The following is a 57671-nucleotide window of genomic DNA, read 5'->3' on the forward strand; positions in this document are numbered from 1 at the left end:
AGTAAAATTACTGTAATTGAAGGTAATTTTGCGTTTTACCTAATGGAATGGTTCAACAGTGTGAGACGAAATGATGCTTAAACCTAGCGATACATGGAGTTGGTATTACGATGAGCAGCAATGTTCATTAATGCTAAACCTCGGAGAGGATATGATTTTCAAAACGAATCTGGTCCGCAATAAGCTGGTGGACTGCGCGTTTCGAGATAATGAATTCACCGTTGATGACGCATCTTCATACCAAACCTTCAAAGAACAAATTTCTGGCTTAGAACTGTCTGAGCCTCGTCAAGCTGAATTAGCACTCTATTGTGTGGCAGCAAAGCGTTTCCATAAGCCTGTACAGCCTAAGAGTTGGTTCTTCGACTCACAAGGTACTGGCCATGAATATCCTCAAGAAGGGGATATTGTACAAATGAATAACGAGCATAGCTTAGGGTATTTCATTGTATTAGAAGTGGGAGAGTGTGCGAGCCTATGTGCATTTGTTGACCTAGAAGAGTTCCTGTTAACGCCTTCAAAAGGACTGCGATTTGGAGACTCAATCAAGGTGATGCACGATAGAATGGTAGACGCGAACGCTATCCTTCATCAGACACACATAGCGATGGTAGGTTAACCTCTAATCTAGCACATCATTTCAACCACGCATCGCAGCACACAAACGTATAAACCTTCCTCAGAATCGGCTCATTAGCCGATTTTTTTGTGCCTAAAAAACCTCATCCTGATAAATACATCACGGCTTAACCATTTAAATAGTGAACTTACGACTATTTTTTCACCTTAATTTCTGCCCGTTTTCATCGCCAGAAGAGTAAATCTACCGTCTTTATTCCCTGTTTTTGGTCTTTTGTAGCTAAATTTCATCCATAAATCTCCTTTGGTATATACCAGTTTTGAGGTGAATATAAATTCACATTGCTACTTTGGTTAATAAGTGGTCAGAAATGAAGTTGGTTTGATAGGTCTTATGTTCTAAGGGGATGTGGGTAAGCGATTGCTTCAAGACTGTGCATTTGCTAGCCAGTTAGTCGAAAGATTCAATGAAAAGACGTGTTTAGTGTGATGCTCTAGTTACAAATTCAGGTATAATCGAGCTCATTTTTATCAATAAAAGAACACTATGAATCAATATCTAGCGGTTACCTCAAACGGCCTTGAGAATTTATTAGTTGAAGAACTAACCCAACTAGGGATTACAAACGCAAAACCTGTTCAAGCAGGTGTTAAATTCAAAGCGACCAATGAGCAAATTTATCGTTGTTGTTTGTGGAGCCGTTTGGCTTCTCGATTTGTACGTGTCCTTTCTGAATTCACTTGTATGGACGACATGGATTTGTACCTATCAACCACTGCGGTTAACTGGGTAAATCAATTCCATAGCTCTAAGCGTTTTGTTGTTGACTTCAATGGTACGAACAACGAAATCCGTAATAGCCAATACGGTGCGATGAAAGTAAAAGATGCCGTTGTTGATTGCTTTGAGAAGAAGTCTTTACCTCGTCCTTCTATTAGCAAAGAGAACCCAGACATTCGTATCCACGTTCGTTTACACCGTGATAAAGCGATTCTTGGTGTTGATATGGTAGGTAGCGGTCTTCACCAACGTGGTTACCGTCCTGAATCAGGTCGAGCACCACTACGTGAAACTCTTGCTGCCGCGATTCTTCTTCGTAGTGGTTGGGACGCAACTAAGCCTTTCCTAGATCCAATGTGTGGTTCAGGTACGTTAGTGATTGAAGCGGCGATGATGGCTGCAAACATGGCTCCAGGTGTTAAACGTCAGAAGTGGTGTTTTGAATCACTAGAAGATTTCGAACCAGAGCTATGGGCTGAAGTGAAAGCTGAAGCGAACGTTCAAGGTCGTCGTGGTGTTAAGAAAGTGGAATGTAAGTTCTATGGCTACGACAATGATGAACGTATGATCAAAACTGCGCGTGACAATGCTCGTCGTGCCGGTGTTGAAGAGTTGATTGAATTCGAAGTAGGCGATGCTGCAAAGCTTAAGCGTCCTACAGAGTTTACTGATGGTGTGATTGTTTCTAACCCGCCTTACGGTGAACGTCTTGGTACCGAGCCGGGTCTTATTGCACTTTACACAGCATTCGGTGCACAGCTTAAAGCTGAATTTGGTGGCTGTAACGCATCTATCTTCTCTAGCTCAGACGAGCTACTAAGCTGCTTACGCATGCGTGCAGATAAACAGTTCAAGTTGAACAACGGTGCGTTACCGTGTCACCAAAAGAACTACTCAATTTCAGATCGTCCGATGTCAGAACGTCCAACGGGCGAGCAAGAACAGTTAATTGCTCCTGACTTCGCAAACCGTCTTAAAAAGAACATCGGTAAAATCGGTAAGTGGGCTAAGAAAGAGCAATTAGATTGTTACCGTATCTACGATGCTGACTTACCAGAATACAATGTAGCGATTGACGTATACCCAGGTCACCTTGTGATTCAAGAATACGCAGCGCCTAAAGATGTACCGGAAGAGAAGGCGAAACGTCGCTTAACTGATATTATCCGTGCTTCTATTCAAGTGACGGGCGTTGAAGCAAACAACGTGGTTCTTAAAGTTCGTCAGAAGCAGAAAGGTCGTTCTCAATACCAGAAGATGGCTCAAGATTCTTCTAACCTAGAAGTGAACGAATACGGTGTTAAGCTGATTGTTAATCTTCATGATTACCTAGATACCGGGTTGTTCCTAGATCATAAGATCACTCGTCGTCGTATCGGTGAGATGGCCGCAGGTAAGGATTTCCTAAACTTGTTTGCTTATACAGGAAGTGCATCTGTTCATGCTGCTGTGGGTGGTGCTCGTTCTACAACTACTGTTGATATGTCTAATACCTACCTAGAGTGGGCGAAAGAGAACATGGAGCTTAACGGTCGTGTTGGTCGTCAACATCAGTTTGTTCAAGCTGACTGTCTACAATGGCTAGCTAAAGAGCAGGGTTCTTATGATCTGATCTTTATCGATCCACCTACGTTCTCTAACTCAAAGCGTATGGATCAATCTTTCGATGTTCAACGTGATCACATTCAGCTGATGGAAAACCTTAAACGTCTTCTTCGTGAAGAAGGCACGATTGTGTTCTCTAACAACAAGCGTCACTTCAAAATGGACTTGGAAGCTCTAGATGAGTTAGGTCTTAAGGCTCAGAATATCTCAGCGAAGACACTTCCATTGGACTTCTCTCGCAATAAGCACATTCATAACTGCTGGTTGATTACACATAAGTAGTTAAGAGATCGTATAAGGATATATAGTGCTGACTCTCTACAGTACAGAAGGGTGCCATCTATGTGAGATGGCATTCCAACTCACGGAACAGTTAAACATTAGCCATCACGTCAACGTTGTTGACATTGCATTTGATGATGAGCTCTTTTCCCGTTACGGGGTCACTATTCCGGTGCTCAAATTTGAAAGCTCTGACCTTTCTCAAAGCTCAGAGCTTAACTGGCCATTTGGCTTGTTAGAACTTAATGATTGGTTAAAGAAGAATGGCATTACTTACAATTCATAATGGGCAATTAGCGTTTGGTGATCACCCATTATTAGATCGTGCGGACTTCGTGCTGCAAGAAAACGAACGTGTATGTTTAGTAGGGCGCAATGGCGCTGGTAAGTCGACATTGATGAAAATCCTATCTGGAAACATCATCATGGACGACGGTAAGATGCAAATCACGCAAGATGTGGTTGTGTCTCGTCTAGAACAAGATCCACCGCGTAATGAACAAGGTACAGTTTATGACTATGTTGCTGGTGGCCTTGCTGAAATCGGCGAACAGCTGAAGATCTATCATGATCTTCTGGATCTCATCGCGACAGACCCAAGTGAAAAGAATCTAAACCGCCTTACTCGCGTTCAAGAACAACTGGATCATGCTAATGCATGGCGTTTTGAAGATCGTGTAAGTAACGTATTGGCAGCACTTAAGCTGACTGCTGAAACCAAACTGACAGATTTGTCTGGTGGTTGGCAACGTAAAGCGGCACTTGCTCGTGCGCTTGTATGTGACCCTGACGTGCTTCTACTCGACGAACCGACTAACCACTTGGATGTTGCAACCATTGAATGGTTAGAGGGCTTCCTGAAAGACTTCCGCGGTTCAATCATCTTTATCTCGCATGACCGTGCGTTCATTAAATCGATGGCAACACGTATTGTCGATCTTGATCGCGGTAAATTGAGCTCTTTCCCGGGCGATTACGAAAATTACCTTGTTGAGAAAGAAGAGGCGCTTCGTGTTGAAGAAATGCAAAACGCTGAATTCGATAAGAAGCTTGCTCAAGAGGAAGTTTGGATTCGTCAGGGCATCAAAGCTCGTCGTACTCGTAACGAAGGCCGTGTTCGTGCGCTTAAGAAGCTACGTGAAGAACGTTTGAACCGTCGTGAAGTGCAGGGCAAAGCGATTATCCAAATCGACGATGGCCAGCGTTCAGGCAAGATTGTATTTGAAGCTGAGAATCTTAACTTTGGCTTTGAAGGCAAAGAAATTGTTAAGGACTTCAGCTTCAACATCATGCGTGGCGATCGTATCGCTCTGATTGGTCCTAACGGTTGTGGTAAGAGTACGGTACTTAAGCTGCTTCTTGACCAGCTTAAGCCTGATTCAGGTCGTTTGCATTGTGGTACTAAGCTTGAAGTCGCTTACTTTGACCAATACCGCGAAATTCTAGACCCTGAGAAGTCGGTTATCGATAACCTCGCGGATGGTAAGCAAGAAGTGACCGTAGGTGGCCGTGAGCGTCATGCTCTAAGCTACTTACAAGATTTCTTATTCTCTCCAAAACGTGCTCGCACTCCTGTTAAAGCACTATCTGGTGGTGAGAAAAACCGTCTGTTATTGGCGCGTATTTTCCTTAAGTCGAACAACTTGTTGATTCTCGATGAGCCAACCAACGATCTAGATATCGAAACTTTGGAACTTTTAGAAGATTTGCTTGCCAACTATCAGGGTACGCTTCTTTTAGTGAGCCACGATCGTCAGTTTGTTGATAACACAGTTATGACAAGTTGGATCTTCGAAGGTAACGGTGTGATTGAAGAATTTGTTGGCGGCTATCACGATGCTCAGCAGCAAAGAAAGCAAGCATTAGAGTACCGACAGGTTGAAAAGCCATCAAAGCCTGAGAAAGTAGTTGAGGAAACTCCCAAAACTGCGCCAGCTAAGGCTAAACCTAAGAAGTTATCGTATAAGCTACAACGAGAACTAGAAGCGCTACCAATGCGTTTGGAAGAATTGGAAACTCAAATTGAAACTCTTCAGGAAGAAGTCAACGATCCAAGCTTCTTTTCAAAATCTGTAGAGCAGACACAACCAGTTTTAGATAAGCTATCTGCAGCAGAGCAGGAGCTTGAAGTTGCTTTTGAGCGCTGGGAAGAGCTCGAGGCACTACAACAGGAAAGTTAAGAAGTAATAATGACTTGTACTAAATTCAAATTAACAACTGTTGCAGCCCTAGTTTTGGCTGCAACTAATGCCAACGCTGCGCTTTACAAGGTAGTTGAAGTAACGCCTTCAATTACCGGTGCATCTGAGATTTTTGGTGTAGCGATCCAGCCAGCGACGGTTTCTGGAACAGAGAGTTGTTTTACTACCGATACTGTCGGTGGGATTGCATGTGACGACTTTAAATTGGCTGGTGAAACTCGCAATACTGTTGAAGCTGTTAGCTATCGTGAAGAAGTACCATTCGCGATGGACGCTCCGTTTCAATATATTCAAGAGTTTGATGATTTTGAAAACTATTGTTATCGAGAGCTGAGATATTCTACATGTGAAAGTTGGGCTGAAAACCGTTGGAATGACACTTGGAGTAAGGAAAGAAATGACCTTACTCACGTAAATGCGAAAGCGTTTGTTGAAGGTGGGGATACTTTTGAAACTCGCAATACGGTAATCAATTCTTTAGATGACGATGCTAAACCTGTTGGCGTTAAATCTGAAGGTGGTATCCGTAATAATGCGTTGTTTACGACGACAGCTGCGCCTACTGGCACTTCAGAAACTCGAGCATGGAAAGCGCTAACTGCAAGCAACGGTACTGTTTATAATATAGGTAGCGTATCTGAGGAGTTTGAGCCGACAGATACTTCTAAACCAGATAAGGCGTTTGCTTCTAAAGCTGCCATTTGGGACGCCTCTTACACTAAGAAACTTGATTGGGGAAATAGTGTTTCTGCTAGAGAAGATCAGTATTTTTCACAGGGCAGCATGAGAGGGATAACAGAAGTAAACAATCATTTCTATGGCGTTGGTTATAATACAGTTAACGGAAATGGTGATTTGCGTGATATGAATGCGAACATTTTTGTTAGTAGCCAGATTGATTTTACGAACGATGTCGATTTATCGACAGTAACCTGGGATAACAAGTTTATCAGCGGTGCAGAGGTTAAGTCTGGTTCATCTAACGATGATGCGAGATACAGTAACTCCGTTGCTACTGACATCAACGATAACTTGTTTGCTGTGGGTTATTCTAAGCGTAATGGTTATGTACCAGAGAGCGGTAGTGCAGGTAACAAGATTTTCGTTGTTACGGATGCATCTGCAGTGACTCCGACGGCAACATACCTGTCTGGTGGTATCTTCTTTGGTGGCTCAAGTGGTGAAGCTAAAGCCGTTAACAACTTCAATGAGTTTGTCGGTCAAATAGATGCAGAAACCACTCGTGAGGTTGATGGCAGTGAGCGTAGACATAGAGGCTTTATCTACCCATACAATGTCGACTCCTCGAAAGATGAGCGTCGTGTAGACATCTTTAATGGCCAAGCTTGGTGGATAGATGATCTAACAAACGGTGCAAACGCAGATGGGCAAGATTACTCTGACGCTAATAACTATTTCCGTATCATTGATGCGACAGATATTAATGATGCCGGTGTGATTTCTGCGACAGCTATTAAATGCATGCTTGATACAGATGGAGATGGTAGAGGAGATAAGGAACAAGCCTACGATACAACGTCTCATAACTCATACTGTGCCGGTGCGTCATCTAATGCGGTAGAAGAGGTTGTTGCGGTTAAACTGGTTCCAATTTCAGGTGCGACTAAAGATGATATTCAAACTCGTAGTGCCGACTCAGAAAAAGTTGATCGTCAAGGTGGTAGTCTAGGTTGGTTAACTTTGACTGTTCTTGGTCTATTAGGGTTCCGTAGAAAATTTAAATAATTTTATCTCTTGAGCCCGAGTTCACATTTCTGAATTCGGGCTTTTTTTCGCCTTGAGAAAAGTAAAAAATTGTTCGATTCTTAAAGTTGGAGTCACAAAAACTCCGTAAAGTTGTAATCATTGTATGTTAGTAAATGTAACACCCGTATGAGGACTGCACTATGAAGAGACAAAAGCGTGATCGACTAGAACGAGCACAATCTCAAGGCTACAAGGCTGGTTTAAATGGACGGTCGCAAGAAGCTTGCCCATATAGCCAAATGGATTCTCGGTCTTATTGGTTAGGTGGATGGCGTGACGCCAAAGATGACAAGCAATCAGGTCTCTATAAGTAGATAGGGCGTAAAGAATTCAAGGTCAGGGCTCCATTGTCTGTTGATTACAACGGCTGGAGCCTTGTTAGTTTCAGAACAACACAAAGACTCCCAGAGCTATGTAGCATTCTAGTTTCGCTATCATAAGCGTATCGCTGGTGGATTTATCCTGTTTCAAGCTTAATACGGGATACTTTAATGCACTATAACTAAATTTATTGGAACGAAAATAAAGCAGCCATGGGCTGCTTTACTAAAAATCTAACTATTAGATTAGAATGCTGACGTATCTTGGAAAAGGCCAACTTTCAAATCTTTAGCAACGTAGATCTCTTTACCATCAACAAGTACGCGACCATCCGCAAGGCCCATAACTAGACGACGGTTAACAACACGCTTCATGTGGATCTCGTAAGTTACTTTTTTCGCTGTAGGCAGAATTTGACCAGTGAATTTCACTTCGCCAACCCCTAGAGCACGACCTTTACCTTCGCCGCCAACCCAACCAAGGTAGAAACCAACCAGCTGCCACATTGCGTCAAGGCCTAGACAACCAGGCATTACAGGGTCACCTGGGAAGTGACAATCGAAGAACCATAGGTCAGGAGTAATATCCAGCTCAGCAAGAACTAAACCTTTACCGTAATCACCTTCAGTTTCAGACATCTTAGTGATGCGATCCATCATTAGCATGTTCGGTGCTGGTAGTTGAGGGCCTTGTGGCCATAGTTCGCCTTGGCTTGATGCTAGAAGCTCTTCGCGAGTGTAAGAATCACGTTTGTTTTGCATTATCAATTACTCCGATTTTTGATAGGTGCATATTAGTGAACAGGTGTACGCTAAACAAGTCCGATCAGTACTAGACAAACCAGTTTTTAATGCGTCCAACGATTCCAATAGGGTGCTCATGTCTTTCAAAGTTTTCAATACGTTCCGCGATTTTACTCAGAACGCTTTCTTGTTCATCGTCTCTAAATGGTTTGTTCATAATGAGAGGAATTGCTTCGTCTACATTAGACACAGACCAAATATGGAATTCTTCATTCTTAATGCTTTCAATAAGGTCAGGCTTTAGTGCAAGATGCCTTAAGTTCGATCTTGGAAGGATCACACCTTGTTCGCCTGTTAAGCCGTTGTGCTTACACACATGGTAGAAGCCTTCGATTTTCTCGTTTAGCCCGCCAACAGCTTGCACACGTCCAAATTGGTCAACTGCACCTGTAACCGCAATTTGTTGATTGATAGGGTATTCAGACAAAGCACTCACCAGAGAACAAAGCTCAGCAAGAGAAGCACTATCGCCGTCTACTTCGCAATACGATTGCTCAAACACAACAGAAGCAGCGTATGGCAACGGATCTTCAAGGTTTAGTGCGCTGCTCACAAATGCTTGCATGATCATCATACCTTTAGCATGAAGATTACCACCCAACTCGGCTTTGCGCTCAACGTCGGCAATATCCCCATCACCAAAGTGAATAACGCAGGAAATTCGTGCAGGTTCACCATAAGAGATCGGGTGTCCTGGAACATCGATAACCGTCAGACCATTAACTTGACCAACTTGTTCGCCCTCGGTTTCGATAATGACTTGGCCATCTCGAATATCATCAAGGGCGCGTTCTGGTAGGTAAGATTCGCGGTTATATTTGTGCTGTTGAGCTTGTTGGATATGGTGAATATCAATCTCACCATTGTCGGCTTCAATCAGAGCTTCGTTCAATAATGCATTGTGCCAAATAGGGCATAATGGAATATAGCTTTGATCTTCCGTTTCTCTTGCTCCGGCAGTAAGAATGCCCGTCAACGCTTGTTGCGTGATGGTTGGCAATTCATAGCGTTGTTGAAGCCACTTAAGGTAACCAAGATATTGAGTCAAAGTCTCTTCAGAGAGCTTGATATCTTGTTCAATTTCGCTAAATAGGCAAAAACCGGTTTGAATATCGCTGTCCAGGTAATCAAGGTCACCTAGTTGAGCTCTGTCTCCAACAACAATCAACTTAATGTTGTAAGTCAAAGGCAAAGTCGGGGATTGGTTCAAGTGCTCTGGATTGCTGCTGATTGGTTCTACGGCTTCACCAAGCAGTGCTGATTTAAGTAGTAACCAGCTTCCAGGGTTTGCCAAGATCAAGTTTGCTGAAACGATCAGATAGCCGTTGTTTGCTCTAGCCAGTAGGCCGGGCTTTGTCGCTACAACCTTACCGTCTTTTGACTGAACTTGGTCAAACAGAGAGACAGCATTTAAAGACTCAGTTTTTATAACCGGTAGAGTGTGATCATCTAAAGCAGTGACTAGAGATTCAACAATCATTTGACGATAGATCGAATTGTCTGGAGCGTTTACAAGTAAAACACGCGAAAGGTTAGACAAACGGACAAAGCGGGTTAACGCATCTTTGAATCTATGTTGAATATCTGAAAACGGGAAAGGCGAGATGTCAGGGAATTGCTCTAATTGAGCGCTATATTCGTCGTACTGAGGCGTAACATGTCGCCAATCTACTTGAGTCATTTAAGTTTCTGATTATGATAATGAGGTAGGGAGTATATAGAAAAACCGATCTCGCTTGTAGCTCTATGTTGTAGTTACTAATCACTAAGCTAATATAAGTATGATCTTGGTCTATTCTTTCAAGACAATAATTGTTAAATAGCCTATTTTGGGTTACGCTGTCACTAGGATTAACTTTCGAGATTAGACATGAAATATCAGCAACTTGAAAACTTGGAATGTGGTTGGAAATGGAACTATCTGGTCAAAAAATGGAAAGAAGGCGAGTCGATCACCTGCCACATAGATTCAAGTGAATCTGACGTTGCTGTTAAAGCCTTATTGAAGCTTGAACACCAACCTACAGGTGTCCTTGAGTGGATATCTAACAACATGTCTCCTGAGCTCGATAACAAGCTTAAACAAGCGATCAGAGCTAAGCGAAAACGCCACTTCAATGCTGAACAAGTTCATACAAAGAAGAAATCAATCGACCTTGATTACCGTGTATGGGAAAAGCTATCTCAACGTGCGAACGAGCTAGGTTGTACGCTCTCAGATGCCATCGAGTATTTGGTTAGCGAAGCGTCTCGTAGTGAGCAGGCCTGCAAGACGGTGACTAGCCTCAAAGAAGACTTAAGCAAGCTCCTTTCTGACGATAAATAACCATCAACAGTAGTGGTGACATTATGATGTACGTAATCTTAATCGGTGCGGTATTAGTTTTTTGGTTAGTAGCAGTCGACCGACCGGTATTGAAAATTAAATTTAGCGACGGGGCGATCGAACAAGTTAAAGGGCATCTTCCACCGAGCTTTAAGCACAACCTTCAAGAGATTGGTCATAACAATACCTTTAAAGGCGAGCTAAAAGTGTATGCAAAACGTTCTGGTTACAATCTCAAGTTCACTAAAGATGTTCCTAAAAACGTACAGCAACGTATTCGTAACGTGTTCCCGCATAATGGTTTTAAGTCTAAAGGCTCAAAGAAAGCGTAATCGTTGAGAGTTACGCGTTAGCTGGTCAATCCTCATACTAAGTTAATCCTTCATTTCTCTTAAATCTCCGCATACTGTTCTCACCCTCAACAAAGAGAGAGCAGTATGAGATATCTAGTATTACTATTATGTTTTTTATCCCCAGTCGCTTTTCCCGACGATGCATTGGTTAATCCTGTAGCTAAAAAGATAAAAGTCACCGTCATGAAAGGGCTCAACAAGAGTAATGTTGATTTCGAGGGTTATTGCGATCTGATGATTGAGATGAAGCACTCTAAAGGTTATGCAAGAATCAAAAAGGTGAGAACGTCTGGAGATAGTAAAGTTTGCAAGCAGGCGAAAAAACACCTACCGACGAAGAAAAGGTTCAAATACAGCTTTCCAGAAAAGTATATCCGGCTACATATCACACACTAGCCACTCTCAACGCACTATAACTAAATATCCTTAATTTTATTGAAACAATTTCGTGAACCAATCTCTAATTTCTATTAATATTAGTTTTGTTATAAAGGCAGGATATGCCGATACAAGAGCATTTACGGCAAAGGAAAGTCACGGTTGTTGTTAGCAAATAAAAGTTATACCCCTGAAGTAGTTGAGATCTCAAGGAAGGTCTCAATCAATGTTGAAGCTCGCTTTAATCGATGGTTAATCTCACCTGAATATAAGCTCGCACAATCTACAGTAGACACGTTACTAAGTTTGGAAAATAGGTATTGTGATAGTGTCATATTTGATGAATCTGACCGCATATCTCACAATCAACGTATTTTATTGCGCTGCGAGCAGGATAGAGTCAATGCTCATCGTGAAAAAGTCGACGCGAAGCAACAAACCTTACGATACGTTATCGATGATGTCAGCAATGCCGCTTCTGCGCTAATGCTTGAGAAGCTTCAAGGTACCTTAATAAGTTCGTTGTTTTCAGACTTACCCGATTACAATCAGTTCGCTAGTGTTGCGTATTCGCCATCTTTAAACTTTTCCAAACTCCATGAAATATCCGCGAAAAGTAGGCCATTGAGCTCAAGTTTAATCGAGTTTGTTTCCAATCAAGAGTTTGCAGATAAATATGGAAAGAAATCTAAGGTAATTCTCAATCCAAAAGTTGCAGCACGACAAATAGGAATAGAAAATTGTCGTTTATTGTTCCCATTGTTAATGAGTCAACAGCTGATTAAGTGGAATGATGGCAACATTAAACACATCACACCTAAGGTTTGGCAACACTTGGTCGTGACGTCAAATGCGACTCGAATTCGACTTCAAGAAACGTCGGTTAAAGATCCTAACGTAGGCATTTTACTTGGTGTGTTGAGAGTTCTGCCTTTGTTTTTAATTTGTAACCACTTTTCTTCAACGTTTGAAGACGCATTGGTAAAAACGATGCTTGGTTATCGTGAAGCAAGTGACAAGCATGACGAATATTATGCTTGTACTGAGGTGATGCCAAACACACAGTTTCTTGAATCAATGGTCGAGCAGCTAGAGCTTAAGCTACTAAAAAACCTCGTTGAATTTATAGATTGGAGCCCTGGAAATCAGTTCATCAAGAGGGCACTTCTAGAGGAAGTGAATGACATTCCAGTACTTGAGCGAACGGTTTATGGTGCAGCTTTGGCTCAAGGTAGAAAATATTCTGTTTTCGAGGCGTTAGATAATAGTGAACTATTTAACGTTAAGCACCGACCTTATTGGTTTTCAACTGTTCAAATGTCTATCGCGACGATTGAGCAGATGCAAGATAAAGGATTGGGAAAGCTTACGGTGAACATGTAATAAAAAGAGAGAGTCTCATTAATGTCGCTCTCTTTTTTGTTGCGCTGTAACTTTATGTGAATGTCTTGTTTTGGCGCTAAACAGTAGGATTACACTCTACTTAACTGACCACTTCGAAGGTAAACGACTCTTGCTTTGCTATTGCGTGTTTAACAGGGATACCAAGGCGCTGGCAAGTCATCAGAACTTTCAATTTCCTGTCGGCAGGAGCGTGCTCTGACAGAATCACCGAGCTTAGGCACTCTCTATTAAGGTAGAGTTTATTTCCGATCATCTCGTCATCAGGTAATACCCAGCGGTATTCCTTTTCGTAGCACCAATTAGAGTGCTTAACCTTGAACATTTCAGATCCCAATTCAGCTCCTTGCAATTCCCCCAACGATGCTGAGTGGAACATGCTTGGCTCATCTTCGTATTGGACTTCGAAACAGTTGAGGTTGGCCTCACCGTTATAGCAGTTGAGGTCATACTCGATGCACATACCTTTAAAGTTGTCGCCATACTGAGACCATAGTATAGGGTGGTCGCTGGATTGAGAAAAACACATAACCTTGAAATTGTTTTGAAGTTCATTCTTGAATATGTGGTTAGATTCAAAAGGGTTATTGAAAGTTTTAGCATAATCGAACCACAGCGAACACTCGGCAATCGACTGTATGTTTCTATCATGGAGGGATCTGAACTTATAAAGTTTAGGCAACATATCAAACACCTAGTTTACAAAATTGCCTGATGTTAACACTTTAATTCATAGCTGATACCTGAGTGCATAGCATTTGATTGCCTAATCACCAAATATATTCATATAACTGTTTGATAGATCAAAATTTAAACATGAAATAGTAGCCTGTTTAAGTGGTTTATCTGGCAGCTGAGCGACAGTAATCTAACATTCGCTTGTTGAAAATAAGATACAACGTAACTTTTATGTTTGGCTTAACTGCTTGAGTTTCAGCATTTGAAAGTTGTGAGGTGAATGTTGTCCATTACGGAGTTATGAATAAGGTTTAAGTTGATTAGTTTTGTATAAAAAGGCGAAGCTCAGATCTTTCCTTGCCATTAGATAGCTATTAACAGAAACATCAATCCCTCAAATTCAACGAGTTATAAATCAACCACCACATGAACATCGAGCGTGTTTTTTTAAGAAGTTTAATGCCAAAGGGCTTGGCCGTCGAAGTATGAAGGATCACGAGGCAACTTACGCAAAGTGATTTCATCTCTTAAGTATAAATTGGCGAAGTTCTTTCGTTTTGTTCCTGATGCCGGCAGTTCTCCCAACACGTTGACAATCCTACTCACTTCTTGTGAATCAAAACTATAGCCTTGCTCAAGAAGCACCTCTAATACAGGGTATAGCTTTTTATATACTCGACTAGCATCCGCTTTTGAGTCTAAACGTGCTTTGATCTTTATTAGTATGGAATCTAATAGTGGTGCCTTTAAAAACTGGCCAAGTACTTTGATTTCATTAACTATCACGTTCGCTACATAGCTATTGACGACTAGCTTAATGGAAAAAATGACATAGTACTCTCTAGTAAGTGCATGGCTGCTGAATATTACCATAGGATAAACATTCTCTAAGATGGTTATGCAAACAAAACTTGCACCAATCAAGGTTCGATATTTGGAATTAATAACGTCTACGTTAGCGAACCTTAAGAACAGAGAGACAATAACAATATAACTGATAAGCGACGAAATGAAGGCTATGAGCTGTTCACCTATGGTCGCGTTCATTCCGTAAGCGTTAACGAAAGCCGACCCAATTGTTAATAGTGCAAATAAGATCATCGCTTGTTTTTGATAATTGTTTGTTTGCAAAGTTAGGGCTCCGTTTAATAAAGGCGCGGAGTATAGATGAAACTTGCAAATAATTTTATATCATTGATTTAAATGGTTATTTTAACTATCCAATCAGTTATTTTGATTAGCTTGATGAGCAAAAAAGCCGTGTATTTGGTGTTTCTCAGTCAAGCTCTGTGCGACTTATGTCAATCGGCTTTTATAGTGTTCTGAAAATGTCTCTTTATGACCTAGGTTCTCTACACCAACCAACATTAGTTCTATCAGGAAGGCTTGAGCCAATTAGACGGCCACAAACGTCCAAGTCGCCATCAATCCGGGCATGCGATTGATTTCGTGGCTTACGATGAAAATAGCAAGGTGACATGGGACTTTAAGTATTATGAAGCCATCAGCAAAGCCTTTAAACAAGCGGCTAGGGAGCTTGATGTCTCTATCATTTGGGGCGGTGACTGGAAAAGCCTTAGAGATGGTCCACATGTTGAATTGAATCGTTTGGTGTACCCATGATTGGCGCATTATTGAATCTTGTGACCGGTGGCGTAGCGACGTATAAGCAGCTCAATCAAAACAAAGCTGAGGCGTTAAAGCGTAAAGATGAACTCGAAAATGAGAAGCATCAGGCGAGGGTACGTCGATTACAAAATGGCGAAGAGCAGGCCAGTAACCTTGATGACATCAGCATTCGAGATAGGGGATTTAAGGATGAATTTATCCTGTTAGTCGTCTTCGTGCCTCTCATCTTGTCTTTCATTCCTAATTACGCGCCATACGTCGAACAAGGCTTCAATGCACTGCAGAACATCCCTAACCCTTATTGGTTTGTAGTCGGTGCTGTTGTGGTTGATACGCTAGGCATGCGCGCCATGCTGCGATACCTACTTGAATACTACGCATCTCGATGGAAAACGAAGTGATGGAGTACCTCGATGCGTTAATCATCGCTTTGATCACAGGTGGAGTCTCAAGCTGTGCACATTTATGCTTTTGGTTCCGTGTGTCGGGGAGATATTGACTTAGGTTCTGATGTTGACATGTTAATGGTTGCAAAAGGTCAATTAGAACATGTTAACCCTTCGGACTATTCCATTTATTCATATGAACGAATCCAAGAACTGTGGGAGCAAGGGAACCCTTTTGCATGGCACTTACATTTGGAGTCGAAGTTAGTATTTTCGCAAGATGGCTCCAATTTTCTTCATGAGCTAGGTAAACCTAACCTATATGATAGTGGTAAGGCTGATTGTCTTAAGTTTTATGACATTTTTAACTCAGCTCGTGATTCAATATGTGAATCATCAATGTCCTTAGTCTTCGATCTTTCGACAATTTTTCTTTCAATTAGAAATTTTGCTACATGTTATTCCCTTGGATATTCAGATCAGCCAGATTTTTCGAGGCGCTCTAGCAGTAATCTAGGGGCGTCAAGTTTAGATATAGACAAAGAAGCTTTTAGTATATTGGAATCAGCTAGAATATTATGCACCAGAGGAGTAGGGGAAAACCTTACTCAATCTCAAATCGATATCGCAATTGAAGTCATCCCACAGATAGAAACATGGATGAAGTCCTTAATAAGTAGAATCAAGTGATCATGAGTGAATTTAAAAATAGAATTGAATCTCAGCGTGATGCTGTAAAAATCGTGAATAGTTTTAATTTATATAAAGAGCCTCTTTTTAGTCTTACCGAAAAGTCAATAATAAGATGGACCTCCGCTAATTTGATCGACCCTAAAGCTAAACATGTGGATTTGATTATGCAAGCATCTAAGAAATTGTTCTTTTTAGCTAACAAAAGTCAGGAACAAATCACTGAAGATTACAAAAAACTTTCGAAAGATGTTGAACTGATTTTTACAGAAATAAATAAAGAAATGAAGCGCTTAGCATAGGCTGGCAAGTCAACAACTTTACATTATGTCGAGAATTACTCCTTGGAGAGCGAGAAATTTATCACGTGTGGGTGTTGTTGTTATTTGAATTTGGTAGGCACCCAAGGCTTCGCTGGCATACGACGACCGCCACGAAATGGCAAAGGATGCTCTTTAGGTGGGTAAAACTTTGGGGAATCAATTCGGCCGTGGCGTTCAACGAGCTGACGATGTTCGTCGCGCCAATACGCAAAACTGAGCAATTCTTTCGGATTAAACTCGCGTCGTTCAGGCGTGATCAAGGTAGCACGGTCAAAGTGCACCTTAAATCCATTCCAACGATAGTCTAACGGCAAGTAACCGCGAGCGTGGATGTTCATCAATTTTTCGGCCATCGGGTTCACAGGGACTTCACCTGAGAGCCATCGTTGGACTGTGATTGGTTGAACGTGAAAAAAGGCCGCGGCGTCGTGGATATCACCAAAGTGATCGTGCACGAGATCCGCAAAGTGTGGCGTGAGCATGTGATCTCCTTCAAAAATTAAGACAAGCGCGCAAAGTTTTTTTTCTCCTTATAAAGTGTGTTTGTAGTAGAAAGTCTCTGGAAACGGCAACACGTGAGCGCAAAAATCAGAGACACGAAAACAAAGTATAGCCAACAATATTGAACTCAACGTGCATAAACGTGCAGATAAAATCCATAAAACCAACGACATTAAGGACTTAGTCCGGCGCCGTGTGCAAAATCTGCAAGGACTAAGGCATTGAAACCCCTCAGATTTTACATACAGTGACTGCGTATTATGTATATTATGTTAAATGGTGTTTGGTATTTATAAGGCCGGTATCTTTGTGCGATGCCCTGCCTCTTGTTTATCTACCAAATCGATGTTCTATTTAACAGTAAGGCTATTTACCATAAAATACCTAATAAACATATTTCCTAATCTTCGATTAAGAATACGTTTATTAGACTTCAAGCATTAATCGATCAATTGCTTCTGTGATCTCTTTAGTTCTTACTGGCTTGGTCACGAAATCATTCATGCCGACATCTAAGCACGAACATTTGTCTTCTACTGATGTGTGTGCTGTTAGCGCAACGATTGGTGTTTTGATGTTTGCGTCTCTCATGTATTTGGTTGTGGTTAATCCATCCATGACCGGCATCGACACATCCATTAAGATAATGTCTATTGATTCGTTGCCTCTTTCAATAAAGCCAATCGCTTCTTCACCATTACTTGCGATGAAAACCTCGTGGCCTTGTCTTGTAAGGATTAACTTTATCACCATTTGATTCGTTGGATTGTCTTCGACAACTAACACTGAATAACGGCTTCTTAACTCTCGTGAAGATTCGTCTTCTTTGTTAGCCAGATTATTCGTAACTCTAGTAAGCACTGGCAACTGTACTTCGAATTTGGAGCCTTTTCCAGGCTCACTCTTTACCGATATGCGCCCGCGCATCAGTTCAACCAGTCTTTTAGTGATGGCCAAGCCTAAACCTGTGCCACCAAATCTACGTGTGATTGTGCTATCAGCTTGCACAAATGGACTGAACAGCGACGAAAGTTGTTGCGAGCTAATGCCAATCCCTGTGTCTTCCACCGTTATATAGAAAGAGCTCTGCTGGTACTTTATAGAAACATGGACATGCCCACGCTCAGTGAACTTAATCGCGTTACCGATCAAATTAAATAGGATCTGTGCCAAGCGACTTGGGTCGATGTAATGAAGTTCACCTTCAGGGATATCGCTAGTTACTGTTAGCGGCAAACCTTTATCGTCTGCTGTCTTCTTTTGTTCAGATAATACAAAAGTTACAGTGTCTCTTACGTTGCTCCATTGAGGAGCCAACGAGAAACACCCAGATTCAATCTTAGAAAAATCCAATACGTCACTGATAATTGCCAGCAATAGCTCAGATGATGTGCTCATATTAAGCAGTATAGACTGTTGTTCTTCGTTCAATGATGTGGATTTTAGGGCGTCTATTAGGCCAATTATGGCATTTAGCGGTGTTCTTAATTCATGACTCATCATCGCGAGGAATTCAGACTTGGCCTTGTTGGCTCTTTCTGCGTCTTTTCTTGCTGTGACAAGCTCTGCGGTACGTTCTCGAACGGTTGCTTCAAGCTTTTCTTTGTTCTCAATATCGAAAACAGCACGCTCTATCAACGGTCGAAAACGGTTTAGTGTGGCCTTAGTTTCAATACTAAAGTGCTTGGTATTCGAGTGGATAAAAATGATGACGGATTGTGTTAGTCCGCTATCGATACCAGTAATTAGAACAGAGTTGATTTGATCGAGGATAATGGGATGTAAGGAATTGAATTCACCCAGAGACTTGGGTTCAAAAAGGATTGCGCATTCTCCATTGATCACTCGAGATAACTTGCCACAATCACTCCAATTCATCTGTTCGAAGACTTTGTTATTGCTTAGCAGGGTTTTGAAACTGCCTTCGTTCCCTACCCTTGATACCACGATAAAGTCATCAAACTTAATGTATTTTTTGAGCACGAACTCGAGACTGGAGAATATCTCAGATATGTTACTTGCCTTACTGATCGCAGAGATGGTTGATAAGATCACCCTGTTCTCTTCAGCCAGCTTTCGCTCACGGGCTTTTAGTTTTTGCAGTTCAATACGTGCTTCTTGCAGCGCTTCTTGACCTTCAGAACCCATTACTTTTTCAACCTATAAAACGTTGCAGACGATACCATTAAATTCCCGTGTGCATTCTCGCCACCGGAGAGCCTGCCTTGTTCACCAAACGTAAATGGACATATGTATGGGAGCCCATTAAGTGCTTGATTTATTTGGTCACAAACCTCATCCATATCTTGTTTAAGGTTCAACATTGGGCCTGCACAAAAGATATTGATCGCCCCTAGTTTCTCTTCAAGATCCATGTCGTTGTAGTATGAGGAGTGAATGATATTCGCGGCGCGGCTAATCAACTGCTGCTTAGACCCTTGCATCAGGTAGATGGTGTCGCCTTCACTGATGTCTGTGAACAGCTCAATCCCATTACACTCCGTCTCTCTGATCGAATGAGACAATTTGAAATATGGGTAATCGTAAGAAGAGCCGACTTTCCTGCCTAATGGGTAGACTGACGACTTTTCGAATATGTAGCCATCATCACTGCCATCTAAGTGGAAATTAGTCCATTCGTTGTAAACGGTGACTGCTGGCCTGTGGTCTATCTCCAACAAAATTCGGTTTCTTACTTTGGTCACGGTGCCTGAATACCGCGTAGGCGTATGACCCGCGCTGAAAGAGGAATAGATGGACTGAGACGCAAACACTACCGTTAAAGACACACCATTTATAGACAGCGACTCTTCGGTGAAGATACTCCAATTTCCGGAAACCTGGTTGTCTGCAGCACTGCCACCAATAATTGGCACTTCAGTACCAAATTTCTTATCGATAGCCGCCATCACCTTTTCTTCGTTACCCGGTGTGGAATGCAGCAAGATAAGATCAGGAATTTCACCTTCTCGGTTGGCGTTCTTGAGTGCTTTGTCTATCGCGCTGAAGGTACTGCGGTCTATGGAGTCGCTGAAATGTTCGATTCCCGTACCATAGGCGTTGATCCCCGAGTCATAAATAATGAGGACGCCAATGACTGGACCAGAATGAAAACCAGTTTCGGTCATAATGCCGTGACAAGTAGTACAGCCATGTATGGGAGTGTTCGGGAGAGCATCTACGAAATATCTCTGCACAGCGAGTGTCGAATACTCTTCTGTGCAGTAGCAAATAAGACAAGCAATATCGTCAGGGTTTTCCACCCCGCTGAGCAACTCATCTACTGCGATTTTATCGTCTAGGGAGTAAGAGACTTTTGATAGAAATTTCATAGATTCTGGGTAACTTTATTAATGCTCTCTTTATAACACTTTAATGCATTGTGTTTCACTGATTTGGTACATGTTTCTATCAAAAGAACCGAGGTGTGCCCCAGTTTCTCTCTGTTACTCCTTAGAAAGGTTTACAGAAAACGTGCTCACCTGTTGTGGAAATGTAACCGTTATTGAGGAGGTCTTATCACTAGTTTGTAACAGCCAATTTGATGGTCCTTTTTCTTCCAGAATTCCGCTTTCATTATAGCTAATGATAAATTTGCCAGTTTTAGATGTTTCGATCGAATACCCTAGATTATTGCTTGAAACTGAAACATTATGATTATCAATACCAAATTTACAAGGTTTTGAAACTATACAGTTTACTGTTTCGTTATTATCGTATGTTACTGTTCTCCAAGTAAATGCAGCTATTAAAATAACCAACATGACGATAATTTGAACAAGCCTGCCTTTTGTTAGCTTTTGTGCCGCCATTATAATCTTTACTCCTTGTTACAAAGTTCAAAGTTTTTAAATAAAAATCCAATTCCAGACCAAGCGTAAGGTTACTACTCTGTCATTGATTTGTTAATTCAAGTATAGTGTCGCGTTGAAAATGCCACTTTTTTTTAAAATCAGCAAGTGGAAATAAAGCCCTGAATAGGCTGAATTTCCTTTTCTAATTTGGGTGGCATTACGACGTGAGTCGTGTTGGAAGTAAAGTGTAGTAAATAAGAAATTGGAAGCATGCAAATGAGCCAAGAAAAGCAGCTTGAACAAAACTACAACTATACGGTCGTCCGTCAATTTACCCTAGTTACAATTTTGTGGGGTATTGTCGGTATGGGCGTTGGTGTTTTGATTGCCGCTCAATTAGTTTGGCCACAGCTAAACTTTGATACGCCGTGGTTGACGTACAGTCGTTTACGTCCCCTGCATACTAATGCGGTTATTTTTGCGTTCGGTACAAGTGCGCTGTTTGCAACATCATATTATGTTGTACAACGTACCTGTCAGACGCGTCTCTTTGGTGGCCCTCTCGTAGCCTTTACCTTTTGGGGTTGGCAAGCGATTATCCTGTCCGCTGCAATTACTTTACCGTTAGGTTTAACCTCTGGTAAAGAATACGCAGAACTTGAATGGCCAATCGATATTGCTATTACTCTTGTGTGGGTAGCTTATGCGGTCGTGTTCTTCGGAACCATGATTAAACGTAAGACATCGCACATTTACGTAGCAAACTGGTTCTTCGGAGCCTTCATTATCACGGTTGCCGTGTTGCACATCGTTAACAGCCTAGCTGTTCCTGTCTCTGCGTTTAAATCGTACTCGATTTATTCCGGAGCGATCGATGCAATGGTGCAATGGTGGTACGGACACAATGCGGTAGGCTTCCTATTGACAGCTGGTTTCCTAGGCATGATGTACTACTTCGTTCCTAAACAAGCTGGTCGCCCTGTTTACTCTTACCGTTTGTCGATTGTTCACTTCTGGGCTCTCGTGTCTCTGTATATCTGGGCTGGTCCTCACCACCTACACTACACTGCACTTCCTGACTGGACTCAATCTCTTGGTATGGTTATGTCTTTGGTTCTGTTTGCTCCATCTTGGGGTGGCATGATCAACGGTATTATGACTCTATCTGGTGCGTGGCATAAGCTTCGCTACGACCCAATCCTACGTTTCCTAATCGTTTCTCTATCATTCTACGGCATGTCGACTTTCGAAGGCCCAATGATGGCAATCAAAACGGTTAACGCACTATCTCACTACACGGACTGGACTATCGGTCACGTTCACTCTGGTGCGTTAGGTTGGGTTGCAATGGTTTCTATCGGTTCGGTTTACCACTTAGTTCCTAAACTATTTGGTCAAGAGCGTATGTACTCCGTATCCCTAATCAATGTTCACTTCTGGTTAGCAACGATTGGTACGGTTTTCTACATTGTAGCAATGTGGATCTCTGGCGTGATGCAAGGTCTGATGTGGCGTGCAGTTAACTCTGACGGTACATTAACTTACAGCTTCGTTGAATCTGTAGAAGCGTCTTACCCGTTCTACTTTGTACGTTTCTTAGGTGGTTTCATCTTCCTATCTGGTATGTTCTTAATGGCATACAACACGTACAAAACTGTTTCTGCACCTAAAGATAGCCTTAAAGCTATCCCTCAACCGGCTTAAGGAGATTTAGAATGAGCTCAAATTCAAATAATCGCCATGAGTTGGTAGAGAAGAATGTTGGCCTACTAGCGATTCTTATCGTTATTGCTATCAGTTTTGGTGCTTTAGTAGAAATTACCCCACTTATTTTCCAAAAGCAGACTACTGAACCTGTAGAAAATCTACGTGTTTACTCTGCTCTGGAAATGGAAGGTCGTGATATCTACATTCGCGAAGGTTGTAACGTATGTCACAGCCAAATGATTCGTCCTTTCCGCTCTGAAACTGAACGTTACGGTCACTACTCTGTAGCTGGCGAAAGCGTTTGGGAACACCCATTCCTATGGGGTTCTAAGCGTACTGGTCCTGATTTAGCGCGTGTTGGTGATCGTTACTCTGATGAGTGGCACCGCGTTCACCTTATCGACCCTCGCGAACTTGTTCCTGAATCAAACATGCCTGGTTTCCCATGGCTTGCTGAGAATGTACTTGATGGCAAATTGACTAAACAGAAGCTTGAAATCTTCCGTAATCAATTTGGTGTTCCTTACACAGACGAACAAATTGCTAACGCTAAACAAGATGTTGAAGGAAAAACAGAGATGGATGCAATCATCGCTTACCTTCAATCGCTTGGCCACGCAATGAAATAAGGAATAATTATGGACATTATTACATTTCAAAGTGTTTGGACTGTTACTGTTTTTGCTTGTTTCATCGGCATCGTTTGGTGGGCTTTCGGTAAAAATCGTAAGTCGCGCTTCGACGAAGATGCAAACCTAGTGTTCGCTGATGAAGCACCTGCGAAAGATAAAAATCAAGGAGTGACGAAGTAATGAGTACATTCTGGAGTATTTGGGTAACAGTAATCACAATCGGTACATTGATTGGCTGTGCAGCCTTACTTCGTTGGTGTTCCAACGATAAAACAGGTGTAGAAGAAGGTCAGGATATGGGCCATGAATACGATGGTATTCGTGAGCTTAATAACCCGCTACCTAAATGGTGGACATACCTTTTCGTTAGCACAATTGTGTTTGCAGCTGTTTATCTAGCTCTATACCCAGGCCTTGGCAACTTTAAAGGTCTACTAGGTTGGACGAGTTCAAACCAAACAGTTCGTAGCGTAGAAGAGTCTCGCTCTGCAATCGCTGCTGCGCAAGCAAACAAACAGTTAGACGCATACGCGAAAGAGCTTGATGATGCAGACACCTACTTTGGTGAAGCATTCAGAAAGCTAGCTCACGACGAAAATGGTCTACGTTCCGTCCCTGACATTGCATCAGATGCCGATGCAATCAAAGTGGGCCAACGTTTGTTCCTACAAAACTGTTCTCAGTGTCACGGCTCTGATGCACGTGGTCAGAAAGGTTTCCCGAACCTAACTGATGACGCATGGCTATATGGTGGTGAACCACAAGCTATCGTTACTACCATCATGCATGGTCGTGTCGGTCAAATGCCAGGTTGGAAAGACGCTCTTGGCGAAGAAGGCGTAAAAGAAGTAGTTAGCTACACGCTTAGCCTTTCTGGTCGTAGCGTAAACGCACGTGAAGCAGAGGCTGGTAAAGCGCGCTTTGTAGTGTGTGCAGCCTGTCACGGTACTGATGGTAAGGGTAACCCTGCTGTTGGCGCACCTGACTTGACTGACCGCGACTGGCTATTTGGCGATTCTCGCGCTGATGTGACGGAAACAGTCATGTACGGACGTTCTGGTGTAATGCCGGCTTGGAAGGACATCCTCGGTGAGGATAAGGTTCAGCTCGTCTCTGCCTACGTCTGGAGCCTCAGCAACTCAGATAAAGAGTAACATAATAATAACAGCCCCTTCTTAAGGGGCTGTCTTTCTTTTACAGTTATAACCTTAAGTGTTTGTAAAAATTAGTTTTATTTCATTGTATATATTGAGAATAATAATATGGAACAACCTTGGTATAAGCAGTTTTGGCCGTGGTTTTTGATCTTCCTAACCGTTGGCGTTTCTATGCTAACATTGGTTCGAGTCGCGATACTTACCAACCATTCAGTTAACGTTGTCACTGAAGATTACTATAAAAAAGGTAAAGGTATTAATGTCGACATTTCGAAAGTAAATGTTGCTAAAGAGCTTGGCTTATCAGCTTCAGTTAGCGAGAAAGGTAACTCAGTTATCATTACTCTCGACAAAGGCAAACTAGACCACTTCCCTGCTATTAGCGCAATGTTCGTGCACCGAACGCTGCCTGACCGTGATTTTACTCAGCTACTGACCGCTGATGCGAGAGGCAACTACACGTTGACTCTGGATCATGAAATGCAAGGTCCATGGTTTATCGAGCTTTCTCCGCATGATTCTGAATGGTTAGTGCAAGGTCGCATGAACTTCCCTATTGATACTCCTACTCAACTAACGAACTAAATCTTATGTGTGAATCCTGTTATCACTGCGGTGAAGATGTACCAGCGGAAACGGATTTTAAAGTAGAAATCTTAGGATCGGTGCGACCTATGTGTTGTCCGGGTTGCGAAACCGTAGCCCAGACAATCGTTGATAGCGGTCTGGTCTCTTACTACCAATATCGTACCGCTCCAGCTGAAAAAGCGGATCTCGTGCCAGAGCAACTTCTGGCACTCAGTCATTACGACAACAAAGATGTTCAATTGGAGTTCGTCCGTAACTCTGAAAACACCTCTGAAGTGACATTGTCACTAGAAGGTGTCTCTTGTGCTGCTTGTGCTTGGCTTATTGAAAAGCAAGTCTCTTCAAAGTTAGGGGTTGTTAGTATTCGTGTTAATACCACGACTAACCGCGCCCTGCTCAGTTGGGACAACACTCAGACGAAACTGAGCGAGCTGTTGTCTGCAATCCATACCTTAGGCTACAAAGCCGCACCTTTTGAGGCTGATCAACAAGAAGCCGCCTATCATCGATCGATGAAGAATTATCTCTATCGTCTTGGCATTGCTGGTTTAGCAACCATGCAGGTCATGATGCTGGCTGTTGCGCTTTATCTTGAAGTCTTTGGTAACCTTGAGCCCGAATTCAAAAGCTACTTCCGTTGGGTGAGCTTAATCTTTGCAACACCGGTTCTGCTCTACTCTGCATTGCCTTTCTATATCAACGCGTGGCGTAGCCTCAAAGGTCGAACATTGGGTATGGATGTACCTGTGTCGATCGCTCTTTTGTTTGCCTACGTTGCAAGTTTGGTCGCAACGGTGACAGAGAAAGGTGAAGTATTCTTCGAATCTATCTCGATGTTTACCTTCTTCCTACTGCTTGGTCGTTTCCTTGAAATGCGCGCTCGTCGTAAAGCCGCCGCTGCTAGTGGTAACCTGCTTAAGCTCGTTCCTGCTATGGCAACAACGTTAGATGGCGAACAAGTTCCAGTCAAAACCTTAAAAGTTGGCGACCAAATTCGCGTTCTACCGGGTGAGCACATTCCTGCCGATGGCAAAGTATTGTCTGGCAGAGTTCATATCGATGAATCGATGCTGACTGGCGAATCTATCCATGTAGTCAAAAACGAAGGCGATACCGTCTTTGCTGGTACATTGAATGGTGATGAATCATTTGAATTGGAAGTAATGACGTCAAAAGCGGATTCGGTGATTTCCAACATCGTTCGCCTGCAAGACGAAGCGCAATTGTCTAAACCTCGAATTGCAGAAATTGCTGATGTTGTGGCTCGATACTTTGTTGCGGTGATCTTAATCATTTCGTTCGGTACTTGGTTCTACTGGCACCAAACACGACCAGAAGACGCTTTCTGGATCATGCTTTCGGTATTGGTCGCAACGTGTCCTTGTGCTCTGTCACTTGCAACACCGACGGCGATTACTTGTTCAACGTCTCGCATGGGTAACTTCGGTATTTTGCTGCGCAAAGGCCACGTATTCGAAACCTTGTGCAAAGTGAATCACTTGATCATCGATAAAACAGGTACATTGACTGAGGGTGATATTCGTATCAGCCAAGTTGAAACCTTCGCTGAACTTGATAAAGACACTTGTCTCAAAGTAGCGGCGAGCCTGGAACAACACGCTAACCACCCTATCGCTAAAGCGTTCAAGACTCATCTTTCTGATGAGATCGAAGTAGAGTCAGTTAATAACGTGATTGGTTCAGGTATCACTGGTGAGTGGAATGGCCAAGAAGTTGCGATTGGTAGTAGTGAATTCATTCTAGGTGAAGCTCAACCATCGGAAAGCAACGGCATTTACTTGTCGATGGCGGGTCGTCATATCGCTACATTTACTTATGAAGATCCAATCCGTAAAGAAAGCATCGAGTTTATTAAGCAATTTAAAGAAGCGGGCATCAAAACAACTCTGCTTACTGGCGATTCTTTGATTAACGCGAAGCCTGTTGCTGAAGAGATTGGTATTACTGATATTGTTGCTAACGCGAAACCTGAAGATAAACTTGCTTACCTGAACTCTCGAGATGCAAGTGACATTACCATGATGGTTGGCGATGGCATTAACGATGCCCCTATTCTTGCAGGTGCCCACCTTTCTGTCGCTATGGGCGGCGGTACAGACGTGGCGAAAGCTTCTGCGGATATGGTGTTACTGGGTGATAAGCTCGATAGATTACTTAAGTCGCGTACTTTGGCGTTAAAAACACGTAAGATAATTCGTGAAAACCTAGCTTGGTCATTAGGATATAACTTACTTATCCTTCCATTGGCTGTCGCGGGTTTGGTTGCTCCATACATTGCCGTTGTGGGCATGTCTGCCAGCTCTATTATTGTTGTGTCTAACTCGTTAAGGCTTTTAAAAGAGCAAGGTAAATAATGGAAAGTTTATACATCCTGATCCCCATTGCGATTGTACTGGTGTGCATCGCTGTTGGTATTTTTCTATGGGCGGTGAAGAGCGAACAGTTTGAAGACCTAGAACGTCAAGGTCACAATATACTGTTTGATGAAGACGAAAAGGCTCACAACCATTCTGATAGTAAACCTGTCAAGAATGAGAAAGCTAACAGCGAAAGCCAAATTAACGTAGACAAAAAGAACGATGACGCCTGATTGGATCGGAGCCTTTGTTGTTGGATTGATCGGCGCAGGCCATTGCATGGGAATGTGTGGTGGTATTGCGTCGCTTCTTTCGATTGGCAACAGTAAACTTTCCCCTGTTATTCCCCTACTTTATAACCTAGGGCGCTTGCTAAGTTATGCCGTGATTGGTGGTGTGATTGGCGGTGCAATCTCTTCGATAGGTCAGCTAAGCGATTTTAACGCTCTGCTAGGTTGGCTGCGATTATTTGCAGCTGGCTTTATGATCGTCTTAGGTTTGTATATCGGTAAATGGTGGTTCGGCTTGTTGTTCTTTGAAAAAGTCGGGCAGAAACTATGGCGCTATATCTCTCCTTTAGGTAAATCATTTCTACCCTTGAAGCACCCTAGCCATGCTTTGCCGTTTGGCTTTATTTGGGGTTGGCTACCATGTGGCTTAGTTTACTCAATGCTTACGTGGGCGGCGGTATCAGGAAGTTGGTACAACGGTGCAGGTATCATGCTCGCTTTCGGTTTAGGTACACTTCCAGCAATGCTCACAGTAGGTATGGGCGCTAATTTCCTCAAAAAAATGCAACAAGCTGACTTATTTCGCCAATTAGGCGCAATTTTAATCCTCCTTTATGGTTTCTATACCGGATATATGGCATTGCAGCTCATTATTTATACCGTATAGGCAATCTTTAAATCCGGTTTTTTTACTACCCAACTGGATAAAGGAATGCTAAAATATTGACGTATATCAAATAGTGAAAGATTGTTATGATTTCTGAAAAGCCTGTGACGAAACGTGTTCAGTCTGGTGGCTGTGCGATCCATTGCCAGGATTGTAGTATTAGCCAGCTCTGTATTCCGTTTACTTTGAATGAATCTGAACTCGATCAACTTGATCAGATCATTGAGAGAAAAAAGCCTATTCAAAAAGGCCAAGAGTTATTTAAAGCCGGTGACGAGCTTAAATCTCTATATGCTATTCGCTCTGGAACGATCAAGAGCTACACGATTACCGAGCAAGGTGATGAGCAGATTACTGCATTCCACCTAGCGGGCGATCTTGTTGGCTTCGATGCGATTACTGGTGACCAACACCCTAGTTTTGCACAAGCGCTAGAAACTTCTATGGTATGTGAAATCCCATATGAGATTCTTGATGACCTATCAGGAAAAATGCCTAAATTGCGTCAGCAAATTATGCGCCTGATGAGTAACGAGATTAAAGGTGACCAAGAAATGATTCTGCTTCTTTCTAAGAAGAACGCGGAAGAGCGTCTTGCTGCATTCCTTTACAACCTTTCGACTCGCTTCTCTCAACGTGGCTTCAGCCCGCGTGAGTTCCGCCTAACGATGACTCGTGGCGATATTGGTAACTACCTTGGTTTGACTGTTGAAACAATCAGCCGTCTTCTAGGTCGCTTCCAAAAAGCAGACATCTTGAGCGTTAAAGGCAAATATATCACTATCGAAGATCACGATGCGTTGATGGAACTTGCTGGCGTTTCAAAAGAATAGTCTAGATATCAATGATGTAGTTCAATAATGAGCTACATCATGTTTCTCCCTTAAAACCTCTTATATTTCTCTTAATCTCTCCATAACTACGCTACATTATTTATATGTTCGGTCTGAAAAGTAGGCTTAGTTATGAGTATCTATAACAAAATTTTAGTTGTCGCAGACATTAATCACGATGAGCAACCTGCTCTAGTTCGTGCTATCCAACTTGCTAAGAAAAGCACCTCAACAAGCCACATCACTTTCTTTTTGTCGATATACGACTTCTCGTATGAAATGACATCTATGCTCTCTATCGATGAAAGAGACGCAATGCGCAAAGGCGTAATTCACCAACGCGAAATTTGGATGAATAAAGTCGCAGAACCTTACCTAGATGATTCTATTGAATTTAATGTACAAGTGGTTTGGCATAACCGCCCGTACGAAGCGATCATTGCTGAGGTTTACAGCGGCGAGCACGACATCTTAATCAAAGGTACGCGTAAACACGATACTTTGGAATCTGTCATCTTCACTCCAACCGATTGGCATCTGTTGAGAAAGTGCCCTAGCCCAGTGCTATTGGTTAAAAACGATTTCTGGCCAGATCACGCGAAGATTTTTGCTTCAGTTCATGTAGGTTCTGAAACAGAAGCTCATTTAGAGCTTAACGATACGATGGTCGACAGATTACTAGAGATCACCGGTCGTTTGGATGCGGAACCGTTCTTGGTGAATGCCTACCCTGTGACACCTGCGAATATTACCATTGAACTGCCAGAGTTTGATCCAACGTCTTATACCGATGCGGTTCGTGGCCATCACTTAACGGCAATGAAAGCATTGCGCCAGAAGCACGGTATGTGTGAAGAACAAACTGTGGTTGAACAAGGCTTGCCAGAAGATGTTATTCCTCGCGTCGCTTCTGAAAATAACGCTGCGATGGTGATTCTGGGTACAACGGGTCGTACTGGCTTGTCTGCCGTGTTTATTGGTAATACCGCGGAACATGTTATCGATAAGATTAACTGTGATGTGTTGGCTCTTAAACCGTCTGGTTACGTCAGCCCACTAGACCCTAACCTTTCGAAAGGTTAGGTCAGGGATAGTTTAACTTATAAAAAAACGCCTCAAGCATTGCTTGAGGCGTTTTTGTTTGTCTGTTGTAGGCGCATCTATTGCTCTACAACGATTATTCTTATTATACGTTCGTTACGTCGATGAACATTGACTCATCGATGTTAGAAGATGAAATTTCAGCTTCTTCGAATTCGTACGCTTTGCGGTCTTCACTACGGTCTAGTGGAAGGTTCACGAAGTCAAACAGCTCGCGGTCAGCCAGTTGGCTTGGACTTACGTTCTGGATTGACTTGAAGATCTTCTCAACACGACCTGGCGTTTTCTTATCCCAATCAATTAGCATCGCTTTAATGTTCTGACGCTGTAGATTCTCTTGAGAGCCACATAGGTTACAAGGAATGATTGGGAACTCTTTATGTTCTGCGTATTTGATTAGGTCCGTTTCACGACAGTAAGTCAGTGGACGAATAACAACGTTACGACCATCATCTGAACGAAGCTTTGGTGGCATAGCCTTTAAGCGCGCACCGTGGAACATGTTTAGGAACATGGTCTCAACGATGTCGTCTAGGTGGTGACCCAGAGCGATCTTAGTTGCACCAATCTTCTCTGCGAATGAGTACAAAGTACCACGACGAAGACGAGAACATAGGCCACACGTTGTTTTACCTTCTGGCACTTTCTCTTTAACCACTGAATACGTGTCTTTATCTACGATGTAGTAAGGAATGTTCAGCGTTTCAAAGTACTCAGGAAGAATGTGTTCAGGGAACCCAGGTTGTTTTTGATCTAGGTTTACTGCCACAACATCAAATTTGATCGGTGCTGCTTCACGTAAACGTAGCAAAATATCTAACATCGCAAATGAATCTTTACCGCCACTAATACATGCCATTACTACGTCATTCTCTTCGATCATGTTGTAGTCGATGATGGCATTTCCAACATTTCTTCTCAGACGTTTCTGAAGTTTGTTGAATTCAAGTGTTTCTTTTCTATTATCGTTTTGGTTCATTGCGACTCTCACACCGTCGTATTACCGACTGTAGATTGCTAGTGGGACTGTTTTAGGGCGTGGATTATACGGATTTTTATTTGATGTTGAAATAGTAACGGCCGGATAAACAAGCTGAGTAATAGAAAGATTCTGCTTTTATTGTTCGATAAGCGCCTAAACGGCAGAGAAACGCGGCTTCACAAGCTCTCGGTTGGTATCATAGATAAAGAAAAGCAGCCTGCTCTAATTCGATCAGGCTGCTTTAAGATATGTCATGAAAGTTTGGAGACTGATTCTGCTAACAATAATTCCTTTAAAAATTATTGCGCGGGAATGTACGGCAATACGCGAACTGTTGGTTCTGGTAACGTGATGCTGTCACTTCCATTCAGTTCTTCTAAGGTGAATTTCGCTCGCCCTTCTTTGATTGGTAGTTGCTTGCCGTTTGAAAGCTCTATGTTGCCTTCAAGCTTATTAGCGAATTCCAGCGTTAACCCTTGGATATCAGGCGTGAACCAACCAGAGAACATACCGCTGACATCTTCAAGCATCGCCTGCATCTGTGGTAATAGGTTTTCTAGTTGAGTTACTTCTACTGTGCCAGCTAAAGGCTCTTGCGTCATCACAACCAAAGAATACGCACACTCTTCTTCTTGAGTTTGTACAAAGATAAGAGGATTAGCTGAACGCAGGTTTTGATCTACAGGTAGAAGCAGTTCATTCGCAGGAGAGACTTTTAGCTCTTCGTAGTGCTCTTCTTTTTCCATCCAAGCTTTGCTGATGTGACAGGTTTGCTGAGCTTGTTGATCAACAAAGAAGACCGCAACTTTGACATCATCATGCCCTTCTTTGGTGTTGTTTTTCAGCTGAGTATAAAGCTTAGAATACGTGAACATGTACTCTTGCGCGGAAGCTGGAAGAGAAACCCCAAGGCTTAATGAGGCTAATAAAGCGAGTGCTGTCTTTTTCATTATTATAATCTTGTCGAAGTTGAGCGTTTATAAATAGAAAGAGCAGCGAATGAGCTGCTCTTTATGTGGTGTTATTTGTTCAAACTTATCGTATAAGCTCAACAAATGACTATCAAATCGAGTTACTTTTTCCAGTATACCTCGTTGTGACGGATCATAGCTTGTAAATCAGTCACATAGTCTGAACCTCGCTCAGAATATTTTAGCAAGCCGTTGGTGAGCTCTGTTGCGGTTTCGGTCGTTAACAGATCGTCGCCCTGTGCCGCTAGTTTTGCGCGAATTGCTCTTAGGTCTGCGTAAGCACGGTTTCGGTTTAGGTTCATGAAGTAACGGTGCACAGACTCTTGGCTTGAAGAGAATGTTGCGACTTCATGGGAGCTACCTTCGTTACGTTGTAGCGGAACAAGGCCACAACCTTTGGTGTAACACCAGTGTCCGAAATAGTTGTTCGCTTTGGTGGCGAAACGCGACGTTCCCCAAGCTGACTCATTCGCTGCTTGTGTCAGTACGAGCGCTTCTGGCAGTACATTGACGCGATTAAGCATCTCTGTCAGCCATGCCTGATCTAAACCTTCACTAGGCACAGGTAAGCTGTATAACTTCCCTAACCTTTTCGCATAAGATGCGTCTTCAGAATCAATTTTGTTTAAACCAGACTCAGAGAGCTTAGTTAAAAACGCGCGTTCTTTGGTGATACGTTTGTTTTCGATATTGATACTTGGACGTAGGAACGAAAAGAACGTGTCCTTTTTCTCATTCACATCTTCGATGGCCGCAAAGTTCGGTGTGCTCGAAGAAACCGTCAAGTCACCAAACTGGTCAGTTGAGTTGGAGCTCTGCTCTGTCGTTCGTCGACGTTCTTCTTCTTGGTAAATATAAGGACCAATCATTGAAATAGAGCCAACAAGAGCCAGTGCCGTCACTTTAAGCGCAAGTGATTTGCTTGTGCTTGCCTGTGTGTCTTTATGCATCGAACACCTGTGGGTTTTTGTTATTGTCGTCGTTATTGCTATCGTTGTTATCGTCATCGCTCTTTGGACGATCTGAAGCAATCAGTTTCAACTTGATGCCAAACATTTCACGGTAAAGAATCCCTTTCACGTGGAAGAAGAAAGGTAAAACGAAGATAAGGCCAATGCCGTACATCATTGCCGCCACGATGAACATCAGCATTACTAATAGGTAGATAGAAGCAACGGTGAAGATTTTTTTGTTGACAGCACGCAGAGAAAGCAGCAGCGATTGCATTGGCGGCACTTTCTTATCACAAATCAGCAGAATCGAATGGCTGAACGCCAGTGAGAAGTAGATAGACAAGAACGGCAGAATCATACCTGCGATGCCTTGAAGCATTAGGCTAAACAAAGTCACTAGAATAACCGGAACCGTAAACTGCAAACCTTTACCGATGTGGCGTACTTTGGTTTGTAGGCCAGCGGCGTGACTCATTGCCATTAAACAGATACCCGCATAGATAGGCGCACTGATCACTTCATAGCTAAAGTTCGCGATAAAAATCGATTCAACGATTTGTGGCGTAAACGACTCTGGGTCGATAACTGCATCTAAGATAACCGCGGGATCACCAAGCTGTAGTTTTAGTGCGATATAAAAGATAGCGAGCTGCACAAACATCAAAGCAATAATCGCTGGGGAAAACGAAAGAAAGTGACTTATCGTATGTTTCCAAGCTTCTTGGAATACAGCCGTTGCTTTGAGCTCATAATCGCCAGAAAGTGCACGGTTGATACTACCGCCCAAATTAAAATCTTTTTCGATGTCGTTGTTCATATTGATACCTAGGTGTGCCGATTAAGCGAAGCCACCTAACTTATTGATAAAAAATTACCTTCATTATACTCATATGTCGGATACAAACTAAAATATGAATCTGTAACAAGGCTTGCTTTTGCGTCTTGATGGTTAATAATTAGACACTTGTTAGGGTGTAAACCCAGTAAATAACAGTATGGTAAAGGATGTTTACTTTTACCTGCGAAATTTTTTATCTTCGAAAGGTAAAAAATGCTTTGAATTCACGTTTTTGGTGATTATGATGCGCGCCTTAAAGGTGTATAGCAACAGGTCTCAAATAGAACCAAGGTGGAGAAAAACAGACGTTGAACGCTAAAAAATCAGTAGGAAAGCCAGTAGTACAGCTAACTGGCATCAGTAAAAGTTTCGATGGTAAGGAAGTCATCGGCAATCTGGATTTAAACGTAAATCATGGTGAGTTTCTCACGATTTTAGGCCCATCAGGTTGTGGTAAAACAACCGTGCTAAGAATGATTGCGGGTTTTGAAACGGCAGATAGTGGTCAAATACTATTAGCTGAACAAAACGTAACCCAAGTTCCTGCTGAACAAAGGCATGTAAACACTGTATTCCAAAGCTATGCCCTATTCCCGCATATGACCGTTTTCGACAATGTGGCATTTGGCTTACGCATGCAGAAAGTTCCAAACAGCGAGATTGAACCTCGTGTAATGGATGCTTTGAAAATGGTGCGCCTAGAACAAATGGCACAACGAAAGCCACACCAGCTATCTGGTGGCCAACAGCAACGTATCGCAATCGCTCGTGCTGTCGTTAATAAGCCTAAAGTTCTTTTGTTGGATGAATCTCTATCTGCTCTGGATTACAAACTACGTAAACAGATGCAAATCGAGCTGAAACAATTACAACGCCAACTTGGTATCACGTTCATTTTTGTAACGCATGACCAAGAAGAGGCGCTGTCTATGTCTGACCGTATTATTGTTATGCGTGATGGCGTGATTGAACAAGACGGAACACCAAGAGAGATCTACGAAGAGCCTAAGAACCTATTTGTAGCGCGTTTCATTGGTGAAATTAACGTATTCGAAGCGACAGCGAAATCTCGTCAAGATGAAAAACGCATTGTTGCGACAATCGAAGGTGAAGAGTCCATTATCTATCACGATAAAGACGTAACACCGGGTCAAAAACTGCAAGTATTGCTTCGCCCTGAAGATCTTCGAATCGAAGAAATTAAAGAGTCAGAGCAACGCGGTATTGTTGGCCACATTGTCGAGCGAACCTATAAAGGCATGACATTAGATTCAGTCGTAGAACTTGAATCTGGTATGCGTGTCATGGTTAGCGAATTCTTCAACGAAGATGACCCTGATGTTGATCACTCACTGGGCCAAAAAGTTGCAGTAACTTGGGTTGAGAGCTGGGAAGTGGTATTAGAAGATGAGCAAGAAGTTTAATTTACAAAACGCAATTGTTGCTTTAATCACAGGTTGGTTAGTGTTGTTCGTGATGATTCCAAACATCATGATCATTGGTACTAGCTTCTTAACTCGTGATGAAGCGAACTTGATCGAGATGACCTTCACTCTCGATAACTACGTGCGTTTGGCTGACCCGCTGTATTTTAAAGTGTTGATGCACTCTTTCTATATGGCAATTGTCGCAACCCTACTTTGTTTGATTATTGGTTACCCATTCGCTTACATCGTGGCAAAAATGCCGGCGAAGTGGCGTCCAATCATGTTGTTCCTAGTGATAGTACCATTCTGGACGAACTCTTTGATTCGTACATACGGATTAAAAATTGTACTGGGTACGCAAGGTGTCTTGAACAAAAGCTTGTTAGCGTTAGATATCATTGATAAACCGCTACGTATCATGTACTCAGAAACCGCAGTAATGATCGGTTTAGTGTACATCCTACTTCCGTTTATGATTCTGCCGCTGTATTCAGCGATTGAAAAACTGGACGATACGTATTTAGAAGCGGCTAAAGATTTAGGTGCGAACAAACTGCAAACGCTATTGAAAGTGGTACTACCACTAACAATGCCGGGCATTATTGGCGGCTGTTTGTTAGTGCTACTGCCAGCGTTAGGTATGTTCTACATCTCTGACCTATTAGGCGGAGCTAAGAACCTATTGATTGGTAACGTGATTAAGAGCCAAGTGCTCAACGCTCGAGACTGGCCGTTTGGCGCAGCGACGAGTATCGCACTGACCATGGCAATGGCTGTGATGCTGTATGCCTACTACCGAGCAGGTAAGCTATTGAACAAGAAAGTGGAGCTAGACTAATGGGGCGCACAGTTAAGTTCAGCTTTATGGCGCTGGTATACGCCTTTCTATACCTACCTATTATCGTATTGATCGCTAACTCGTTTAATGCCAATAAGTTTGGTATGAAATGGGGTGGCTTCACCACTAAATGGTATGACGCGCTTATTAACAACGACAGCCTAATGCAGGCTGCGTGGCACTCGATCAACGTAGCGGTGTTCTCAGCAACAGCCGCAACGATTGTCGGGAGCCTTACAGCAGTAGCCCTATTCCGTTACCAATTTAAAGGTAAAGGCATCGTAAATGGCATGCTGTTCATCGTAATGATGTCTCCAGATATCGTAATGGCGATTTCGCTTCTTGCGCTATTCTTGGTAATGGGTGTTCAACTTGGGTTCTTTACCCTACTTGCTGCTCACATTACCTTCTGTCTACCGTTTGTTGTAGTAACGGTATACAGTCGCTTGAATGGCTTTGATGTGAAGATGCTAGAAGCAGCAAAAGACTTAGGTGCAAGTGAATGGACGATTCTAAAACAGATCATTCTGCCTCTTGCTAAGCCAGCGGTTGCTGCGGGTTGGTTATTGAGCTTCACTCTGTCTTTGGACGATGTAATCATTAGCTCTTTCGTAACCGGCCCAACGTATGAAATCTTACCACTGAAGATTTACTCAATGGTTAAAGTGGGTATCTCTCCTGAGGTAAACGCCCTAGCAACAGTGATGTTAGTGGTGTCGTTAATACTGGTGATCATTTCTCAGTCATTAGCGAGAGAAAAAATCAAGTAAGTCTCCTACTCTATATAGAGACTGGCTTGATTAAGAAGTTAAGAGACTTCAAGTTCAAAAAAAGTGTTAATCATAAACAGAATGGTAAATTGCCATTCTGTTTTTCTATCTACTGCCTTCGGGCAACGTTTAGTTTGGAGCTAACGTCAATGAAAAAATGGGCTACTCTATTAGCTGGTAGTGCATGTGCGCTTTCAATGTTATCTGCACCATCATTTGCAAAAGATAACAAAGAATTGGTATTCATGAATTGGGGACCTTACATCAACAGTGAGATTCTAGAACAGTTCACTGATGAAACTGGTATCAAGGTGATCTACTCGACTTACGAGTCGAACGAAACCCTGTACGCAAAGCTAAAAACACACAACAAAGGCTATGACCTAGTTGTGCCGTCGACTTACTTCGTATCTAAGATGCGTGACGAAGGTATGCTACAAAAGATCGACAAAACTAAGCTGAACAACTTCAAGAATCTAGATACTAACTATCTAGATAAGCCGTACGACCCAAGCAACGACTACTCTATTCCACACGTAGTTGCGATCACAGGTCTTGCTGTTAACACTGACATGTACGATCCAGAAGATTTCCAAAGCTGGGCTGATCTATGGAAGCCAGAGCTTGAAGGTCAACTGATGATGATGGACGACACTCGTGAAGTGTTCCACATCGCACTGCGTAAGTTAGGTTACTCTGGTAACACAACCAACGAAAAAGAGATCGACGAAGCGTACGCTGAGCTACAAAAGCTTATGCCAAACGTTCTAGTATTTAACTCAGACAACCCAGGCGCGCCTTACATGTCTGGTGAAGTGGGTCTTGGTATGCTGTGGAACGGTTCTGCTGCTGCAGCGCAAAACGAAGGTCTACCAATCAAACTGGTTTTCCCTAAAGAAGGCGGTATCGGTTGGGTTGATAACTTTGCGATTAGCTCTGGTGCGGTAAACGTAGAAGCAGCTCATAAGATGATTGATTTCCTACTTCGCCCTGAAATTGCTGAGCAAATTTCTCGTGACACAGGCTACCTAACGGCCGTTAAAGCGTCTAACGAGAAGTTCAAAGATAGCCCTGCGCTATTCCCATCGCAAGAAGACCTTGATCGTGTTGAATGGCAAGCTGCGGTTGGCGATAAGACAGTTAAGTACGAAGATTACTTCATGAAACTTAAAGCAGGTCAGTAATTTAGCTTATTATCTAACTGTGGCTAAGTAACCAGTTTACTTAACAGGTCAACGTAGATAATCAATAAGTTAAAAATAAGAATATCAATGAATAGGCAGCTTAGGCTGCCTATTTTATTATATCGCTGCTATAATATAGCGCGATTTTTCGAAATCCTTTACCTTGGGTTCACTACCCAGCTCCAAATCAAACAAATGAACGGAACAGTAATGAAAAAAACACTGTATACCGGCGCATTGTGTGCTGCTACTTTACTTTCTACACCCTCTTTCGCAGCTGACCAAGAACTGTATTTTTACAACTGGTCTGAATATATTCCAAATGAAGTACTAGAAGACTTCACAGAAGAGACGGGCATTAAAGTCTACTACTCAACTTATGAGTCTAACGAAAGCATGTACGCTAAGTTAAAAACTCAAGGTACGGGTTACGACTTAGTGGTTCCTTCTACTTACTTCGTTTCTAAGATGCGTAAAGAAGGCATGCTTCAAGAGCTTGATAAAACCAAGCTAAGCCACTTTGCAGATTTGGATCCAAATTACTTAGATAAGCCATTTGACCCAAATAACAACTACTCAATCCCATACATCTGGGGTGCGACGGGTATTGGTATCAACTCAGACATGCTAGACAAGTCTTCAGTTAAAAACTGGGGCGATCTGTGGGATACGCAGTGGGAAGGTCAACTGATGATGATGGATGACTCTCGTGAGGTTTTCCATATCGCTCTATCTAAACTGGGCTACTCTCCAAACACGACTAACCCTGAAGAAATCAAAGAAGCCTACGAAGAACTTCGTAAGCTAATGCCAAACGTATTGGTATTTAACTCAGATTTCCCAGCGAACCCTTACCTAGCAGGTGAAGTGTCTCTTGGTATGCTTTGGAATGGTTCTGCTTACATGGCACGCCAAGAAGGCGCAACGATTGACATTATCTGGCCAGAAAAAGGCGCTATCTTCTGGATGGACAGCCTAGCAATTCCAGCAGGCGCTAAGAACACTGAAGCGGCTCATAAGATGATCGACTTCCTTCTTCGCCCAGAGAACGCTGCGAAAATTGCTCTAGAGATCGGTTACCCGACACCAGTTAAAACCGCTTACCCTCTTCTTCCTAAAGAATTTGCTGAAGACAAGAACGTTTTCCCACCACAATCAGTGATGGATAACGGTGTGTGGCAAGATGAAGTTGGTGAAGCGAGCGTTATTTATGACGAGTACTTCCAAAAACTTAAAGTAAACAACTAAGTTATTGTTAGTTAAGAAGTTAAGTAAATAAAGCGGCGTAAGCCGCTTTATTTTTTCAGATTCAGAAACTGATGTGTGTTATTAAAGACAAGGCTTAGGCCGTTAAAGAACCTTTCTCTGTACATAATAACTCGCCAACCAGTTTAGGCACCTCGATACTCGCCTTGCCGTAGCGCTTCTCTTCAAATTCACTTTCAACCGCACTTGGTTCGAGGTTTATCTCGATAGTATGTGCACCATGCATTTTCGCATCGTGAACAAAGCCTGCCGCTGGATAAACAACACCTGAAGTTCCGATAGAGATAAACAGATCCGCTTCTTCCAGTGCGGAATAAATGTCGCCCATTCTTAGTGGCATTTCGCCAAACCAAACAATATGTGGACGCATTTGTGCAGGGATTTGGCAGCAATGACAAAGTTCACCCGTTTCAATATCGCCTTTGTGCTCTACAACTTGATTGGATTCACTGCAACGCGCTTTTAAAAGTTCACCATGCATGTGAATAATGTTGTTGCTACCGCCTCTCTCGTGCAAATTGTCGATGTTTTGAGTAATGATGGTAACTTTGCCATCAAGCTTGTCTTCGAGCTCTCCTAGCGCCTTGTGGGCTGAATTGGGCTGAATGCTCTCACTTTGCAGGCCGTGACGACGCTTGTTATAGAAGGCTTGTACCAAGTCAGGATCTTTTGCGAACCCTTCAGGCGTCGCTACATCTTCGATTTTGTGGTTTTCCCATAGCCCGTCTTGTGCTCGGAATGTTTGTATCCCCGACTCTGCAGAGATGCCAGCGCCAGTAAGAATTACGATATTTCGATATGGGAAATGCATATAACGTCCTTTTAGATATGTCACTTTGTAACAGCTTAGCACTGTTCAAATTCCAACAATAGTTTTGGGGATTAGACCATAGTCTTAGGCAACTGAATTCATTGGCTATTTGTGACATAACTCGCTTGATAGTTGTGGTTGTTGTTACTCAAATTCTCTGTTTTGCTATCCATAGAAACAAAAAAGCGACCGAAGCCGCTTAGTTCTGTTCAACAGTTGTCTACTTGATGTGCTTTACCCCACCAAGTGAACAACGTTAGTCTTCGTTGATAGAAGAGATCTTATGGATAGAAAGATCCGCACCGTTGAATTCATCTTCTTCACTTAAGCGTAGGCCTGTTAGTTTGCTCAACACACCGTATACGATTAACGCGCCGACGAAAGCAACAGCAACACCTGCGACTGTACCAATCAACTGAGAAGCAAAGCTCACGCCGCCTAGACCCCAGAAAGCTTGTTGGCCGAAGATACCAGCAGCAACGCCACCCCAGGCACCACATACGCCGTGTAGAGGCCATACACCCAGTACATCATCGATCTGTGTTTTGTTTTGCATATAAGTAAATAGGTAAACAAACAGCGCACCTGCCACACCGCCCGTCACCAAAGCGCCAAGTGGGTGCATCAAATCTGAGCCCGCACAGATAGCGACGAGACCAGCCAAAGGACCATTGTGGATGAAGCCCGGGTCATTTTTACCTGCAATTAGAGCCGCAAGAATACCGCCAACCATGGCCATGAGAGAGTTCATTGCCACGAGACCGCTGATGCCATTGATCGCTTGAGCTGACATCACGTTAAAGCCAAACCAACCCACACATAAGATCCAAGAGCCTAGTGCTAAGAATGGGATATTCGATGGTGCGAAGTTGGTGTGTTTGCCTGCACGGATTCGACCTTTACGCATCCCTAAGAAGTAAACTGCGACCAAAGCAATCCAACCACCTACGCCGTGAACCACTACCGAGCCTGCGAAGTCATGGAACACGTAACCAAACTGACCTTCTAGCCAATCTTGGAATCCAAAGTTGCCGTTCCAAATGATGCCTTCAAAAAATGGATAGATGAAACCAACCGTAAACAGTGTCGCAATCAAAATTGGATAGAAACGAGCACGCTCTGCGATACCACCAGAAACAATCGCAGGAATTGCCGCTGCGAATGTCATTAGGAAGAAGAACTTAACCAGTTCATATCCGTTGCCTTGCGAAAGTGTTTCTGCGTCTGCAAAAAAGTGTGCACCGTAAGCAACCCAGTAACCGATAAAGAAGTAAGCAATGGCGGAGACACCAAAGTCGGAAAGGATCTTAACCAGCGCGTTGACTTGGTTCTTCTTTCGAACGGTACCGACTTCTAGAAATGCAAAGCCAGCGTGCATCAAGAAAACCATGATGGCGCCGAGTAATAGGAATAAAGTATCTGAACTTTGGGTAAGGGTTTGTACTGCACTATGAACTTGAGTCACCGTTTCACTCATTAAAGCATTCTCCTTCGCTTTATTTGATTTGCACTGATATCGTGCGATTCAATGTTGTAATTAATTAAAGACTCAACAGTGAACGCAAGATGCGTTCCAAGTGTGTGGTGTAATTTTCGTGCAACAGTTTTTGCTTTTAACTTACTGATTAATTGATAATAAATTTATCGGTGCACTTTCTTGGTTCTTAATGAGCGTGAAAATGGAAACAAGAATTGCACCAATTAAGGGAGTTGCACCATATTGAAGCGGTCAATACTATGCTTCATTAAGTTTCGTTGCTGATTAGAAACAAAAAGCCCAATGACCGAAATCATTGGGCTTTCAAAAGGACTATTGTGCTAGATAATTCGCTATCTAGTGAGCCGATACTCGACTACAAGTTTGGACCTGTTGTCGGGTTTTGCGGTAGGTTTTGACTTAAACGCTGCATACCTTGATACATACGAATAAACCAAACCACAATCGCAACACCACCGAACAACATGCCTACATACGGTATGTAGTAAGCGATGTCATCGATAATATGATTTTGATACCAGTAATCGTTCACACCGATCAACACGCCATTAGAGGTCGCTACTGTCACGATAAGTACAACAAAGAACGTCAAGTTCAAGAAGAACGAGCGAATCAAGCCGTAGTAATGGGTATCCACTACTTCACCATCTTCGCCTTTATCTAAACGATAGCCCGCGTAGATGATGGCAACCACACCAGAGAGAAGACAAGTAAATGGTGTAAAACAGCTGAGGATGTAAGCAACCCAAATACCTTTATGAGGTTTGTTCATTCTTATTCACCCCTTCACTTTTCTCTGTTGCTGCGTTAGCGCTTTGTTCAACGCCGTTTTTCTCTTGTTCCATCACTTCTTTGTACCAAAGGTCATGGTGCTCTTTTGCCCAAGTTTCATCAACTTCGCCTGTTACCATGCCTTCTAGTGCGCCTTCCATACCGAACAAGCCGATGTAGATGTGGAACACGAAACCACAGATAAGGATCAAAGCAGCCAACATGTGGACTAGGTTTGAAAGCTCCATATCACGACGCGTTTGACCGAAGATTGGGAAGTCTAAAACCAAGCCACTGATCGCAGCCACACTACCCATTACAATCAATAGCCAGAACAGCGCTTTCTCACCCGCGTTGGAAAACTCTGCAGATGGATGAGAACCTTTATGTTTCCCGACCATACCACCCAGTTTCATGAACCACTGGATATCGACCATCTTGAAGATAGACTTGCGCCACCACTTGATAAGAACAGCCATCAACAGCACATAGAAAATTGGGCCGATGTAGTTGTGGTATTGCTTAGCTAGTAGAACGATGAAGCCCCACAGATCCGTTGGAATGTACGGCTTCAAGAAGTGCTTACCGTAAACCAACATCAAACCACTGAACGCCAGTGTTAAGAAGGTAAACGCCATACTCCAGTGCAAGGCACGGTCTAGTCGAGACCAACGTTTGATCTTACGGCCTGTTCTTGGCGCGCTTAGCATTAGCGGGCCAATCACAACGTACATCAAAGTCACGAAAGCAATACTGCCAAAGATAGCGACGGCACCGGCTGGTGACATCCACTTCTCTTTCAATATGTACCACGTTTGACCTGGAGTACTGATCAACACACCATGCTCAGCTGATTGAGATGTGGTGTAACCTTCCTCACCGTTTCTCACTTGTCGCCAAAAATCGGCGCCAGCAAGTTGTGTGATTTCTCGTTGAGCAGAGCTCGATTGAGTTTGTGATGAGTTCGTCTCAGATGCATGACTCATAGGAGAAAGCATTGTTAGTGCTGCCAACATTGGCAGCACTACAAGGAAGAGACGCTTAAACATTGTAAGCATATGTCTCTCCTACTTAGCTCTTAGTCGCATCGTAAGAAAGGTCGTTGCCGTCTGTCCAACCTGCACCTTTCGCACCACGTTCAACAACACGCTGACGGAAAACATCAGAAACTTTCTCTGCGTCACCCGCTAGCAGTGCCTTAGTTGAACAAAGCGAAGCACACATTGGCAGTTTGCCTTCAGCAATACGGTTCGCACCGTATTTTTGACGCTCTTCAACAGAACCTGGCTCTGTTTCTGGGCCGCCAGCACAGAAGGTACACTTGTCCATCTTACCGCGCTCACCAAAGGCTTCCTGTTTAGGAAATTGAGGTGCGCCAAACGGACAAGCAAACAAGCAGTAACCACAACCGATACACAGATCTTTATTGTGAAGTACGATGCCGTCTTCCGTATGTTCAAAACAGTCTGCCGGGCAAACTGCCATACAAGGGGCATCAGTACAGTGCATACACGCTACTGAGATAGAGTTTTCACCTGGTTCGCCATCGTTCAGTGTCACAACGCGACGACGTTGAATACCCCATTCCAGAGCATCATCATTTTCATTCTTACATGCAGTGACACAACCGTTACATTCGATACAACGCTTGGTGTCACAAAGAAATTTCATTCTAGCCATTTTAAGACTCCTTACGCTTTACGAATATTACAAAGGGTTACTTTCGTTTCCTGCATCAACGTGACAGGGTCGTAACCGTATGTGGTTGCTGTGTTAGCAGCTTCACCAATAACGTAAGGATCAGTGCCTTCTGGGTATTTAGAACGCAAATCTTCGCCTTGGAACTTACCACCGAAGTGGAATGGGATGAATGCCAGACCCGGTTTCACACGACGTGTAACCATCGCTTTCACCTTAATACGGCCCTTCTCTGCACCCTCAACCCAAACATCGTCACCGTCTTTAAAGCCGATGTCGTTTGCATCTTTCGGGTTCACTTCAACAAACATCTCTTGCTGTAGTTCTGCTAGCCAAGGGTTAGAACGGGTTTCTTCACCACCACCTTCGTACTCAACCAAACGACCAGAGGTCAGGATAATCGGGTATTCGCCAGATTTGTCTTGCTCTTGAATCGACTTGTAAAGCGTAGGAACACGGAAGATAGCTTCTTTGTCGTCCCACGTTGGGTAATCAGCAACTAGGTCGCGACGTGGCGTGTAAAGTGGCTCACGGTGCAGTGGTACACGGTCTGGGAATGTCCAAACAATCGCACGTGCTTTCGCATTACCAAATGGGATACAGCCGTGTTTAATTGCCACACGTTGGATACCACCTGAAACGTCAGTCTTCCAGTTTTTGCCTTCAGCAGCCGCTTTCTCTTCTGCAGTTAGATCATCCCACCAACCCAGTTGTTTCAGTAGTTTGTCACTGAACTCTGGGTAGCCGTCTTTGATCTCACAGCCTTTCGAGTAGCTGTCTTCTGCCAGTAGGCTTTGACCTTCAAACTCAACACCAAAACGAGTACGGAAGTTACCACCACCTTCAGCAACCGTCTTAGACGTATCGTAAAGGATGTGTGTACCCGGATGTTTCATCTCTGGTGTGCCCCAACATGGCCAAGGTAGACCGTAAGTCTCGCCATTTGCTGGACCGCCTTCTGCTTCTAGAGACGTTTTGTGGAATGTGTGCCAATTCTGTTGGTGTTCTTTCAAACGCTCAGGGCTTTGGCCTGTGTAGCCGATTGTCCACATACCTTTGTTGAATTCACGTGTAATATCTTCAATCAGTGGTTGGTTGTTCTCAACACGGATGTTTTTGAACAGCTGATCAGAGAAACCAAGCTTCTTAGAAAGCAGGTACATGATTTCGTGGTCAGGTTTAGATTCGAATAGAGGATCAACAACCTTGTCACGCCACTGTAGAGAACGGTTTGACGCCGTTACACTGCCGTAGGTTTCAAACTGAGTCGTTGCTGGTAGCAGGTAAACGCCGTCGGTACGATCATTCATTACCGCTGCAACCGTTGGGTATGGGTCAACAATAACCATCATATCCAGCTTCTGCATCGCTTTTTTCATCTCTGGACCACGAGTCTGAGAGTTCACCGCGTGACCCCAGTAGAACATGGCACGGATGTTTTCGCGTTGGCGAATCTTGTCTTTGTCTTCAAGTACGCCATCAACCCAACGAGATACAGGAATACCTGCACTGTTCATTGGTTTTTGACCGCCGTATGCGTTGTCGTCGAAACGGCCTTTCACCCAGTCAAAGTCGATATCCCAAACTTTTGACCAGTGACGCCAAGAACCTTCAGACAAGCCGTAGTAGCCTGGAAGTGTGTCTGACAGTACGCCAAGGTCAGTTGCGCCCTGTACGTTATCGTGACCACGGAAGATGTTTGCACCGCCGCCTGATTTACCGATGTTACCTAGCGCAAGCTCAAGTACACAGTAAGCGCGTGTGTTGTTGTTACCAGTCGTGTGCTGAGTACCACCCATACACCAAACGATACAACCCGGACGGTTTTCAGAAAGTAGTTTCGCGGTGTGGTATACGTCTTTTTCACTAACACCAGTTACGCGTTCAACTTCTGCTGGGTTCCACTTCGCGACTTCTTCACGGATCTCGCCCATGCCGAATACACGTTGTTTAATGAACTCTTTGTCTTCCCATTGGTTTGCAAAGACGTGCCATAACACACCCCAGATAAACGCAACGTCAGAACCTGGACGAAGAGAAACGTAGTGATCTGATTTCGCAGCAGTACGCGTACGACGAGGATCCGCAACAACGATCTTACAGTTGTTCTTCTCTTTCGCGATCAAGATGTGTTGCATCGCTACTGGGTGAGCTTCTGCTGGGTTTGAACCAATGAACAGCATCGATTTACAGTTGTGCATGTCATTGAACGAGTTTGTCATTGCACCGTAACCCCAAGTGTTCGCAACACCGGCTACTGTGGTTGAGTGACAAATACGTGCTTGGTGGTCAACGTTGTTGGTGCCCCAAAGCGAAGCCATCTTACGGAATGCATAAGCTTGCTCGTTACTGTGTTTCGCACTACCTAGGAAGTAAACTGAATCAGGGCCAGACTCTTTACGAAGTTCTAGCGCTTTGTTACCGATCTCTTCAATCGCTTGTTCCCAAGAAAGCTTCTTCCACTTACCGCCTTCCAATTTCATTGGGTACTTAAGACGACGTTCACCGTGGCCGTGCTCACGAAGTGCTGCACCTTTCGCACAGTGTCCACCAGCGTTGAATGGGTGATCGAATGCAGGCTCTTGACCTGTCCATACGCCATTTTGAACTTCAGCGTAGATACCACAACCCACAGAACAGTGAGAACAGATAGTACGTTTCACTTCTGTTTTCGCTTCTGGATCGACTGATTTAGCCTGTGCTTTCTTCATCATACCTGGTGCAAATAGACTTGCGCCTACCACTGCGCCACCAGCAGCTAATGAAGTGTTTTTCATGAAGGCACGTCGAGACACACCTAGCTGATTGGTTTCTTTGCTCACACTATCGGAGCGTTTGACAAGTTTCATCCGTTATCTCCTAAAGTGTGTCGTAGTAATCGCGAATGTGTTGCGTCTCACGATACCCTGTCTTCTTCACGTCTTCTTTCGAAATTTCAACAGTTTCTGAAGCGGTTGCCACTTTAGTTGTACCAGCGACAACGGCACCAGCAACGGCTGCAGTCGTCAAGCCTTTGAGTAGATCCCTACGGCTTGTATTTATATCTTTATTATCTTTCATCATTGCTTCCTTACCTTACGGTAGATCTTTTTTTGGAGGCTTAATGCCCCTCTATCGATATAATCGCGTACTGCTCGATTACTCGTAATCAGTGACGTTTTTCACATCAATCTTTAATTTGTGCTTACTGCTTTTTGTATTCACGCTAAAACGCACTTGTTCTAACGTTAAGAATGCTTCACACAGTTGAGCGGCCGATTTGTAGAAGTTCGCGCTTTCTGCCCCTTCAAGCTGACGCGTGAAAGAGTTAAACCAAGGGCCAAGGTGCTTATTGAATACCGCCTGTTGCAGTGCTTCTTCTTCAGCCGTTAGCATCGCCATCACTTCACACAGTGCTGCGATATGATCTTCCGGCTCTTTCACTTGATCGTCACGCTCAATGCCTAAAAGCTCTAAGTCATGACGAATCTCTGCCAATGGTTTTTCCATCATGGCGCCAGTGCGATGCCAAGAACCAAATGGAACGACTTCTCCACGCCCAATACCGATGAACAAATCTTGATATTCGTCTTCAAGAGCTTCACGGTTTGATTCTGTTGCCGCTTGTTGAATGGCAATCCAAGCCTTTTGCATTGCGCTTTCAGACGCTTCAATATCGAGTGTTTTTAGAAAGTCGATCACCTCTTCAGAAGGTGCGCTGCGAAACAGTGCGGATAGAACCAAATAGATCTCAGTTCTTAGTGTCTGTTCTTGTGCCTGATCCAAATTCGTTTCCAAGGCTAACTCCTAGTATTTCAATTGTTTCAATGGGTCTTGAGCCATTGAATCGAACATATCCACCACACGGCAGTCTTCACACATAGCAATACGATTAATCGCTGCTTCATCTGAAAAGTGAGAGTGACCGCGTAACTTGTTCTGTAACATGTCAATCATAGACTGAGGTGCGAATGGTTTATGGCAACGTACACATTCCGCAGCTTTCTCTTCATGAATCACAACTGCTTTTTGACGTTCTTCTTTTACCCAGTTCATACGAGGCGTAAGAGTCAGAACATTTTCAGGACATGCCTTTTCACACAAGCCACATTGAATACAGTCTTGTTCTACAAATTTAAGTGATGGAGAAGCCCCGTCGGTATGAAGTGCACGTGTCGGACACACAGCCACACAGCTCATACATAACGTACAATCTTTGCTATCACACGAAACGTTGCCGTAAGGTGCGTTTGACGGAAGCTCAACAATATTTTCAACAGGAATACGAGCTGAAGACATCGCATCAAGTGCTGTAAATAGACGTTGGCGCTTGTTGCCTTGAAGATCGCCAAGTGCAAGGTCGAATGAATCCACACAAAGTGTTGGAGGACATTCACGTAGAGATTCTAAGTACAGAATATCGATGGTTTCTTTTGGAATACCGATTTGATCTAGTAGTTCTTGAGCAATCCCTACTTCGTTATTTAGAACACGAATGATCGTTTCTGGCATAAAGCGAGATGCGGCAAACAGAACCTGAGTTGCGCCATTAACTAAAGCTGCAAACCAAGTATCGATAGCAATAGATGGCAGTTCTTCTACGACAATTGGAATCACGTTATCTGGCAGTGCTTTTAGCGCCATTACATTGTAAGTCTCATGACGAGAGCTACAGATAAGTACGATTGGATCCAGACCGCCCGCTTGCTCATAATTAGCTAGCGTACGTTCAATAAACTTTTGAGTGTCATCAGGGTTTGGCAGCGCATAGGTAATCGCTTCTGTAGGACAACTAGTTGCACAAGTACCAACGCCTTGACATAGGTAAGGGTTAATCTCAATCTTGTGACCCGTCTTATCAGAGCCTTCACTTGATAGTGCGCCAGCAGGACAAGCATCTACACAACGCTCACAGCCTTTTACGCCACGAGAACTGTGCGCGCAAAGGTCAGTGTCGAGACGGAAGAACTTAGGCTTATCAAATGTGCCCATAAGCGTTGGAATCTCTTCCAGTGCTTCAGCAAGTTTTGGATAGCCACGACCTACTGGGTAATAACCCGGTACAGGTACTTCTTCTGTCATGCAGCTATTCAGACATAGGTCTAAAACAACATCGAAACAATCGTGATTAATCGCGACTTTCGCTAGATTGCTTGATGTGCCTTTGTTTTCGATCACAACTTCAAACGTGCCAAGGAAACCGGATACTTGAACCGAATTCGCGAAGTACAGTTCTGGGTTTGTGCCCTTTTCGCCATCTGTTGACAATAAGGTTAGGCTCGTCAATTGAGGTAATTGAGCCGCAGCACTTTCAATGATCGCAGTTGGACCAATAACAAGTGTATTACCGCCGCTTTCGTAGCTAACAGTAGGTGGAATCAGATTTGTTAACTCAACTGTATTTTCAAATGCATACAGTCTTGCTTTAGCGTTATTTGAATTTGCTTGTTCTAATAATTGTTTAAGCATTGCTCAGTTCCATCTTTGGACATGGATAATCTGTTCAACCTTTATTGTAGTAAGCGAGAGAGAACTTGCTGAGTAATCCGTTAACAACTAACCCTTTAGCCAGTGTGTCGTTCGTCAGACCGTGAACTCGTCTATCTACAAAAAAGTTGATAATGAACGTTATTTTGCAAATGCCATGCCAATTTAATATGCCTTATATTTCAGTGATTTAATACTATATAACGTTTATTGTGCGTATAAAAAAACCGCTTGGGACATTTTGTCGCAAGCGGTTCATTGAGTGTTTAGTCAAAATGTACCTATTCTTTGTGTGGTATATTTTGTCCCACCTCTTTCAGGTCTGCTTCGTCTGACATTGTAGCGTTATTATCCGATACTGTTTTTTTATACAGTTCTTTTTCTTGTTCGGTTATTTCGGCACTTTCTGACGTTTCAAGTTTATTATCAGATACCTCAAGATTGCTTTCAGAATTTTCTAAAACTTCACCTTCGTCTTTATTATCAATGATTTGCTCTTCTTCTGGCGCAGTTTCTTCTTCCGTTTTGTCTTTAACCCAATCACGCAAGGTTTCCGCAACCCCTTCAGAAAGAGACTTCAAATTACTGTAATCGTCGTCGTAATCATCTAAACCATCACGAACGTTGAATTCTTCTGAGAGGAATAATTTACGCAATGCCGCTTTTTTTACGCTTTCTGAAGCTTCTGACACCAATAATTGAGCAACAGACAAGTCTTCAGTCGTTTCTGATGCTATCTCCTGAGAGTCAATAGTTTGAGAATCGACAGCGTGTTCTGGAGACTCTTTTTCCAAAGTTCCACGTTCTAGTGACTCCGATGTTTCTGCGTCTATAGATGAAGCAGCAGACGAAGCCTCAGTGGAAGTAAGCTCAGTTTCCTCAAGCGTTTGTTGCGCTTCTAAAGGTTGGTCGGTTGATTCATCAAGCTTTCGTTGAGACCAACGGCTAAAAAAGTTAGTTGCCATTTGATTGACCCGCGCCTTTACGTTTCTTACGTCTTGCTTCTAATAACTCGCCATGACGACCGATGAATGCTTCCATCCAAGCTTGTACAGGCAATGGCATGTCGTAAGACAATACTTGGTTATCTCCGTCCATGTATTGGCCTGCGACTGTTTGTGATGCTGTCAGTAATTGAATAATAGGTTTACCGGAGTCAACATTATCCATAACTAAGAATAGCTTAGGTTGCTGAGAGCTTAGATTGAAGCGGTAGTCGGTACGTTCGTCTTTGTGCAACTGAAGCAAACATACGTCTGGGGTTTCATGTTCAGGTGATAATTCAAAACCGATGAGTTCCCATTGAGTTGTTACCCAAATGCCAGTTTTGATCTCTTTCTCTATTCTTTGGACACCGATTGGCCAAGCTGCTTCTGTTTTTTCATATTGTTCTTTGAATTCTTTTATCTCAGACATACTTCACCCAATTGATTTTCTTTGGTCTGAATGCACTTAGGACATTTTGTACTGTGTGCATTCATATACACCCCATAAAGCAATAAACACGCCAATACGGATTAACTGCGAGAGCGTATCTATAGCGTTCGTTATCAAGTTGTCACTATAACGTTAGTCGATACTGGTTATTTCAGACAACTCCACCCGGTGAACTCTCATATTTTGCGCTATTTTAATCTAATGCTTCATGTTTCCATCAATCCCCGTTATTTTGGAATAAGATTTGCTTTAGCTAATTCGCTAATGTTCTTCACAGAGCTATGTATTCACAGATCTATGGCATGTTCGAGAACGATAATCGAAATCTAGGCCATAGCGAATCAACAAACTAGCGCATTAATGAATGAGAGCCTTATTGCTCTTGTTGACTTCTTATCTCATAAAATCGCTATCTCATTAAGTAGGAAATGACTGTGGTAAAACCAAACATAATAAAAACCAGTGAAAACCCACTTCAGACCATCGAAGTTGAAGTGTTTGATGAATATGGCGAAAAGCTAACGAAACAAATTGCGTGCGAGCGCCCTCTTACCGTTATGTTGAACTGGAAAGAGATCGTAACTCTAATGACATTGGGTTCACGCCCGGAAGCATTAGTCTTGGGTTATTTGAAAAACCAAAGCTTCCTTTCTGATCCAGAAGCCGTTGAATCAATCATCATCGACTGGGAAACCAGCTCAGCAGCGGTTATCACCAAAGAAGATACGAGCCAACTTGAGCAAGCGCTTAAGAAGAAGACAGTTACCTCTGGCTGTGGCCAAGGTACCATGTATGGCAACGTGATGAAGCAATTGGAAGATTACCAAGTGCCTCAAACCAAGATTAAGCAATCTGAAATCTATACGGCTCTAGAAGCGCTGACTCATTATAACGACACCTACAAGAAAGCGGGTGCGGTTCATGGCTGTGCTGTTTGCAAAGACGACAAGGTTCTATCGTTTGTTGAAGATGTTGGCCGACACAATGCCGTTGATACATTGGCTGGTGAGATGTGGCTTAACAAAGAGACAGGTGAAGATAAGATCTTCTACACCACAGGCCGTTTAACGTCTGAGATGGTGATTAAGGTTGCGCAGATGGGAATCCCTGTTCTACTGTCACGCTCTGGCGTTACACAAATGGGCTTAGATTTAGCGCAGAAGTTCGGCATAACAACGATTGCTCGTGCTAAAGGCTTGCGCTTCCAAGTGTTCACGGGTGCAGACAAGATTGACTTTGATGTGAAAGGTGAATAATCAGCAGTCGGAAAAAAGCGTAGGTTTGATTGGTGATTCACTAACCGCTTCTAATTGTAAAGTTCTGATGTAAATAGTTAGTGACCCATCAAGGATAAATACATAGAAACTTAGCTAGATACAAAAACGCCGTCATGCTTTTTAGTATGACGGCGTTTTTAATTTTCAATTTATAGCTTAATTTCCAACGCATAGAGTTGAAAACTAAGGCTAACTTAAAGCTTAGCCGCGTGCTTTCAAGAACTCAGCGTAAGTACCGCGGAAATCGTTGATCTTGCCATCTTTGATTTCAAGGATACGAGTTGCAAGCGAGTCTACGAATACACGGTCGTGAGATACGAAGAACAATGTGCCTTTGTAGTTCTCAAGAGCCAAGTTAAGCGCTTCGATAGATTCCATATCCATGTGGTTTGTTGGCTCATCCATTAGCAGGATGTTTGGTTTATGCATCATGATCTTACCAAGAAGCATACGACCTTGCTCACCACCAGAGATAACCTTTACAGATTTCTTAATGTCGTCTTGACCAAATAGCATACGACCTAGGAAGCCACGAACAACTTGCTCGTCTTCGCCTTCTTGGCGCCATTGGCTCATCCAATCAAACAAGTTCATGTCTGTCTCGAAATCGTGTGTGTGATCTTGAGCGTAGTAACCGATGTTTGAGTTTTCAGACCACTTGTACTCACCTGTGCGAGGCTCAAGAGCGCCAGCTAGTGTGTTAAGTAGTGTTGTTTTACCCACACCGTTCTCACCGATGATAGCAACACGCTCACCTACTTCGAAAATACCGTCGAACTTGTTGTATAGGTCTTCTTCAAAACCTTGAGATAGGTTTTCAACCACAAGTGCGTTACGGAATAGCTCTTTAGACTGTTCGAAACGGATGAATGGGTTTTGACGGCTAGACGCTTTAACTTCGTCTAGTTGGATCTTATCGATCTGCTTAGCACGTGACGTTGCTTGCTTCGCTTTAGATGCGTTAGCAGAGAAACGAGATACGAACGTTTGAAGTTCAGCAATTTGTGCTTTCTTCTTAGCGTTGTCAGACAGTAGACGCTCACGAGCTTGAGTCGCAGCCGTCATGTACTCATCGTAGTTACCTGGGAATAGACGAAGTTCGCCGTAATCAAGGTCAGCCATGTGTGTACAAACAGAGTTTAGGAAGTGACGGTCGTGCGAAATGATGATCATTGTGCAGTTACGTTGGTTTAGCGTATCTTCCAACCACTTGATGGTGTCCATGTCCAGGTTGTTCGTTGGTTCGTCAAGAAGCATGATATGCGGGTCTGCAAACAGTACTTGAGACAATAGAACACGAAGTTTCCAACCCGGTGCTACTTCGCTCATCAGACCGAAGTGCATTGATTCTTCAATACCTACCGCTAGAAGAAGCTCACCAGCTTTAGCTTCTGCCATGTAGCCGTCCATTTCAGCGAACTGAACTTCAAGGTCAGCCACTTTCATGCCGTCTTCTTCGCTCATTTCTGGCAAAGAGTAAATGCGGTCACGCTCTTGCTTAATAGCCCAAAGCTCTTTGTGACCCATGATAACCGTGTCGATTACCGTGAATTCTTCGTAAGCAAACTGGTCTTGGTTTAGCTTAGCAACGCGCTCGTTTGGATCGTAGCTTACGTTACCAGCACTTGGCTCAAGTTCACCAGATAGGATCTTCATGAACGTCGATTTACCACAGCCATTCGCGCCGATTAAACCGTAGCGGTTGCCTTCGCCGAACTTAACTGAAATATTTTCGAAAAGTGGCTTAGCGCCGAATTGTTGGGTGATATTTGCTGTGGAGATCAATGCCATTACCTTTTTAATGTGAAAAACGCCGCAACGTTACTTGTTCAGGGCTTTAACTGCAAGTATTGATTGCAATTACTGGCCATTAAGTGAGTGATAACCTAGCCAAATCATAGTTTGAACTGACTCACATTTTTGGTTTTCTATTTATCGCCGTAAAACCGTCGATTTTAAGGAAAAACAAAATATCGAACAGCGCACCATAATGGGCGGTATATAACGTCCCAAATCATGCCAACCATTGAATATATCGTATGCTGATTGGTCACAGTAAAAGCCAACCCGATCAACGCAACAGAAGACATAATAAAGATGCTCAAATACTAGCCTAATCCCTGACAATTTCATGACAAAATCGCTCGAAACAGGAATAAAGTACTCGCCCCCGACACGGGGTTGGATTTCACAAAGTCAGATTATCTAACTATAGTAATCCTAACCTCATAATTCTAAGAGACTTTTATGCGTTCACTATCGCGCTTCTTAATCCTCACTTTGGCCATTCTCTCTTGGCCTAGTCATGCCAACTTGGAATATGACTTACAATCTCAGCCGCAGGTATCCGATTCTGCTGTTGATCTCGATGATCGAATTGATTCGTTACCCGACCCCCTCTTTATGGAACCGTCGGACAGACGCCAAGTCAATATATTGCTCGCTGAAGTGCTACAAGTTCAAAAGCAGGAAATCAAAACCTTCGAGCAACAGATAAAAGCCTACAGAGCGAACAACGACGCCGATCAATGGTTTGCCGTTCAAACCAGTTACGTCACTTTGAATAGCTTGAATGTGAGCAAGCAACACCTGTTAGAGCAGACGAATTCCGCTAATAAAGAGCGCCTAACGGGTTTTGGCCCCTACGGCGTAACTCAATTTAAGCAAGAGTGGGAATTAACCAAGCTCAACATTGAGTATCTTGTTTATTTCCAAATTCGTAGCTTTAAAGCGCTTGTTAAAGACATCTTTATTTCGCCAGTGCCAGTGATTGGTGCCTCACTAAAAGTGTTATTCATCTACTTCGGTTTAGTGTGGTGGCTTGCCAACAGCACCCGCTTGATTGAACTGTTTCGAATTAACTTTCTTGAAGCGAAAACGAACCCTCCTTTTCTGGTTCGCGTGATTTGGTATATCAGCCGCGCTGATCGTGCGATTGCTTGGCTAATTGCCATCACATTGTCATTGAGAGTGCTTTCTAGTATCCCTAGTCTTCAACATTTGATTTTCCTGGAGATCTTCACTTGGTGGATTCTAGGTGGTTCGATTGCCATCAGCTTTATTTTGGAATTTGCCTACCGTTTAGGTCGTACATCAAATCAAGAAGTGATAGCACTACGCCTATCGACTATTCGTCGTTACGTGTGGAGCTTCATCGTTGCGGGTGTGATTCTCCAGATATCAAGTATTACGCTAGGCAAAGGTACGATTTACAGCTGGATTTACAGCGCTCTGTTTTTCTGGTTTGTGCTGGTCACGATCTCAGTTCTCAGACTATGGAGAGCGAAGGTCTTCGATACGTTGCAACACATCTCTGATCGCCCGGTTTGGGTGAATTGGGCAGTAAACCGCAAGGATACCTTCTTACTTAATATATTGGCGACGGCCATTGGCATCGTGTGGTTGAGTGTTTACAACTTTCAACATCGAATTATGGCCCTGCTATCCAATTACACTTTGTTTAGCCAGGCCTTAGCTTATCTATTTAGAATTGAAGTTGCTAAACAGTCTGACCTTGATAAGAATCAGCAAAACTTGGTTCGAATCAAAGGCGATCAAACCTATGAATACATTCTTCCGGGTAATATCGACAGTACGTTGATAGATTACGCGGGAGATGAAATTAAGCAGTTATCACGCTACTTAATGTCAGACAGCCCGGCTATCTGTATTGTGTCTGGCGAACGTGGTGTCGGCGCGACAACGCTGCTATATACCTTACTGCACAAAGTCTCTAACGCTGAGCCTGTATACGTGAGTTGCCCTTATGCGGGTTACCAAGAGCTTTTAGCGCATTTAGCCGTGAGCATTGGCTTGGACGAAGAAGCGACTGAAATTCAAATATTAGCGCATCTTCGTAAGAGCAATACCACTTACCTTATCGCGATTGATAACGCACAACGACTGGTGCAACCAATGGTCGGTGGCCTGTCTGATTTGATTCGTTTGACCAACCTTCTGCGTCGTTCTAAAAAGAACCACCGTGTCGTGATATCGATCGCCAAATCAAGCTGGCGATTTGTGGATAGAGCGCGTGGCGAACGTTTGCTGTTTGACTTGGTGTGTTTCCTTCCGCGTTGGACAGAGAAACAAGTGGGTGAACTTCTAAATAGCCGTATCAATACGGAGCTTGAGAAGCCGTTGTCTTTTGATGGTTTAGTAGTCCCTAAGCAATGGGACCAAGATGATATGAGTGAAGAAGAACGTGCACGCCAAGGTTTCTATCGAATTTTGTGGCACTATTCTGATGGCAACCCTACCGTTGCGCTGCGTTTCTTCCGACTCTCTTTGAACCGAAACAAAGAGACAGATCAAGCAGTGGTGCGTCTGTTCCATGTTCCTGAAGCCCAGGAGCTGGAAAATATGCCGAAACCTATGCTGGCTGTACTTCGTTCTATCGTACAACTGGAAATCGCTTCTCCGGAAGTATTGTCTGAATGTACACAGCTGAGCACGGCAGAGATAACGGGGATTCTGCGTTACTTTGAAAGCCGTGGTTATATTGGTTGGCATGAAGAAAAGGCTCGGATTTCTGAGCACTGGTTCCGCCATATTACGAACGTTCTCGACCGTCAACATCTACTGGTGAAGTAAAATGAAGAAGTTATTTATCCTACTATTTGTTGGCTTGGCAAGTGCTGTCAGTTTCCCGACCTTTGCGACGGAAGAGTTAGCTAACGTAGAAAACATCTCTAAAATAGCGAGCCTTGTGCGATGGAGCGGCGTGTTCTTCTCCATGATTGTTATTGCTGCGATGTGGTTATTGCTTAAGTTCATCAACTCGTTAGTGACCAGCTTTGGTAGTCAGTTCGTGCAATATCGAATGCTACTACAAAAACTGCAGTCGTTTACTCAGTTCTTCATCTATGTGAGCACCGGTCTTATCGTGTTCATGATGAGCTTTAGAATCAACGACCAAATACTGGCTTTGATTGGTGGTACCCTCGCCGTGTCAGTCGGCTTTGCGCTTAAAGATTTGGCAGCTTCATTCATCGCGGGCATCACGGTAATGATTGATAGACCCTTTCAAGTTGGTGACCGCGTCACGTTCGAAGGCAACTACGGAGATATCATTACCATCGGTTTGCGTTCAGTGCGAATGAGAACGCTGAACGATGACATCATTACCATTCCTAACAACAAGTTCTTAAATGAAGTGACCACCAGTGGTAACTACGGTGCGTTGGACATGCAGGTGGTGATTCCGTTTTACGTCGGTATGGATGAAGACATCACCCTAGCCCGTGACTTAATTCAAGAAGCTGCGTCTTCGAGTCGTTACATCCACTTACCGAAGCCTGTCACGGTTTTGGTTAAACAGACGATTACCGATAACTACCTAGCGATACAGCTAACCTGTAAGGCTTATGTTGTGGATACTGCGTATGAGAAGC

55 protein-coding genes and 1 pseudogene (1 of these 56 only partly in view) are annotated in these 57671 nt (G+C 43.2%); 32 read left to right on the top strand and 24 right to left on the bottom strand.

Going from position 1 to position 57671, the window contains the following annotated elements:
- Positions 1 to 70: 70 nt before the first annotated feature.
- The 6 genes from LMH68_RS00155 to rmf all read left to right on the top strand — a co-directional run bounded on the left by LMH68_RS00155 (position 71) and on the right by rmf (position 7529).
- Positions 71 to 619 carry a cell division protein ZapC gene (locus LMH68_RS00155; RefSeq protein WP_017063848.1) on the top strand — a complete coding sequence of 183 codons (549 nt, stop codon included), beginning with the start codon at positions 71 to 73 and terminating at the stop codon, positions 617 to 619.
- A 507-nt stretch (positions 620 to 1126) separates the two neighbouring features.
- On the top strand, positions 1127 to 3247 hold the full coding sequence (gene rlmKL / locus LMH68_RS00160; RefSeq protein ID WP_229647989.1) for a bifunctional 23S rRNA (guanine(2069)-N(7))-methyltransferase RlmK/23S rRNA (guanine(2445)-N(2))-methyltransferase RlmL: 2121 nt from the start codon (positions 1127 to 1129) through the stop codon (positions 3245 to 3247).
- A 25-nt stretch (positions 3248 to 3272) separates the two neighbouring features.
- Positions 3273 to 3533 (top strand): glutaredoxin family protein, encoded by a 261-nt coding sequence (locus LMH68_RS00165; RefSeq protein ID WP_019823251.1) that lies wholly within the window; start codon positions 3273 to 3275, stop codon positions 3531 to 3533.
- Entirely contained in the window at positions 3511 to 5427 is a 1917-nt protein-coding gene (locus LMH68_RS00170; protein WP_017067133.1) for an ABC transporter ATP-binding protein, read from the top strand. Before LMH68_RS00165 ends, LMH68_RS00170 begins: the two co-directional genes overlap by 23 nt.
- Positions 5428 to 5436: 9 nt before the next feature.
- Positions 5437 to 7194 carry a DUF3466 family protein gene (locus tag LMH68_RS00175; RefSeq protein ID WP_229647988.1) on the top strand — a complete coding sequence of 586 codons (1758 nt, stop codon included), beginning with the start codon at positions 5437 to 5439 and terminating at the stop codon, positions 7192 to 7194.
- 161 nt (positions 7195 to 7355) lie between these two features.
- Positions 7356 to 7529 carry a ribosome modulation factor gene (rmf, locus tag LMH68_RS00180; RefSeq protein WP_017059676.1) on the top strand — a complete coding sequence of 58 codons (174 nt, stop codon included), beginning with the start codon at positions 7356 to 7358 and terminating at the stop codon, positions 7527 to 7529.
- A gap of 252 nt (positions 7530 to 7781) precedes the next feature.
- Here rmf and fabA read toward each other — a convergent pair whose 3' ends face one another.
- Complete coding sequence (gene fabA / locus LMH68_RS00185) at positions 7782 to 8297, bottom strand: bifunctional 3-hydroxydecanoyl-ACP dehydratase/trans-2-decenoyl-ACP isomerase (protein ID WP_017059675.1); 516 nt, start codon at positions 8295 to 8297, stop codon at positions 7782 to 7784.
- Positions 8298 to 8367: 70 nt separating this feature from the next.
- On the bottom strand, positions 8368 to 10020 hold the full coding sequence (locus LMH68_RS00190; protein ID WP_048615970.1) for an AAA family ATPase: 1653 nt from the start codon (positions 10018 to 10020) through the stop codon (positions 8368 to 8370).
- Positions 10021 to 10209: 189 nt separating this feature from the next.
- Here LMH68_RS00190 and matP point away from each other — a divergent pair, with 189 nt between their 5' ends.
- The 4 genes from matP to LMH68_RS00210 all read left to right on the top strand — a co-directional run bounded on the left by matP (position 10210) and on the right by LMH68_RS00210 (position 12779).
- Positions 10210 to 10665 (top strand): macrodomain Ter protein MatP, encoded by a 456-nt coding sequence (gene matP / locus LMH68_RS00195; protein WP_229647987.1) that lies wholly within the window; start codon positions 10210 to 10212, stop codon positions 10663 to 10665.
- 23 nt (positions 10666 to 10688) lie between these two features.
- Positions 10689 to 10997, top strand: coding sequence for a DUF3634 family protein (locus LMH68_RS00200; RefSeq protein WP_017059672.1), 309 nt, complete (start codon positions 10689 to 10691; stop codon positions 10995 to 10997).
- 105 nt (positions 10998 to 11102) lie between these two features.
- Complete coding sequence (locus tag LMH68_RS00205) at positions 11103 to 11414, top strand: hypothetical protein (RefSeq protein WP_017059671.1); 312 nt, start codon at positions 11103 to 11105, stop codon at positions 11412 to 11414.
- Between the two features lie 144 nt (positions 11415 to 11558).
- Positions 11559 to 12779, top strand: a complete 1221-nt coding sequence (locus tag LMH68_RS00210) for a hypothetical protein (RefSeq protein WP_413755326.1) — start codon at positions 11559 to 11561, stop codon at positions 12777 to 12779.
- A gap of 100 nt (positions 12780 to 12879) precedes the next feature.
- Here the strand turns inward: LMH68_RS00210 and LMH68_RS00215 are convergent, their stop codons facing one another.
- Both LMH68_RS00215 and LMH68_RS00220 read right to left on the bottom strand, forming a co-directional pair.
- A complete protein-coding gene (locus LMH68_RS00215) occupies positions 12880 to 13482 on the bottom strand; it encodes a DUF2971 domain-containing protein (RefSeq protein WP_102333350.1) in 603 nt (200 codons plus the stop codon).
- A gap of 449 nt (positions 13483 to 13931) precedes the next feature.
- On the bottom strand, positions 13932 to 14606 hold the full coding sequence (locus LMH68_RS00220; RefSeq protein WP_229647986.1) for a hypothetical protein: 675 nt from the start codon (positions 14604 to 14606) through the stop codon (positions 13932 to 13934).
- A gap of 243 nt (positions 14607 to 14849) precedes the next feature.
- Between LMH68_RS00220 and LMH68_RS00225 the strand changes: the two are divergent.
- From LMH68_RS00225 to LMH68_RS00240, 4 genes and pseudogenes are all read left to right on the top strand, one after another.
- A pseudogene (locus LMH68_RS00225) lies at positions 14850 to 15098 on the top strand (M15 family metallopeptidase); the annotation flags it as partial.
- A complete protein-coding gene (locus LMH68_RS00230; protein ID WP_229647985.1) occupies positions 15095 to 15505 on the top strand; it encodes a hypothetical protein in 411 nt (136 codons plus the stop codon). The pseudogene LMH68_RS00225 and the gene LMH68_RS00230, both read left to right, overlap by 4 nt.
- A gap of 54 nt (positions 15506 to 15559) precedes the next feature.
- On the top strand, positions 15560 to 16180 hold the full coding sequence (locus tag LMH68_RS00235; protein ID WP_102333409.1) for a nucleotidyltransferase domain-containing protein: 621 nt from the start codon (positions 15560 to 15562) through the stop codon (positions 16178 to 16180).
- 2 nt (positions 16181 to 16182) lie between these two features.
- Positions 16183 to 16482, top strand: coding sequence for a hypothetical protein (locus tag LMH68_RS00240; RefSeq protein WP_229647984.1), 300 nt, complete (start codon positions 16183 to 16185; stop codon positions 16480 to 16482).
- A gap of 80 nt (positions 16483 to 16562) precedes the next feature.
- Here LMH68_RS00240 and LMH68_RS00245 read toward each other — a convergent pair whose 3' ends face one another.
- The 4 genes from LMH68_RS00245 to LMH68_RS00260 form a co-directional block, all read right to left on the bottom strand.
- The gene (locus LMH68_RS00245; RefSeq protein WP_102333346.1) at positions 16563 to 16985 is read right to left on the bottom strand and encodes a phage protein; all 423 of its coding nucleotides are present in this window, start codon (positions 16983 to 16985) and stop codon (positions 16563 to 16565) included.
- A gap of 445 nt (positions 16986 to 17430) precedes the next feature.
- The gene (locus tag LMH68_RS00250) at positions 17431 to 19152 is read right to left on the bottom strand and encodes an ATP-binding protein (protein WP_229647983.1); all 1722 of its coding nucleotides are present in this window, start codon (positions 19150 to 19152) and stop codon (positions 17431 to 17433) included.
- Positions 19152 to 20336, bottom strand: a complete 1185-nt coding sequence (locus LMH68_RS00255) for an FIST signal transduction protein (RefSeq protein ID WP_017059646.1) — start codon at positions 20334 to 20336, stop codon at positions 19152 to 19154. Before LMH68_RS00255 ends, LMH68_RS00250 begins: the two co-directional genes overlap by 1 nt.
- A 114-nt stretch (positions 20337 to 20450) precedes the next feature.
- The gene (locus LMH68_RS00260) at positions 20451 to 20816 is read right to left on the bottom strand and encodes a hypothetical protein (protein ID WP_017059645.1); all 366 of its coding nucleotides are present in this window, start codon (positions 20814 to 20816) and stop codon (positions 20451 to 20453) included.
- Between the two features lie 252 nt (positions 20817 to 21068).
- Between LMH68_RS00260 and ccoN the strand changes: the two genes are divergently transcribed.
- The 10 genes from ccoN (at position 21069) to uspE (ending at position 30073) form a co-directional block, all read left to right on the top strand.
- Positions 21069 to 22502, top strand: coding sequence for a cytochrome-c oxidase, cbb3-type subunit I (gene ccoN, locus LMH68_RS00265; RefSeq protein WP_009846707.1), 1434 nt, complete (start codon positions 21069 to 21071; stop codon positions 22500 to 22502).
- Between the two features lie 11 nt (positions 22503 to 22513).
- Positions 22514 to 23134, top strand: coding sequence for a cytochrome-c oxidase, cbb3-type subunit II (gene ccoO / locus LMH68_RS00270; RefSeq protein WP_017059643.1), 621 nt, complete (start codon positions 22514 to 22516; stop codon positions 23132 to 23134).
- Between the two features lie 9 nt (positions 23135 to 23143).
- Positions 23144 to 23317 (top strand): CcoQ/FixQ family Cbb3-type cytochrome c oxidase assembly chaperone, encoded by a 174-nt coding sequence (locus LMH68_RS00275; protein ID WP_004733679.1) that lies wholly within the window; start codon positions 23144 to 23146, stop codon positions 23315 to 23317.
- A complete protein-coding gene (gene ccoP / locus LMH68_RS00280) occupies positions 23317 to 24291 on the top strand; it encodes a cytochrome-c oxidase, cbb3-type subunit III (RefSeq protein WP_017063857.1) in 975 nt (324 codons plus the stop codon). The genes LMH68_RS00275 and ccoP overlap by 1 nt, the downstream gene beginning before the upstream one ends.
- Positions 24292 to 24399: 108 nt before the next feature.
- On the top strand, positions 24400 to 24879 hold the full coding sequence (locus LMH68_RS00285) for a FixH family protein (RefSeq protein WP_017059641.1): 480 nt from the start codon (positions 24400 to 24402) through the stop codon (positions 24877 to 24879).
- Between the two features lie 5 nt (positions 24880 to 24884).
- Positions 24885 to 27257, top strand: coding sequence for a heavy metal translocating P-type ATPase (locus LMH68_RS00290; protein ID WP_229647982.1), 2373 nt, complete (start codon positions 24885 to 24887; stop codon positions 27255 to 27257).
- Positions 27257 to 27493: a cbb3-type cytochrome oxidase assembly protein CcoS gene (ccoS, locus tag LMH68_RS00295; protein WP_229647981.1), complete on the top strand. Its 237-nt coding sequence runs from the start codon at positions 27257 to 27259 to the stop codon at positions 27491 to 27493. Before LMH68_RS00290 ends, ccoS begins: the two co-directional genes overlap by 1 nt.
- A complete protein-coding gene (locus LMH68_RS00300) occupies positions 27483 to 28157 on the top strand; it encodes a sulfite exporter TauE/SafE family protein (protein WP_229647980.1) in 675 nt (224 codons plus the stop codon). Before ccoS ends, LMH68_RS00300 begins: the two co-directional genes overlap by 11 nt.
- Positions 28158 to 28243: 86 nt before the next feature.
- Positions 28244 to 28990, top strand: coding sequence for an FNR family transcription factor (locus LMH68_RS00305; RefSeq protein WP_017059637.1), 747 nt, complete (start codon positions 28244 to 28246; stop codon positions 28988 to 28990).
- A gap of 132 nt (positions 28991 to 29122) precedes the next feature.
- Positions 29123 to 30073, top strand: a complete 951-nt coding sequence (uspE, locus tag LMH68_RS00310; protein ID WP_017070547.1) for a universal stress protein UspE — start codon at positions 29123 to 29125, stop codon at positions 30071 to 30073.
- Between the two features lie 103 nt (positions 30074 to 30176).
- Here the strand turns inward: uspE and ttcA are convergent, their stop codons facing one another.
- The 4 genes from ttcA to LMH68_RS00330 all read right to left on the bottom strand — a co-directional run bounded on the left by ttcA (position 30177) and on the right by LMH68_RS00330 (position 33814).
- A complete protein-coding gene (ttcA, locus tag LMH68_RS00315) occupies positions 30177 to 31070 on the bottom strand; it encodes a tRNA 2-thiocytidine(32) synthetase TtcA (RefSeq protein WP_017059635.1) in 894 nt (297 codons plus the stop codon).
- Between the two features lie 302 nt (positions 31071 to 31372).
- Positions 31373 to 32023, bottom strand: a complete 651-nt coding sequence (locus LMH68_RS00320) for a DUF2987 domain-containing protein (RefSeq protein WP_108082880.1) — start codon at positions 32021 to 32023, stop codon at positions 31373 to 31375.
- Between the two features lie 122 nt (positions 32024 to 32145).
- Positions 32146 to 32994, bottom strand: coding sequence for a glucosaminidase domain-containing protein (locus LMH68_RS00325; protein WP_229647979.1), 849 nt, complete (start codon positions 32992 to 32994; stop codon positions 32146 to 32148).
- A complete protein-coding gene (locus LMH68_RS00330) occupies positions 32987 to 33814 on the bottom strand; it encodes a hypothetical protein (protein ID WP_017059632.1) in 828 nt (275 codons plus the stop codon). Before LMH68_RS00330 ends, LMH68_RS00325 begins: the two co-directional genes overlap by 8 nt.
- A 329-nt stretch (positions 33815 to 34143) precedes the next feature.
- Here LMH68_RS00330 and potA point away from each other — a divergent pair, with 329 nt between their 5' ends.
- The 5 genes from potA to LMH68_RS00355 all read left to right on the top strand — a co-directional run bounded on the left by potA (position 34144) and on the right by LMH68_RS00355 (position 39302).
- Complete coding sequence (gene potA / locus LMH68_RS00335) at positions 34144 to 35259, top strand: spermidine/putrescine ABC transporter ATP-binding protein PotA (protein WP_017059631.1); 1116 nt, start codon at positions 34144 to 34146, stop codon at positions 35257 to 35259.
- Positions 35243 to 36100 carry a spermidine/putrescine ABC transporter permease PotB gene (gene potB, locus LMH68_RS00340; RefSeq protein ID WP_017059630.1) on the top strand — a complete coding sequence of 286 codons (858 nt, stop codon included), beginning with the start codon at positions 35243 to 35245 and terminating at the stop codon, positions 36098 to 36100. The genes potA and potB overlap by 17 nt, the downstream gene beginning before the upstream one ends.
- Entirely contained in the window at positions 36100 to 36870 is a 771-nt protein-coding gene (potC, locus tag LMH68_RS00345; protein ID WP_017059629.1) for a spermidine/putrescine ABC transporter permease PotC, read from the top strand. Before potB ends, potC begins: the two co-directional genes overlap by 1 nt.
- A gap of 149 nt (positions 36871 to 37019) precedes the next feature.
- Positions 37020 to 38054 (top strand): extracellular solute-binding protein, encoded by a 1035-nt coding sequence (locus LMH68_RS00350; protein ID WP_017059628.1) that lies wholly within the window; start codon positions 37020 to 37022, stop codon positions 38052 to 38054.
- A gap of 210 nt (positions 38055 to 38264) precedes the next feature.
- Positions 38265 to 39302: an extracellular solute-binding protein gene (locus LMH68_RS00355; protein ID WP_017059627.1), complete on the top strand. Its 1038-nt coding sequence runs from the start codon at positions 38265 to 38267 to the stop codon at positions 39300 to 39302.
- A gap of 94 nt (positions 39303 to 39396) precedes the next feature.
- Here the strand turns inward: LMH68_RS00355 and cobB are convergent, their stop codons facing one another.
- The 11 genes from cobB to LMH68_RS00410 form a co-directional block, all read right to left on the bottom strand.
- Positions 39397 to 40131, bottom strand: coding sequence for a Sir2 family NAD+-dependent deacetylase (gene cobB, locus LMH68_RS00360; RefSeq protein WP_017063867.1), 735 nt, complete (start codon positions 40129 to 40131; stop codon positions 39397 to 39399).
- 256 nt (positions 40132 to 40387) lie between these two features.
- Entirely contained in the window at positions 40388 to 41608 is a 1221-nt protein-coding gene (locus tag LMH68_RS00365) for an ammonium transporter (protein ID WP_017059625.1), read from the bottom strand.
- A gap of 376 nt (positions 41609 to 41984) precedes the next feature.
- Positions 41985 to 42401, bottom strand: coding sequence for a hypothetical protein (locus LMH68_RS00370; RefSeq protein WP_017059624.1), 417 nt, complete (start codon positions 42399 to 42401; stop codon positions 41985 to 41987).
- Positions 42385 to 43458, bottom strand: a complete 1074-nt coding sequence (locus LMH68_RS00375) for a formate dehydrogenase subunit gamma (RefSeq protein ID WP_048615941.1) — start codon at positions 43456 to 43458, stop codon at positions 42385 to 42387. Before LMH68_RS00375 ends, LMH68_RS00370 begins: the two co-directional genes overlap by 17 nt.
- Positions 43459 to 43471: 13 nt before the next feature.
- Complete coding sequence (gene fdh3B / locus LMH68_RS00380) at positions 43472 to 44080, bottom strand: formate dehydrogenase FDH3 subunit beta (RefSeq protein ID WP_004742271.1); 609 nt, start codon at positions 44078 to 44080, stop codon at positions 43472 to 43474.
- 11 nt (positions 44081 to 44091) lie between these two features.
- Positions 44092 to 46947, bottom strand: a complete 2856-nt coding sequence (locus LMH68_RS00385; RefSeq protein WP_229647978.1) for a formate dehydrogenase subunit alpha — start codon at positions 46945 to 46947, stop codon at positions 44092 to 44094.
- A 10-nt stretch (positions 46948 to 46957) separates the two neighbouring features.
- Positions 46958 to 47158, bottom strand: coding sequence for a twin-arginine translocation signal domain-containing protein (locus LMH68_RS00390; RefSeq protein ID WP_008217926.1), 201 nt, complete (start codon positions 47156 to 47158; stop codon positions 46958 to 46960).
- 78 nt (positions 47159 to 47236) lie between these two features.
- Positions 47237 to 47875 (bottom strand): molecular chaperone, encoded by a 639-nt coding sequence (locus LMH68_RS00395; RefSeq protein WP_017059621.1) that lies wholly within the window; start codon positions 47873 to 47875, stop codon positions 47237 to 47239.
- 9 nt (positions 47876 to 47884) lie between these two features.
- Positions 47885 to 49546 carry a 4Fe-4S dicluster domain-containing protein gene (locus tag LMH68_RS00400; RefSeq protein ID WP_229647977.1) on the bottom strand — a complete coding sequence of 554 codons (1662 nt, stop codon included), beginning with the start codon at positions 49544 to 49546 and terminating at the stop codon, positions 47885 to 47887.
- A gap of 299 nt (positions 49547 to 49845) precedes the next feature.
- Positions 49846 to 50529 carry a DUF3306 domain-containing protein gene (locus LMH68_RS00405; protein ID WP_413755337.1) on the bottom strand — a complete coding sequence of 228 codons (684 nt, stop codon included), beginning with the start codon at positions 50527 to 50529 and terminating at the stop codon, positions 49846 to 49848.
- Positions 50519 to 50980, bottom strand: a complete 462-nt coding sequence (locus LMH68_RS00410; protein ID WP_413755339.1) for a DUF3305 domain-containing protein — start codon at positions 50978 to 50980, stop codon at positions 50519 to 50521. Before LMH68_RS00410 ends, LMH68_RS00405 begins: the two co-directional genes overlap by 11 nt.
- 455 nt (positions 50981 to 51435) lie before the next feature.
- On the opposite strand from LMH68_RS00410, the gene LMH68_RS00415 reads away from it, so the two are divergent.
- Entirely contained in the window at positions 51436 to 52257 is an 822-nt protein-coding gene (locus LMH68_RS00415; RefSeq protein WP_017068189.1) for a formate dehydrogenase accessory sulfurtransferase FdhD, read from the top strand.
- 222 nt (positions 52258 to 52479) lie between these two features.
- On the opposite strand, the gene LMH68_RS00420 is transcribed toward LMH68_RS00415, so the two are convergent.
- Positions 52480 to 54063 carry an ABC-F family ATPase gene (locus LMH68_RS00420; protein ID WP_229647975.1) on the bottom strand — a complete coding sequence of 528 codons (1584 nt, stop codon included), beginning with the start codon at positions 54061 to 54063 and terminating at the stop codon, positions 52480 to 52482.
- A 462-nt stretch (positions 54064 to 54525) separates the two neighbouring features.
- Here LMH68_RS00420 and LMH68_RS00425 point away from each other — a divergent pair, with 462 nt between their 5' ends.
- Both LMH68_RS00425 and LMH68_RS00430 read left to right on the top strand, forming a co-directional pair.
- Positions 54526 to 56871, top strand: coding sequence for an ATP-binding protein (locus tag LMH68_RS00425; RefSeq protein WP_102428858.1), 2346 nt, complete (start codon positions 54526 to 54528; stop codon positions 56869 to 56871).
- A gap of 1 nt (position 56872) precedes the next feature.
- Positions 56873 to 57671, top strand: the 5' portion of a protein-coding gene (locus LMH68_RS00430; protein ID WP_017063876.1) for a mechanosensitive ion channel family protein. The gene runs 89 nt beyond the window's last position; the window shows 799 of its 888 coding nt (coding positions 1-799); its start codon is at positions 56873 to 56875; its stop codon lies off the right edge, out of view.

The organism is Vibrio sp. F13 (assembly GCF_020806305.2).
Taxonomy (GTDB): domain Bacteria; phylum Pseudomonadota; class Gammaproteobacteria; order Enterobacterales; family Vibrionaceae; genus Vibrio; species Vibrio crassostreae_C.

Coding starts and splice junctions, on each gene's coding strand:
- rmf (WP_017059676.1), top strand. CDS start 7,356: ATGAAGAGACAAAAGCGTGATCGACTAGAACGAGCACAATCTCAAGGC.
- LMH68_RS00300 (WP_229647980.1), top strand. CDS start 27,483: ATGACGCCTGATTGGATCGGAGCCTTTGTTGTTGGATTGATCGGCGCA.
- LMH68_RS00385 (WP_229647978.1), bottom strand. CDS start 46,947: ATGAAACTTGTCAAACGCTCCGATAGTGTGAGCAAAGAAACCAATCAG.
- matP (WP_229647987.1), top strand. CDS start 10,210: ATGAAATATCAGCAACTTGAAAACTTGGAATGTGGTTGGAAATGGAAC.
- uspE (WP_017070547.1), top strand. CDS start 29,123: ATGAGTATCTATAACAAAATTTTAGTTGTCGCAGACATTAATCACGAT.
- LMH68_RS00190 (WP_048615970.1), bottom strand. CDS start 10,020: ATGACTCAAGTAGATTGGCGACATGTTACGCCTCAGTACGACGAATAT.
- LMH68_RS00285 (WP_017059641.1), top strand. CDS start 24,400: ATGGAACAACCTTGGTATAAGCAGTTTTGGCCGTGGTTTTTGATCTTC.
- LMH68_RS00330 (WP_017059632.1), bottom strand. CDS start 33,814: ATGAACAACGACATCGAAAAAGATTTTAATTTGGGCGGTAGTATCAAC.
- LMH68_RS00365 (WP_017059625.1), bottom strand. CDS start 41,608: ATGAGTGAAACGGTGACTCAAGTTCATAGTGCAGTACAAACCCTTACC.
- LMH68_RS00250 (WP_229647983.1), bottom strand. CDS start 19,152: ATGGGTTCTGAAGGTCAAGAAGCGCTGCAAGAAGCACGTATTGAACTG.
- LMH68_RS00400 (WP_229647977.1), bottom strand. CDS start 49,546: ATGCTTAAACAATTATTAGAACAAGCAAATTCAAATAACGCTAAAGCA.
- ccoO (WP_017059643.1), top strand. CDS start 22,514: ATGAGCTCAAATTCAAATAATCGCCATGAGTTGGTAGAGAAGAATGTT.
- LMH68_RS00200 (WP_017059672.1), top strand. CDS start 10,689: ATGATGTACGTAATCTTAATCGGTGCGGTATTAGTTTTTTGGTTAGTA.
- LMH68_RS00255 (WP_017059646.1), bottom strand. CDS start 20,336: ATGAAATTTCTATCAAAAGTCTCTTACTCCCTAGACGATAAAATCGCA.
- LMH68_RS00205 (WP_017059671.1), top strand. CDS start 11,103: ATGAGATATCTAGTATTACTATTATGTTTTTTATCCCCAGTCGCTTTT.
- fdh3B (WP_004742271.1), bottom strand. CDS start 44,080: ATGGCTAGAATGAAATTTCTTTGTGACACCAAGCGTTGTATCGAATGT.
- LMH68_RS00240 (WP_229647984.1), top strand. CDS start 16,183: ATGAGTGAATTTAAAAATAGAATTGAATCTCAGCGTGATGCTGTAAAA.
- ccoN (WP_009846707.1), top strand. CDS start 21,069: ATGCAAATGAGCCAAGAAAAGCAGCTTGAACAAAACTACAACTATACG.
- LMH68_RS00320 (WP_108082880.1), bottom strand. CDS start 32,023: ATGAAAAAGACAGCACTCGCTTTATTAGCCTCATTAAGCCTTGGGGTT.
- LMH68_RS00275 (WP_004733679.1), top strand. CDS start 23,144: ATGGACATTATTACATTTCAAAGTGTTTGGACTGTTACTGTTTTTGCT.
- LMH68_RS00245 (WP_102333346.1), bottom strand. CDS start 16,985: ATGCTCACGCCACACTTTGCGGATCTCGTGCACGATCACTTTGGTGAT.
- ttcA (WP_017059635.1), bottom strand. CDS start 31,070: ATGAACCAAAACGATAATAGAAAAGAAACACTTGAATTCAACAAACTT.
- LMH68_RS00305 (WP_017059637.1), top strand. CDS start 28,244: ATGATTTCTGAAAAGCCTGTGACGAAACGTGTTCAGTCTGGTGGCTGT.
- LMH68_RS00170 (WP_017067133.1), top strand. CDS start 3,511: ATGGCATTACTTACAATTCATAATGGGCAATTAGCGTTTGGTGATCAC.
- rlmKL (WP_229647989.1), top strand. CDS start 1,127: ATGAATCAATATCTAGCGGTTACCTCAAACGGCCTTGAGAATTTATTA.
- LMH68_RS00155 (WP_017063848.1), top strand. CDS start 71: ATGATGCTTAAACCTAGCGATACATGGAGTTGGTATTACGATGAGCAG.
- LMH68_RS00370 (WP_017059624.1), bottom strand. CDS start 42,401: ATGAACAAACCTCATAAAGGTATTTGGGTTGCTTACATCCTCAGCTGT.
- LMH68_RS00230 (WP_229647985.1), top strand. CDS start 15,095: ATGATTGGCGCATTATTGAATCTTGTGACCGGTGGCGTAGCGACGTAT.
- fabA (WP_017059675.1), bottom strand. CDS start 8,297: ATGCAAAACAAACGTGATTCTTACACTCGCGAAGAGCTTCTAGCATCA.
- LMH68_RS00350 (WP_017059628.1), top strand. CDS start 37,020: ATGAAAAAATGGGCTACTCTATTAGCTGGTAGTGCATGTGCGCTTTCA.
- ccoP (WP_017063857.1), top strand. CDS start 23,317: ATGAGTACATTCTGGAGTATTTGGGTAACAGTAATCACAATCGGTACA.
- LMH68_RS00260 (WP_017059645.1), bottom strand. CDS start 20,816: ATGGCGGCACAAAAGCTAACAAAAGGCAGGCTTGTTCAAATTATCGTC.
- LMH68_RS00325 (WP_229647979.1), bottom strand. CDS start 32,994: ATGCATAAAGACACACAGGCAAGCACAAGCAAATCACTTGCGCTTAAA.
- potB (WP_017059630.1), top strand. CDS start 35,243: ATGAGCAAGAAGTTTAATTTACAAAACGCAATTGTTGCTTTAATCACA.
- LMH68_RS00290 (WP_229647982.1), top strand. CDS start 24,885: ATGTGTGAATCCTGTTATCACTGCGGTGAAGATGTACCAGCGGAAACG.
- LMH68_RS00410 (WP_413755339.1), bottom strand. CDS start 50,980: ATGTCTGAGATAAAAGAATTCAAAGAACAATATGAAAAAACAGAAGCA.
- cobB (WP_017063867.1), bottom strand. CDS start 40,131: ATGCATTTCCCATATCGAAATATCGTAATTCTTACTGGCGCTGGCATC.
- LMH68_RS00405 (WP_413755337.1), bottom strand. CDS start 50,529: ATGGCAACTAACTTTTTTAGCCGTTGGTCTCAACGAAAGCTTGATGAA.
- LMH68_RS00355 (WP_017059627.1), top strand. CDS start 38,265: ATGAAAAAAACACTGTATACCGGCGCATTGTGTGCTGCTACTTTACTT.
- LMH68_RS00175 (WP_229647988.1), top strand. CDS start 5,437: ATGACTTGTACTAAATTCAAATTAACAACTGTTGCAGCCCTAGTTTTG.
- ccoS (WP_229647981.1), top strand. CDS start 27,257: ATGGAAAGTTTATACATCCTGATCCCCATTGCGATTGTACTGGTGTGC.
- LMH68_RS00215 (WP_102333350.1), bottom strand. CDS start 13,482: ATGTTGCCTAAACTTTATAAGTTCAGATCCCTCCATGATAGAAACATA.
- potC (WP_017059629.1), top strand. CDS start 36,100: ATGGGGCGCACAGTTAAGTTCAGCTTTATGGCGCTGGTATACGCCTTT.
- LMH68_RS00390 (WP_008217926.1), bottom strand. CDS start 47,158: ATGAAAGATAATAAAGATATAAATACAAGCCGTAGGGATCTACTCAAA.
- LMH68_RS00375 (WP_048615941.1), bottom strand. CDS start 43,458: ATGCTTACAATGTTTAAGCGTCTCTTCCTTGTAGTGCTGCCAATGTTG.
- LMH68_RS00425 (WP_102428858.1), top strand. CDS start 54,526: ATGCGTTCACTATCGCGCTTCTTAATCCTCACTTTGGCCATTCTCTCT.